The sequence below is a fragment of the Escherichia sp. WS1450 genome, from assembly GCF_046487395.1.
Classification (GTDB): Bacteria; Pseudomonadota; Gammaproteobacteria; order Enterobacterales; family Enterobacteriaceae; genus Escherichia; species Escherichia coli.
The window spans coordinates 1-56,413 of record NZ_JBJQJO010000012.1 but is presented as its reverse complement, the minus strand read 5'-3'; the positions used below and the strand labels follow the sequence as shown (position 1 = coordinate 56,413).

Below are 56,413 nucleotides of genomic sequence, written 5' to 3'. Positions count from 1 at the left end.
GTAGAAGCCCAGCGCCAGACTGCGCGCTTCCGGATTGGCGAAATAGTGACGACCAATGCGCGTATACAGTCCTTTCATCCCGTTAAGGATCAGACCGTAAATCGGGTTGCCGGAAGCAAACGCCAGACCGCGGAATATGTTGTAATCCAGCTCGGCAAAGGCATCGGCGTGATCGGCCACTTCATTAGCGGTAGCCAGCACCTCCTGCGCTTTATCGGGATGCTGACGAAACGCGGTGCGAATAAAAATAGTGGAAATATTGGTACGCACCGACAGCAAATTATCAATAAGCTGCGGCACACTTTCGTGATCCAGTCGCGCCAGTGTTTCAAGGATATTTAAACCGGAAGTTTCCCAGAAATTATTCACCTTCGTCGGCTTGCCATGTTGAATGGTCAACCAGCCATCTCGTGCCAGACGCTGTAACACTTCACGTAACGTAGTACGCGTTACGCCAATTAATTCTGAAAGTTCACGTTCTGCGGGCAAAATAGTCCCGGGAGGGAAGCGGTTATTCCAGATACTTTCAATAATGTACTCTTCCGCGAAACCCGCCGGGCTTTGCGCCTTAATGACCATAGTGAGATTTCCATAACACAGCAAAACAAAGTTGGACTCATCATACCAGAGGGCTAACTACGCTGATAGCAGACAAAAAGAAGAAAAAAGGGATCAAGGCTTCATTTTCCGCATCTCTTTCCCCTTGACTATCAAGACTTGCCTCACTCCTGCCTGACCGTTAAGCTTTGCGTTTAAACATAAAAACATCATTGATTATTTGTAAGGTAAGGGAAACCATCATGGAGATCTCCTGGGGCCGCGCGCTATGGCGCAATTTTTTGGGCCAGTCCCCCGACTGGTACAAACTCGCCCTCATCATTTTCTTAATCGTAAATCCGTTAATTTTCCTCATCAGCCCTTTCGTCGCGGGCTGGTTGCTGGTAGCGGAATTTATTTTCACTCTGGCGATGGCCCTGAAATGCTACCCGCTGCTCCCCGGTGGTCTGTTGGCTATCGAAGCGGTATTCATCGGCATGACCAGCGCGGAACACGTCCGTGAAGAGGTGGCGGCAAATCTTGAAGTCTTGCTGTTACTGATGTTTATGGTGGCGGGTATCTATTTTATGAAACAGCTGTTGCTGTTCATATTTACCCGTTTGCTGTTAAGCATTCGCTCCAAAATGCTGCTGTCGCTCTCTTTTTGCGTGGCGGCGGCGTTCCTCTCCGCGTTCCTCGATGCCTTAACCGTCGTGGCGGTGGTGATCAGCGTTGCTGTCGGTTTTTATGGTATTTATCACCGCGTAGCCTCTTCCCGTACCGAAGATACCGACCTGCAAGACGATAGTCATATCGACAAGCATTACAAAGTGGTTCTGGAACAGTTCCGTGGCTTTCTGCGTAGCCTGATGATGCATGCCGGTGTCGGCACTGCATTAGGCGGCGTGATGACCATGGTGGGCGAACCACAGAACCTGATCATCGCTAAAGCGGCTGGCTGGCATTTTGGCGATTTCTTCCTGCGCATGTCGCCAGTGACCGTTCCGGTTCTGATTTGTGGCCTGTTAACCTGCCTGCTGGTAGAGAAGCTGCGTTGGTTTGGCTACGGTGAAACGCTGCCGGAGAAAGTCCGCGAAGTGTTGCAACAGTTTGACGATCAAAGCCGCCACCAGCGTACCCGTCAGGATAAAATCCGTCTGATTGTCCAGGCGATTATTGGCGTCTGGCTGGTGACTGCGCTGGCGTTGCATCTGGCGGAAGTTGGCTTGATTGGTTTGTCAGTCATTATTCTGGCGACATCATTGACCGGTGTCACCGATGAACATGCTATCGGTAAAGCCTTCACCGAATCTCTGCCATTCACCGCACTGTTGACTGTGTTTTTCTCGGTAGTCGCGGTGATTATCGACCAACAACTGTTTTCGCCGATTATTCAGTTTGTGTTGCAGGCATCGGAACATGCTCAGCTGTCGCTGTTCTATATTTTCAACGGTCTGCTGTCATCCATTTCGGATAACGTCTTCGTGGGGACGATTTATATCAACGAAGCGAAAGCGGCAATGGAAAGTGGCGCTATCACGTTGAAGCAATACGAGCTGCTGGCGGTCGCCATTAATACCGGTACCAATCTGCCCTCTGTCGCTACGCCGAACGGTCAGGCTGCGTTCCTGTTCCTGCTGACCTCTGCACTCGCGCCATTGATTCGCCTCTCTTATGGCCGCATGGTGTGGATGGCCCTGCCTTACACCCTCGTCCTGACACTCGTCGGACTACTTTGCGTCGAGTTTACGCTTGCCCCTGTAACCGAATGGTTTATGCAAATGGGCTGGATAGCAACGCTTTGATAACAACTTACCGGGCATATAAATGCCCGGTTTGCCTTTTCGCCCGATAATTGTCCAATTGCGTCCTATTTTTGCTGCCTCCTGGTGGCGCAGCGAATGAATTGGTTTAAACTGCGCACTCTATGCATATTGCAGGGAAATGATTATGTTGCGATTTTTGAACCAATGTTCACAAGGCCGGGGCGCGTGGCTGTTGATGGCGTTTACCGCTCTGGCACTGGAACTGACGGCACTGTGGTTCCAGCATGTGATGTTACTGAAACCTTGCGTGCTCTGTATTTATGAACGCTGCGCATTATTCGGCGTTCTGGGTGCTGCGCTGATTGGCGCGATCGCCCCGAAAACTCCGCTGCGTTATGTAGCGATGGTTATCTGGTTGTATAGTGCGTTCCGCGGTGTACAGTTAACTTACGAGCACACCATGCTTCAACTCTATCCTTCGCCGTTTGCGACCTGTGATTTTATGGTTCGTTTCCCGGAATGGCTGCCGCTGGATAAATGGGTGCCGCAAGTGTTTGTCGCCTCTGGCGATTGCGCCGAGCGTCAGTGGGATTTTTTAGGTCTGGAAATGCCGCAGTGGTTGCTCGGTATTTTTATCGCTTACCTGATTGTCGCGGTGCTGGTGGTGATTTCCCAGCCGTTTAAAGCGAAAAAACGTGACCTGTTCGGTCGCTAATCCATTCAGCGCTCCTGCGGGAGCGCTTTTTTCCTGCCGCTATGTTTATTTGACCCGCAGTAAATCAGAACTTCGCGTTGTATAACGTGGTGAAAGCATGGCACGCTTCATCTGCCATTGTTGCTGGATCCCCTGCCCGGCAAAATAGAGTGTTCCTCTGCCCTCTTTAGCATTTAGCGTATCCATTACCGCCATCAATTGCTCACTCCCGGGGCGCGGTGCGTTGTCATCGAATAAATTGAGCTGCGCGACTCCCTGACTGAAGAAATCCCCCAGCATCACGCCCGCTTTTTGGTAACGATGGCCCGCTTGCCAGATGGCATCCAGAGATCGCGTAGCGGCGTTAATGATATCCCTGCTGTCCTGAGTGGGCGTCAGCAGTTTTACCGACGCGCTATTGCCGTAATAAGGTTCATTGAGCGCAAATGGTGACGTCTTAATAAACGTGGAAATAAACCGACAATATTGATGCTCACTGCGAAGTTTTTCCGCCGCCCGGGCAGCGTAACTACAAATGGCCTGCCGCATCGACGTATAATCCGTGATGCGTTCACCAAACGAGCGGGAACAGATAATTTCCTGCTTCGTCGGTGCAAACTCTTCCAGTTGCAAACAGGGTTCACCGCGCAGTTCACGCACCGTTCTTTCGAGCACGACATTAAAATGTTTACGGATAAACCGGATATCTGTACCCGCCAAATCGAGAACGGTTTTGATCCCCATCGCGTCCAGTTTTTTGCTGATCCGCCGTCCAATCCCCCAGACTTCATCCACGGGGAGAGCAGACATTAATTTACGCTGGCGTTCCAGATTTGATAAATCCACCACCCCACCCGTCTGCCGCTGCCATTTTTTTGCCGCATGATTGGCAAGCTTAGCCAGCGTTTTGGTCTGGGCGATCCCCACGCCAACAGTAAGATGGGTACGTTGTAGCACCGTTGCGCGAATTTCTCGGCCCAAATCAGTCAGATCGCGACAATTACGCACACCGGTCAGATCGCAGAATGCCTCATCAATACTGTAAATCTCGACGCGGGGCGATAGCTCTTCCAGCGTCGACATCACCCGATTGCTCATATCGGCGTAAAGCTCATAGTTACTGCTAAAGCAAACCACGCCACAGCGGCGAAACAGATCTTTTTGTTTGAACCAGGGATCGCCCATTTTAACGCCAAGCGCCTTTGCCTCAGCGTTTCGGGCGATAACGCAACCGTCATTATTCGATAGCACAACCACCGGTTTACCCCATAAATCAGGGCGAAACACCGTCTCACAGCTGGCATAAAACGCGTTTACATCACAGAGGGCAAACATCAGCGCATCGCCTTAACGACGTGGATCACCACACCAAAGACATCCAGCGTATCTTCGCTACTGATGGTAATGGGTGAATATGCACTGTTCATGGGAATAAGCTGTACAGTCGGGCGTAGTTGCAATTTTTTCACCGTAAACTCGCCGTCAACAGCAGCGATGACAATATCACCATGGCTGGCGGTAATAGCGCTATCGACAATCAGTAAATCACCGTCACTAATCCCACCATCAATCATAGAATCACCACTTGCTTTGACGAAGTAAGTCGCGCTGGGATGCTGGATCAACAGTTGATTCAGATCGATGCGCTGTTCAACGTAATCTGCGGCCGGTGAAGGAAAGCCACACTGAACAAGATCGCTAAATAGCGGAAAAGTCACAATTTCGCGGAGATCCGCAGGCTTGATAAACAACATAATAATCTGCCTGAAGTTATACTGTTTTTATATACAGTAGTCTGTTCTTGCCAGCAGATCAATACTGATTCAGGCTATCAATATTTGTCGCTGCATAGACTGCTGATTTTTCGTTCTCTTATCCTGTGCTCACGCGCCTTCTGGCGACGACGCTCATCCAGCAGAAATGAAAAATATCACCCGGCTAAAAAATAGAATAGAAGCATTCGCCATAATGACATTAAACATTGTTTGATATTTATCATATTAATAGAAATAAAGACATTGACGCATCTCGCCCGCCTAACTATGAATTAGATGAAGTAAAATTCATTAATAGTTGTAAAACAGGAGTTTCATTACAATTTATATATTTAAAGAGGCGAATGATTATGACTGAAATCGTTGCAGATAAAACGGTAGAGGTAGTTAAAAACGCAATCGAAACCGCAGATGGAGCATTAGACCTTTATAATAAATATCTCGATCAGGTCATCCCCTGGCAGACCTTCGATGAAACCATAAAAGAGTTAAGTCGCTTTAAACAGGAGTATTCACAGGCAGCCTCCGTTTTAGTTGGCGATATTAAAACCTTACTTATGGATAGCCAGGATAAGTATTTTGAAGCAACCCAAACGGTGTATGAATGGTGTGGTGTTGCGACGCAATTGCTCGCAGCGTATATTTTGCTATTTGATGAGTACAATGAGAAGAAAGCATCCGCCCAGAAAGACATTCTCATTAAGGTACTGGATGACGGCATCACGAAGCTGAATGAAGCGCAAAAATCCCTGCTGGTAAGCTCACAAAGTTTCAACAACGCTTCCGGGAAACTGCTGGCGTTAGATAGCCAGTTAACCAATGATTTTTCAGAAAAAATCAGCTATTTCCAGTCACAGGTAGATAAAATCAGGAAGGAAGCGTATGCCGGTGCCGCAGCCGGTGTCGTCGCTGGTCCATTTGGATTAATCATTTCCTATTCTATTGCTGCGGGCGTAGTTGAAGGGAAACTGATTCCAGAATTGAAGAACAAGTTAAAATCTGTGCAGAGTTTCTTTACCACCCTGTCTAACACGGTTAAACAAGCGAATAAAGATATCGATGCCGCCAAATTGAAATTAACCACCGAAATAGCCGCCATCGGGGAGATAAAAACGGAAACTGAAACAACCAGATTCTATGTTGATTATGATGATTTAATGCTTTCTTTGCTAAAAGAAGCGGCCAAAAAAATGATTAACACCTGTAATGAGTATCAGAAAAGACACGGTAAGAAGACACTCTTTGAGGTACCTGAAGTCTGATAAGCGATTATTCTCTCCATGTACTCAAGGTATAAAGCTTATCACATTTAAAAATACAGACGTTTTTTAAAGATTGAGAGTTACCTGTTGATAATAAGGTATCGGGTAACTCTCATTATGACAGAGCGCTTTCAAAAACAGGGCTACGAAATGGCGAGTATCCAGACGTATATTAAGAAAGCCCCCATCAACATCTATTAAATTTATCACTGCGCCCAGTCAGGTTTATTTAAGATATGATCCTGCCAGTCAATCACTTCTGATTCTTTCACTGCGATATGACGCACAGAGATACGTTCGCCATGCATTGCCGCTTTCGAACCAGTAAGCAGCGGATGCCACGCAGGTAAATCTTTACCTTCCGCCAGCAAGCGATAAGCGCAGGTCATTGGCAGCCATTCGAATGTTGGCAGATTTTCACGGGTTAATTTAATGCAGTCAGGTTCAAACTCGAAACGACGTTCGTAGTTCCGACATTGACAGGTTTTAATATTGAGCTGGCGACAGGCGACGTTAGTGAAGTAGATTTCGTCGGTGTCTTCATCCATCAGTTTATGCAGGCAACACTGACCGCAACCATCACACAACGACTCCCATTCCGCATCGCTCATTTCGTCCAGGGTTTTACTTTGCCAGAAAGGTACATCGCTCATCAGGTGTTCCGCCATTACGTTAAAACGCACCTTATAACCAGTCTGGCACAGCGATGCAAGTTTTGCCGCCGCTTTCAGGCGACAAAAAGTATTACAAAACGCGAGTTGTCAAAGAATGCCCATCGAAAGTGACTGTCAGCTCATCACCACTTTGCAACGGGCCGACGCCATCAGGCGTGCCTGTCAGCACAACGTCACCGGCCTTGAGGGTAAAGAACTTGCTCATATAAGCGATCAGCGGAACGATTTTATGGATCATGTCCGCAGTCGTACCTTGCTGGCGTTGTTCGCCGTTTACGCTCAGGCCCAGCGTTGTATTTTGCGGATCGCCGGTGAATTCCGCCGCGGGAATAAACCCGGAAAGCGGACAAGAGTTATCAAACGCTTTGGCCTTTTCCCACGGCTGCCCGGCTTTCTTCATTTTTCCCTGAACATCACGCAATGTCAGATCGAGCGCCACGCCGTAACCGGCAATGGCTTTACGGACATGCTCTTCCGTAGCCTGACGCAGCGTCGCGCCAATCAACACCGCCAGTTCGACTTCATGATGAACTGAACCGAAATCGGATGGGATCGCCAATGGCTGCCGCAGATCGCACAGTGCCGTTTCTGGTTTAATAAACAGCACTGGCTCTTCGGGCACTGCGCTGCCCATCTCTTTAATATGTTTGGCATAGTTACTGCCAACACAGACTACTTTACTCACCGGATAATCCAGCAGCGCACCTTGCCAGTTGTGATGTTGATACATAACGTTCCCCTCACCTTATCGTGGATATGAAAACCCGCGCCGACAAAGATAATGCCACCGCCGGATATCGGTTATTTGTTCGTGTCGTGTGTTTTCTGCCCCATGACGGAAAGATGTTGCTTCAGCAAATCTTCGGGTGGTGGCGGTAACTGCAAATAGTAACCTTGCTCGGTTAATGCCTGTTTAACCTTTTCAATATCGGCATTGACCAGTTTCTTCCGCCCATCCAGCGGCAGAATCATCGCTAACTGAGGCTGACCAAAACCTTTCATCAGTTCCTCAGGAACACGCGAAAAATCGTCTTTTTTTTCGACATATAAATAGGTCTGGTCACGCTTGCTGCTTCGATAAATCACACAAAACATACTTTTACTCTTTAAGATGCCAGGTTTTGGCATAAGCTAACATCAATGAAACCCGCGCCACAAGCCAGCCAGCTGTAGATTTCTACGGTTTGTTGAGTCCATGCCCCCTTTATAAGTAATCCCCCCGGCAAAAATGCCGCGACGGGATTTTACCGAACGCAGGAAAGCCACTGGAATTCTCCCGTAAGGGATTGTTATATTATAACAGTTCATCGTACTCATTCTGAACAGGAGACTACCTATGAAAATCAAGAGCATCAGTAAGGCTGTATTATTGCTTGCACTGCTAACCTCCACGAGCTTTGCTGCGGGTAAGAATGTCAATGTTGAGTTCAGAAAAGGCCATAGCAGCGCTCAGTACTCCGGCGAAATAAAGGGATACGATTACGATACATATACCTTTTATGCCAAAAAAGGTCAGAAAGTGCATGTGAGTATCTCTAATGAAGGCGCTGATACTTACCTCTTCGGGCCAGGAATCGATGATTCTGTTGATTTATCCAGATATTCCCCAGAACTCGATAGTCACGGACAATACTCACTCCCTGCTTCTGGCAAATATGAGCTGCGAGTGCTGCAAACTCGAAACGACGCCCGTAAAAACAAAACTAAAAAATATAACGTCGATATTCAAATTAAGTAAATGTCAACCGACGGGGACTCTCCCCGTCATAAACGTTAACGCCCCACTCCTCTCTGTCGCTCAAGAGGTTAATGACGAATAGAACATAATGTAAACAAGACATCACTCACGACACATAAATAACATCTTTGTGGTGGTTTGATTGATTTTTCCACTCCGCTTACCATTCACACCAAAATAACGATCATCACGACATAATTTTTCTTTAACATCGCAAAATACACCGTTAGCGAATGTAAATTCGCTGGGATCGTAGCCTTGTAATGATTGTAAGTTTTCAGCGGCTTTTTCGCCGAGATATTTCCTTGTTAACTCTGGGGAAATGCCATCTGAGTTCACACAAATATACGGGTCGCAAACAACGCCGCACGCCGGAGATTGAAGTCCGCCAGCGTCATTTCCAGACGCCATTGATGAGAACATCATCCCCACACCTGACAATCCGATATAAAAAATACGCATCATATTCATAGCACATCCTGATAATCCAACCGTACAACACTTATGCTCATTTCATCATCAATCCGTAATCAAAACCGCTGACCTGGACGAGTTACGATGACCTGACAGAAGTATCAGACGTCTTCTGCGGTTTCTATGATAGAGCAATTCTGTGGCGGATATTAAGATAACGGGTATCTGTTCTTTAATGATGCCGCAAAAAATGGAAAGTTAAGAAAGCCTGGCGTGGTGAAAAAATACACTTGCCTCAATACTGGATATTTAAACAGGCCTGAAGATGCTGTCACGATTAGGGTGCGGAAAAAGGAAGCGTAAATAAGAACAATCAAAAGTACGACGGCAATGGGTTGATTGACAAGGGTATTTTTTAAGCTATGAATCAGCGCCATTTATCACAGAATAGACTTTTACTCTGAATAAATGGGAGGGTGACTTGCCTCAATATAATCCAGACTATAACATGCCTTATAGTCTTCGGAACATCATCGCGCGCTGGCGATGATTAATAGCTAATTGAGTAAGGCCAGGATGTCAAACACGCCAATCGAGCTTAAAGGCAGTAGCTTCACTTTATCTGTGGTTCATCTGCATGAGGCAGAACCTAAGGTTATCCATCAGGCGCTGGAAGACAAAATCGCTCAGGCCCCCGCATTTTTAAAACATGCCCCCGTTGTACTCAACGTCAGTGCACTGGAAGACCCGGTAAACTGGTCAGCGATGCATAAGGCGGTTTCGGCAACCGGTTTGCGGGTTATTGGCGTAAGTGGCTGCAAAGATGCGCAACTTAAAGCCGAAATTGAAAAAATGGGGCTGCCTATCCTGACGGAAGGAAAGGAAAAAGCGCCGCGTCCAGCTCCCGCACCGCAGGCTCCAGCGCAAAATACAACGCCGGTCACAAAAACGCGTTTAATAGATACCCCGGTGCGTTCCGGTCAGCGTATTTATGCTCCACAATGTGATCTGATTGTTACAAGCCACGTTAGCGCTGGGGCCGAATTGATTGCCGATGGTAACATTCATGTCTATGGCATGATGCGCGGTCGTGCGCTGGCAGGGGCAAGTGGTGACCGAGAAACGCAAATATTTTGCACGAACCTGATGGCGGAACTGGTGTCCATCGCAGGTGAATACTGGCTGAGTGATCAAATCCCAGCAGAATTTTATGGCAAAGCGGCGCGACTGCAGTTAGTCGAAAACGCTTTGACCGTTCAACCGTTAAATTGATCCCTTTTTAACAAGGAATTTCTATGGCACGCATTATTGTTGTTACTTCGGGCAAAGGGGGTGTTGGTAAGACAACCTCCAGCGCGGCCATCGCCACTGGTTTGGCCCAGAAGGGAAAGAAAACTGTCGTGATAGATTTTGATATCGGCCTGCGTAATCTCGACCTGATTATGGGTTGCGAACGCCGGGTCGTTTACGATTTCGTCAACGTCATTCAGGGCGATGCAACGCTAAATCAGGCGTTAATTAAAGATAAGCGTACTGAAAATCTCTATATTCTTCCGGCATCGCAAACACGCGATAAAGATGCCCTCACCCGTGAAGGGGTCGCCAAAGTTCTTGATGATCTGAAAGCGATGGATTTTGAATTTATCGTTTGTGACTCCCCGGCAGGGATTGAAACCGGTGCGCTAATGGCACTCTATTTTGCAGACGAAGCCATTATTACCACCAACCCGGAAGTCTCCTCAGTACGCGACTCTGACCGTATTTTAGGCATTCTGGCGTCGAAATCACGCCGCGCAGAAAATGGCGAAGAGCCTATTAAAGAGCACCTGCTGTTAACGCGCTATAACCCAGGCCGCGTAAGCAGAGGTGACATGCTGAGCATGGAAGATGTGCTGGAGATCCTGCGCATCAAACTCGTCGGTGTGATCCCTGAGGATCAATCAGTATTGCGCGCCTCTAACCAGGGTGAACCGGTCATTCTCGACATTAACGCCGATGCGGGTAAAGCCTACGCAGATACCGTAGAACGTCTGTTGGGAGAAGAACGTCCTTTCCGCTTCATTGAAGAAGAGAAGAAAGGCTTCCTCAAACGCTTGTTCGGAGGATAAGTTATGGCATTACTCGATTTCTTTCTCTCGCGGAAGAAAAACACGGCCAACATTGCAAAAGAACGGCTGCAGATTATTGTTGCTGAACGCCGTCGCAGCGATGCAGAACCGCACTATCTGCCGCAGTTGCGTAAAGATATTCTTGAGGTCATTTGTAAATACGTACAAATTGATCCTGAGATGGTAACCGTACAGCTTGAGCAAAAAGATGGCGATATTTCTATTCTTGAGCTGAACGTGACCTTACCGGAAGCAGAAGAGCTGAAATAAGCCCGCTGTAAAAGCGCATTTATCTTCAAGGCAGAGTCATCTCTGCCTTGAGTTTTTCATCCCTCTCATCCACGTTGTGGTAAAAGCCTAGAGTATTCTTGCTGATACTACTCATTGCTTCCCCCCCCCTTTACACCTTAATGCTGTTCCCCCACACAGAACAAAATGTTTATACCTGGCTGAGTAAATAACCTTATTGTTAGCATGGGTATACTGGGAGATGATAACCCCGCAATTTCATTATTCATTGTTCTCCCATAGGATGAGGTTTCCCGCCGTAACTGGCGGGCTTTTTTTGCCGCAGAATTTTCCCTTTTAACACCCTGTAAACGAAAACTGCGCCGAAGCGCAGTTTAATCGTTGATGGTCAGAACGACCAGTTCGCACCAGCCACCGCGTTCCACGGGGATTCCACACCGGCACCATGGCTATACCCCACCCCGAGATGCCCGCTTAACGAACTGCTGAATGAGGCTTTAATACCTGCCTGGTATATTCCACGTCTGCCCGACAAATCATTGACAAAATTACCGTCATTATTCACTTTCACCCGGTTATCATCGACAAATTCTTTGCGCACAGCAGCCTTCAGCCACGGCTCAACTTCCATGCCGTTCCCCAGACGCATGTTGTAACTCAGCGTTGCGCCCAGTTCACGATATATACTGCGGGTATCGACTGATTTCGACCCCATGCCATTGGATAAATGATATTCGGGGTTATCAGCGGTGAACCCCGTTAACGATGCATACGGCGTCAGGTTCCAGTTACCATCGGTAAATCGCATCCCGGTTTCAATGTGCCCCCCCAGCCCGTTGCTATGATAACTGCCGTTGGCGGCTCCACCGCTGCTCATTTTACCGGCTACGTTACTTTCAAAGCGGTTCAGCTTCACGATACCGTCCAGATAGAAACCACTTTCATGTTCCCAGCTGGCATAGCCCCCCAGAGAATAACTGCCCACACTGCCATGTCCTCCACGATCAAAACCGATATGTGAATGGGAATAACCCATAAAAGCGCCCAGCGTCGCAATCCCCTCAGGAATATCATTACGACTGTCGATCCCCACTGTCATTCCGGTCAGCGTCTGCTCAAACCCGGCACCCGCATCGGTGGTGACATTATTACGGGTGTTATACGTCGTCCCCCAGACATTATTGTTGTGTGGACTCGCTTTCATTATGTTCAACCGCTCGCGAATACTGTTTAGCTCAGCATCAAAGACCAACGGTAATGTTGCTGCCATATTGAGTACGGCAGCCGTAGAAGGCGTGATGCGTTTCTCCGGAACGGGTGTCGGCGTTGGCTCGGGAGTCGGGTCTGGATTTGGATTTGGATTTGGATTTGGATTTGGATTTGGATTTGGGTTCGGATTTGGGTTCGGATTTGGGTTCGGGTTCGGGTTCGGATTTGGATTTGGGTTGACATTATTAGTCAGGTTCCAGTTGCTGTTGCCGTCGCTTTTCAGGACATACTCATAGGTCCCAAGATCAACGAAACCGCCGGTATTGCCCAGCGTAAACGACGCATCCCCTCCCCCTGTTTTCACCAGCGTCATCGCATCGTCAGACTGAGGGCTGACGCCGGTATCCTGAACAAAGATTTTAAAATTACCAGTGGCGTTGTTGTTGACGATCAGTTGATCGCCCCGGGAGCCTGCAACGTTGGTATGCAGGTAGAAATTACCGCTGCCGGAAAGTTCACTGGTGGTCAGCGTATTGTAGATATCGTTAGTTGTGGCAGGCGCTGATAAATAAACATCACCGTCGTTGAGTAGCAAACTGTTTACTCTATATTCGCAGTTGCTGGTGCCTGCACAGGAATTATTGCTGTTAAGCCAGACACTGCCCCGGCTGGCAGCCGTCAGGTCGGCAAGCGTCGTATCGACACCATTTCCCAGAGTTAATGTCGCGCTATCGGTAATCCGGACCGCCCCTTCAAGTTTTACTGGCGTAACATTATCCCGTGGCGTCATTAACGACAGGCTTCCTGTCGCGCCACTGACCGATGCATTCGCCAGCGTACCTGCGTAGACGATTGCTGTCCCGCCAGCAACCTGGAGATCTTCTGCCCGGGCCAGAGCCTGAAACTCATCTTTTGACCGCCCAAGGGTATATTGCCCACCAGAGTTAACCTTTGTGGCGGAGTCCTGACCCAGGTTTTGCATTGCACCACCCTTGTCAACCGTGGAGTCACGGGCTTCGGTACCTGCTAATACCAATAAATTACCGCCATTTTCCAGCAACATATTGGTCGCTAAATTGCTGGCAATGGAAAAGGTGCCGTACTGGTGCGTACCGCTGATTTCAATACCGTTAGCCGTGCTCGTCTGGAGAGCGGCACCGCTGTTCTGGACGATATCTGTCGCTTTGCCATTATCGTTGACTGTCAGCGTTCCGCCTTCATTGATCGTTGTTTTTATTGCCTCTCCGTTAGCTGAAACTGTTTGTATTCCGCCGTCGTTAATTGTTGTCTCATTTGCCACACCCTCGACGATTTGTTCACCGCCAGTGAGCGTCGTGCCTGTCGCAGTGGCTTTTGTTTTGACGATCTCCCGACCGCCCGCATTGACCTGTGTTTTGGCGGAAGTGGTGTCTGACTCCACGGTTAACACGCCGCCATTTGTCAGCAGGATATTGTTCGCCGCACCCTGCTCGATGCTGAACGCGACGCCATCAGAGCGTGTCCCTGTGACCCGCGTCGCCCTGGTGGTTGCAACCAACGCGCCCTGACTACTCTGCTGTATCCCCGTTGCGCTGCCTTTCTCCCGCACATCGAGTATGCCGCCATTGTTAAGTCTGGTGGTATATGCTACGGCCTCCTCGTGGACAATCAGCTTACCGCCAGCATCAACGATGGTATCTACCGCCGAGGTTTGAGCTACGACCGTCAGTTGGCCGGTATTTTCCAGCACAACATGCTCAGCCCTGCCTCCGGTAATAGTGAAGTGAGATGACCTCTGGTATCCATCAATATCAGTCCCCGCGCCCGTATTGGCAACTAAAGCGCTCCCCGTGTCCAGGTAAACCCCATGTGCGATACCGCCGGTATCGACAATCAGCGTGCCTCCGGCGCGAATATTGCTGCCAGTTGCCGTACCTCCTTTCTCAACAACCTGCTTGCTCCCGGAAGAGATATTTGTTGTGTCAGCTTTCCCGCCGCTCTTGATATTTTGCGTGCCACTGTTGATATTGGTTCCCGTAGCAATACCATGATTATAAATATTCTGTGTACCGCCATTAATTATGGTATTAGTCGCGTTCCCGGCAACATCCATGGCCCCGCCGTTATCTATTCGGGTCGCATCAGCTTTAGCATTCGTTAAAACTGACATTGTTCCTTTATCGTTAATTATCGTCCCTGTAGAAATTCCTCCCTCACTAATTGTCTGGCTGCCACCGTTAATGACTGTATTATTAGCCTGCCCCTGATAAGAGCCATGACCAGATACCTCTTGATGTCCACCAGTATCAATAACACTTCCATTAGAAATCCCGCCATATACCTCCTGATTGCCGTGATTGATGATATGAGCATTATTTGTTGTACCTCGTTCATCTACTCTTTGGCTGCCGTCTACAGTCTCATCATTTACAACGCCAATAACATTAGAAGTGAAGGCCGTCATCCCAGGCGGGGCATATATCATGGCAGCTATCAATAAGGAAAGTACTGAGCGGTGAAAATAATAGCGACTGATTCTGTTCATAAATTTCATCCTCTGAAAAATGAATACTGAGTAGCGTCTAAGTAACCTAAGCTCGGCTGCAACATCAGCCCGCAGGCACCAGACCAGGGGATTCATCCTGAAGAGACAGCGCAGGTGTATTGTGTTCACCGCTCACCAAAGACATCATGATGAAATGATGATATCCCGCATAAGAAAGAGGCATTTTTTAAACGCAATGCGCTGAAGTGTAGTTGGATAAAAAATCACTCTTTTCAGATAATACTGTCGTACGCTTATCTTTCGAAAATGAGGCCGTCGGCAAAATAAAATGACTAATGTAATCGTTGCTGATGAATATCTTCTGCTCACATAAAAATCACACAATAATATTGATAAATCAGATTATCTTACCTTTACAACATTGTATTAACAGTCAATGACAATTCTTGAATAAAAATATTGTCAATCAATGAGTTATTTCTCATTTGAGATTATTCTCATTCCCGTAAAAAACATAATTCCTATCATCACAGTCACGCTCATTTTGAATTATCTGAATAATAGCGAGCGTTCTTTAGTTAAGCAGATCTTAATTGAAGACGAAATTATTGTGTGTGCAACTTACTTAATACCGGACATCTAAGTTGAAGAAAAAAATACTTGCCTTCGGGCTTATCTCAGCATTGTTCTGCTCCACGCCAGCGATGGCGGATATGAATCGCACCACGAAAGGTGCATTGCTAGGCGCAGGCGTTGGTTTACTTACTGGCAATGGTGTTAATGGCGTACTGAAAGGTGCAGCTGTTGGCGCTGGTGTTGGTGCAGTAACAGAAAAAGGCCGCGACGGTAAAAATGCGCGTAAAGGTGCAAAAGTGGGTGCCGCCGTTGGTGCTGTCACTGGCGTTCTGACCGGCAATGGCCTCGAAGGGGCGATTAAAGGTGCCGTGATTGGCGGTACGGGTGGTGCAATTCTGGGTAAAATGAAATAAGGAATGATGATGAAAAAATTTGCTTTACTGGCGGGTCTGTTTGTTTTCGCACCAATGACCTGGGCGCAGGACTACAATATTAAAAACGGTTTGCCGTCAGAAACCTATATTACTTGCGCAGAAGCCAACGAAATGGCAAAAACTGACAGCGCACAGGTTGCAGAAATTGTTGCGGTAATGGGTAATGCCAGCGTTGCCAGCCGTGATTTAAAAATTGAGCAATCTCCGGAACTGAGCGCCAAAGTGGTAGAAAAACTGAATCAGGTTTGCGCTAAAGACCCGCAAATGCTGTTGATCACGGCAATTGATGACACTATGCGTGCTATCGGCAAAAAATAATATTTAATATGTTACCGCGTCGATGAATTCGACGCGGTATTTTAGCTAACGGGGATCAGAACTTATATTTCAGGCCCACCATCATTGCGGTGTCATTGTAGCCATTATCACCCAGCTGCACGCCCACATTACCCCAGACGCTGGCCGCCGGATTCAGATTGCCATTTACGCCAAGTTTAATTTCCCCCAGATTACGCGCCCCGTCTTGTTCAACTTTCACACCGTTCATTGAGACAGCAAAATCTTTACTGTTATGGATCCAGTTCATTTCAACAAAAGGTTCAAAGTCGTCACCGTGCGGACCGCTGTTTTTCTCCTGAGTACGAATAAAGGTGCGGAAGCCGAGTCGGGTCTGGATGTTGTTATTTGCGTCATTCTCAATACGTGAGCCATTGGCTTCCGTGTGCGCATTATGATCGACGCCCATCCAGATAGCCTGTGCCTGTGGCTGGAAGATCCACGTATATTTCGCCGCTTCCAGACCAAAGGATTTATTCAGGGCAAAACCGTAACCCGCTTCCAGCGAGACGGTTGCACCTTTCGCGCTATAGGATTCATAGGCTAACTCATCCCCTTTCACCGAGTTTTTAAACCAGCTATATTGCGCCCAGGCGTCAATGTATGCGCCTTTTTTACTGATGTCATCGGCAAACCAGGTGGCATACAGCCCTGCGCTATAGCCTCTGACACTCCCTTTCGAACGATAATCCGACACGCTGGAATGAGTTGAGTTGTAGTCGCGGGCATAACCAGCCAACACTCCCAAACGCCAACTGTCACTGTCGGTAAAACCACCGGTTAACAGATCCGCCCCTAACTGCGAGACGTAGCGATGCGAGGTCGTTCTCAACTGTCCGTTGCTGTTACGCCAGGCATTATGCCCGCCAATTTGTCGTAGCCAAAGTCGGTTTGAACGCTCCTGTTCAGTTACAGGATCGATGTAGCGCGTTTCACCTACACGATCGTTCAGACGCATAACAAAAAGAGTGTTAGCGGCTGCCAGGTTGGCGACGTAACTTCCAGCTTCGGGGCGCAGAACGGGAGTAGGCGCAACAGTAGGCGCTGAACTTCCTCCGGAGTTTGTTTCACCGCCGCTCGTTGCCTGGAAGTTAGTTAGATACCAGTTTTTATTGGTCGCTTCGGTATTACCTCGGGTTAATGAATATTCGTAGGCACCGGCGAAAATCCTCGAATCCTTAATAAATTCCCCATTTGATTCCCCCTCAACGCTGATAATCTCTATCCCATTTAACGTGTAAGCCCCGCTGCCTCCTGCATTGGTAACTTTAACTCGGGTTGTTCCGGAGGTATTTCCATTAATAACGACTTTATCCGTAGCTGAATTATCATCACCCAATTCAGTTCTGAGATGCAATACGCCATTATTACCAACGTAATTTTCAGTTATTGTTAACCTTGTTGGTTCGAAATCCTTTCCATCTGCCCGGGAAATATAGACCGTACTATTGTCAACCGTGAGCTTGCTCACCGTTGAGTCAGCTTTAATATCCCAGGTACTATTATCTGAAAGCGACAGATAGGTATGAGTGCTATCATCTGTTGAAAGATTGGCTGAACCCGTTATTTTTGAATTAGATGCATCGATGGACAAATGACCTTTAATATTATTGATAAAAACATCTGCAGCCGATGATACCTCACTATCCGTAATGGTCACGTTACTCGTCTCATTTTTATTGTAGAGGATTTCATTTACTGACCGTAGTGAGCTACCAGATAAAATATCTACCGTTGCTTCCTGACCATTTATGGAAGACTCCAGCACAATTCCAGCCCCCTGATGCGCGACTGCAGATGTATTTTTCAGCGTCACCTTGCCGCCATTATAAATTTTAGCAATCGCGGCGTCAGGACCCGTTGTATGAATTTCTCCCTGGTTAAATGAAACTGTCCCCTGGCGAGCAGCGATGGCATGAGCATTGTCCCCATGCGTGGTAATATCAACATCGGTTAATGTAACGCTGGCATTGGTATAATCAAGCTTGTCATCAGCCTTGACGACAGTGCCATTAGCGTACGCGGCATAACTTTCTGTTCCGTGGGTTGTTATCTCCCCTTTTGCCATATCCAGTTTTGCTATGGCGTTATTTTCATTACTTCCTGTATCGGCAGTACTTTCTTCATCAAGAGAAGATACACACGCACGCGCGCTTCCGGGAGATGCACACGCAAGAACGCCGACTGCGTGATTACCCGCAGTAACAATAAAAGTATTATTTCCGTCAGAAAAAGAGGGGGTAACCGAACCGTCAGAGTTGACTCTTATTATGGTATCAGTATTCAGGTTTCCATCAACTTGACTTAACAAACCAACAGAATAATCTCCCGTCGTGACAATCGTATTATTACCCCGCAAAGTGACAGCACCGCCATATTCACTTACGACTGCGCTAGCTGTATATACTTTGCTTAGAGGACTATTGTCAGAAGGATATAAACCGCCCGTTGTTACAATGACGCCATTGTTAATGGTTAAATTGCTACCCTCTCCTGCAACAGATACACCGTAACTTCCATTACCCGTTGTTATAACTAGCGCATTATCAATATCTTTTACTTCTCCATCTTTTATTGCCACAGCATGTTTATGTTCCTCGTGCTGAATAAACTGATCAGCATATGCATTACCCACCGCCAAAGCAATAAGTCCTAAACTAAACCCGGGGAGTTTTTTCAGTTTCATAGATTAACCATCCATTCATTGGATTAACAAACATTCCTAGTCAAATAACCTATGCGTTCAGATTATCAAAACGTAGGGTAAAGACAAAAACAAAAGCACAAAAAATTTAAATAGATAAACAGCGACAATATATAAATGATAAATAAGTCGGCATTATCATTTTTCACCTTATTTTCATGACATTGATCACTTTGAGGTGACGATTTTGTTTAACAAATAACTCTTCGACATCACAATCATTGATAGTTGCCATAGAAATTATTTCGATGATATATAAAACCAACTATGATAACACCAGGGTTGACAACTATTTGCGCAATAATTCCTTTCCTTCAATGATCCAGGCGTTCACTGTCAGCACCCCATTCAGCCGCATACTGACAGTGAGAAACTGAAAGATTATTGCTGATCCCTGTGGCTGACGAGTCTTTCCCTTAATCGATTAACCAGATTGATCGCCAGCCAAACAAGGGCATTAAGCAAATTTATCGTCACAAGCACTTCTCCCAGCCCGGTACTGGGTTTTGCAATAAGAATGACCAGGAGGGTGATCAGCATAAATGCAATGGAAAAGATGATATAGAGAGTGAAATAATCCAGATTATTACTATTGTTCATGCTACTAATGGCAATCCTGTCAAAACTTTCAAACAATTATAGCAAACAAAATAATGAACAATAGTAACAAGAGGCAACGAGCTAATTAGCTGTCTATAATTACACCGCACCATGGCCTTACTGATCGATTTTCACTCAACCACAACCTTCACCTTCGGTTTAGAAAGGATAATTTTGACCAAGTCGATGTATGTTACCGGTTTATAGAAATAATAACCCTGCTGAAATGTGATATTATTTTGATTCAGATAGTCAAGTTGTTCTTTCGTTTCGACACCTTCAGCGACGATACTGATCGAAAGTTTACGCGCCAGATCCAATACACAATCCAGAATCCGAGTTGATTCTGGGTCTGCGTTTACGCGGCCAACGAAACTGTGATCAATTTTGATATAATCAATATGCAGGTCATGCAGATAAGAAAGCCCTGAGTAGCCAGTACCGAAATCATCCAGCGCGATGACAAAACCATTTTCATGCAGAATGTTCAACCGCTGAACCAGACTTTCATCAACATTTAATGGCTCACGCTCGGTAACTTCCAGAACGAGGTTTAAATCGCGGCGGGTAAAACTGTCACGGTAATTTAAGCACTCGTCGACAAACGTCGGCGAAATAATATGCGAGGCGCTAAAATTAATTCCAATATGAAAACCTTCCGGCAATTTACTCGCGATAGCGTTCATCTGTCTGGCAACCTGATTCATCAGGCTTCGCGTAAGCGGAACGATTAATCCGGATTTTTCAGCAAGTGGAATAAATGCCGCGGGTGATATATATCCACCGTGAGGTTGTTTCCAGCGGGCTAACACCTCAACTCCCCGCAATGTCCCTTCCCGACCATTTACCACAGGTTGGTAAAAAGGGACGATCTCCCCATTATTTATTGCCCGTCGCAGGATCTCTTCAGGCGTTGCGCTTTTATTGAAATATCTATCAAGCAGGAAGGCAGCGGCGCAGGCGATTAACAGAATAAATATCAAAATCCCAAAGCCTTTATCGATAAGTCTGTAGAAGCTAAAGAGTGGCGGCGGGTTAAAGATAATAGTGAAATGATATTTTGTGGAATGAACCTTCTCGGTATAGGGATAATGTCCATTAAGCGTCATCACATCACCCGTTGGTCCAATAATGTCATCCGCCACGCGTAATACATACCTTACCCCTTTCAAGGGTACATTAAGCGCCCCGCGAATATGCTGATCACTTATCGTAACCAAAATGCGCGTATCTGCAAATTGGCTCTGATAGAGCATGATAGGTAATCTATTAACGGTGTCGATTGCCGGAGCCAACAGTAAATTACTGTCCGGGAAAACAGGAATACGAGACAGCAGGACCCGATTCCCCGGTAAGGATGTACACCAGACCGTTCCCTGTTTGAGAATGATGATTGTGCGCAGGTGAGGTTTCAGAGCTGCTTCAGTGCCAAGCTGATATTGCTCCTCGAGGTCGCATTCCTTCCCGGCAATGTTAACCGCTGTTTGAGTCGCCTGTGACGCTTCTTCAAGTATATGATTGATATTGTTGGCGGCATATCTTGCTCCCGCCAGGTACTCTGCTTTTGCGGAATACCAGAGCTGGATGTTCAAAATAGCGACACCGGTTATAAACAAGCATATCGCAATGAGGATGGGTATGAGTGTATTGCGCATTCACTTGTCCCGGCCAAAGGGTTTAATACATAAAAATGACATTCATTCGCTCGCGCTGGCGTCTACAGAGAGCATGGTAGAGAGCATCACAAATATCCACGCCGAAGATAAAATTTTCTCCATCTTCATCTAACCTATTAATTATTAAGCATAATGTAGGCAGAATTAAACAAATTAGGCGGGATATCAGGCGTCAAGAATGGAAAACGAGCGCTCTCCATTCTTGTTGGCTCCCTGATATTGCGGATATATTAAGAAAGCATAACGCCTGAAATGCTCACTTTGCACCAGCATGGTGATACATCTGATCTTTATTCTAAAGCCTTCCACAAGTTTTAAGAGAGCACGGATTCCCTGTCATTAATAATGATATCCGTTAGTGTAGTCTTATGCATTTCAATGTACTGCAAGATTTGCAGATAGAGATCAGAAAGAATCACACTGGTTTCATCTTTTAAACGCAAGCGTAAAGCCTGATCAATAATATGACTATCAACATATCCATGCGTCATGAACACCTCCCTCTCGAGATTTTTAAACAACGCACATTGAAAAATAAATCTCTCTGGGATTGAATTATTCATGTCAGCCTCGTAGGAATAGTGACCCAATAAAATTATGCTGTGTATAGTCTAAAGCGACAGACAAAAATAAGATGACTGAGTTTTCTATAAACTTATACTTAATAATTAAAAGTTACATATCATCAGCTGTGTATCGCAACACGATTTCCAGTGTTTTTCTAATCACATCAGCTTTGAGAATATCACTTGTTGTTTCCAGAGAGTGTATCAGACTTAAGATAATATTTTTATTATTAACATTATCGCCTGAAAGCATTAAATTGGTCACAGCCTGCCCTAACACAGCTGACTCTTCTTCTAACAAATTACCTGAACTACGAAAGTAGCTTGATAACGCTTTATCAGTTATTGCATTATGAATTGTAGTATCTTCAAGCATGGTAACCTCTCATCTTACTTATGAAATTTTAATGTATTCTGTTTATTTTCTTACCATTGAACATACTTTTATTGTCAGCTATCGCTGTTCTTCTGTTTGGCTCTCCTGTATCACTGTTGCTAAAATCACGAATTATGCTGTCAATTAAATCTCGTCGGAAAGCATTTTCCTCAGCCGATTTCATTACGAGTAATTGCTTAATAAGAGTCTGTAACGAAAAATTTATCTTCATGCGCAGTATATGGAGCACCGCCTGGCCAGTAATTTCATATTTTGTACTTTCATTATCAGATGTCTTCATAACGACTTCATAGCTAACCTGTTAAATAATCAGGCTGTTGCATTATTCAAAAAGCAACCCAATTAGTGCATTATAATGTTTCTGTTCCTCTTCCCCTGTCGCTTGTTCCAGTCGGCATAGAAGTTTGGCACAAAGCGACTTTCGACTCAGATTACGTCCATCTTTCAAAATCTCAGTCACAATTTCCCCGAGAGTTTCCTGCTGAGTAGGCAAGTTAGCTTTTGCAAAGTAACGAGTGATTGCTCCCGCAGAATCTAAAGTCACTGAATTTTGATGCATGCTACGCCTCTGTTAAAAATGTTAATCAATGTTAAGTGAGGTAACAATAGCAAACTTGTACGAAATATGTGTACAGAATGATAAGTTAATTTTTTGCATTTAGTGCTAATACATATAAAACAACAGGTTATGATAAAAAATATTGCATCATTTAAATGACAACCTATACAATAATTTTCGCCAACTCATCTTCAACTTTTTCCATTTTTTATCAATGTAAAGAAACAGTTATGTTTTGGTATTAAAAGAAAGACACCGGAAGATATGTCTGTTACCGTCTTACTCTCGCCTCTCCCATTACCCTGGACAGTTAATGCTTACCACCCTTATTTATCGTAGCCATATACGTGACGACGAACCTGTCAAAAAAATCGAAGAAATGGTTTCGATAGCAAATCGCAGGAACATGCAGTCTGACGTAACAGGGATCTTACTGTTTAATGGTTCTCATTTTTTCCAGCTTCTGGAAGGTCCGGAAGAACAGGTTAAAATGATATATAGGGCTATATGCCAGGATCCACGGCACTATAATATTGTTGAGCTGCTGTGCGATTACGCGCCTGCTCGCCGTTTTGGCAAAGCGGGAATGGAATTATTTGATTTGCGCCTGCACGAGCGAGATGACGTTTTACAGGCCGTATTCGACAAAGGCACATCAAAATTTCAGCTAACTTATGATGACAGAGCGCTACAATTTTTTCGTACTTTTGTCCTTGCAACCGAACAAGCAACCTATTTCGAGATCCCTGCCGAAGACTCCTGGCTTTTTATCGCTGACGGATCTGATAAAGAACTTGATTCCTGTACCCTTTCACCAACTATAAACGACCACTTTGCCTTTCATCCTATTGTCGATCCCTTATCGCGGCGGATAATCGCTTTTGAAGCCATTGTGCAAAAAAATGAAGACAGCCCGTCAGCTATAGCGGTTGGGCAGCGTAAAGACGGGGAAATCTACAAAGCGGATCTCAAAAGTAAGGCGCTTGCATTCGCGATGGCACACGCACTTGACCTCGGTGATAAAATGATTTCAATCAATCTATTACCTATGACCCTGGTTAACGAACCTGACGCAGTCTCTTTTTTACTTGATGAAATAAAGGCCAATGCTCTGGTGCCTGAACAAATCATCGTTGAATTTACTGAAAGTGAAGTCATATCTCGGTTTGATGAGTTTGCAGAAGCGATTAAATCGCTTAAGGCTGCCGGTATCAGTGTAGCAATTGATCATTTTGGCGCAGGTTTTGCCGGTTTGTTACTCCTGTCACGCTTCCAGCCTGACAGAATTAAAATCAGTCAGGAATTGATTAACAATGTTCATAAAAGCGGGCCACGGCAGGCAATTATTCAGGCGATCATAAAATGCTGTACATCACTTGAAATTCAAGTCTCTGCTATGGGTGTGACAACACCAGAAGAGTGGATGTGGCTTGAATCTGCAGGAATTGAGATGTTTCAGGGAGATCTGTTTGCGAAAGCTAAATTGAATGGTACCCCTTCAGTTGCGTGGCCGGAGAAAAAATAATTTTCAGCACATTATTTCGTATGATTTCTGAAAATCATCGTGAAAATGAATACGTTATGTTTAAATTTAATCCACATTAAAAATAATGTTTCATTCAATTTAGCTGAAATCTTATTTATACTTTGTACAATTTTAGCGTATATTGTACAAAGTATTATTGGGTCGTGTACAGGCGACGGAGATTTATGACCGCAAGGAGGAAGTGTGGCTTATTACAGCATTGGTGATGTTGCCGAACGTTGCGGGATTAATCCTGTCACTCTCCGGGCCTGGCAACGCCGCTACGGTTTGTTAAAACCACAGCGCAGTGAAGGCGGACACCGACTCTTTGATGAAGAAGACATACAACGCATCGAAGAGATCAAGCGTTGGATAAGTAATGGCGTCCCTGTAGGCAAAGTTAAAGCATTACTGGAAACCACCAGCCAGGATACGGAAGATGACTGGAGCCGCCTGCAAGAAGAGATGATGTCAATTCTTCGTATGGCTAATCCTGCCAAACTACGCGCGAGAATTATTTCACTGGGTCGAGAGTACCCAGTAGATCAATTGATTAATCATGTTTACCTTCCTGTTCGCCAGCGTCTCGTGCTTGATCACAACACCTCCCGCATTATGAGCAGTATGTTTGACGGCGCATTAATTGAATACGCAGCAGCCTCGCTTTTCGAAATGCGCCGTAAGCCCGGTAAAGAAGCCATTCTGATGGCGTGGAATGTTGAAGAGAGAGCACGATTGTGGCTGGAAGCATGGCGTTTATCATTGTCAGGATGGCACATTTCTGTTCTTGCTGATCCCATTGAAGCGCCGCGCCCGGAACTGTTCCCAACGCAAACATTGATTGTCTGGACAGGCATGGCACCAACGAGAAGGCAAAACGAACTTTTACAACACTGGGGTGAGCAAGGTTATAAAGTCATCTTTCATGCCCCCTAATTTCACCTTTATCCCGCCCCTTAGACAGAATCTTATAATCTGAACCCACAATAGCGTTTGTACCGGAGCTGGTCCGTTGCAAAATGCTCACCGGGAGAATTCAGGTAATCCCCCTTTCACACTTTGTACATATCACAGCCAAAGGACAGACCAGATTGAAGTGGTAAAACCGATCGTGCACACTACGCAGTCTCACAACTAACAAGAGGTTATTATCCTGATGGATCAGGTTGTTGTTTTTCAAAAGATGTTTGAGCAAGTGAGAAAAGAGCAAAACTTCTCCTGGTTTTATTCAGAATTAAAACATCACCGCATTGCACATTACATTTATTATCTGGCTACGGATAATATCAGAATTATTACTCACGATGACACGGTTTTGTTATTAAGAGGAACCAGGAACCTGTTAAAAGTTAGTACGACCAAGAACCCTGCTAAAATAAAAGAGGCCGCATTGCTTCATATTTGCGGAAAATCAACATTTCGGGAATACTGTTCAACACTGGCAGGCGCGGGCGTTTTCCGGTGGGTTACTGATGTTAATCATAACAAACGCAGTTACTACGCCATTGATAATACGCTTTTATATATTGAAGATGTAGAAAACAATAAACCATTAATCTAGCTAAAGTTGGAAGCTTAAGAAATGCTTCATAATTCAGTAAGACATTAGCATAATGGAAATAAAAGTGCAGAGACTATCCCTATGGATGATAAATACTGTCTTTTTATTGCCACTCATAAATAATCACCAGGCCAATACTATCAAATTGATATTTGAAATGTGATTACTTGACTTTCTATACGTTATTTTATAACGGTTAGCAAATTTATAAAACCAACGGGCGTGCCATACGCCCGTTTCAATACTTAACGCACATGTGTTTTGGTTTAGTCATCATCCGGTTATATGTATTTTAGCCAGGAATGGGTTAAACCATTCCTATATAACTAAAAAATTGAAACCTTATTCTCATGTCATGCTTATATTCGTCATTATCGTTATATAAAAAGGCCAACCATAATGTTTAGCAAATTGGCACAAAGTAGTATAAAGGCTATGTTTTAATTACAGGATGTTCAGTCATTTGAATGTATAACATTTTAGCTAAACAAATCTAAAACGAAGTGAATAATCTAATATTTTCACTAAATCTCATTTTGTTTAATATCTATTGAGATTTCTTGCTTTAAATTTTGTTTTATATAAACAATGGTTTTAATTTTTGATTAATTTGTTTTTTGGGGAGTAATATACACATATGCAAAGTCAAGAAATAAACATCCTAATGAACCATATTAAATACCGTGGGATAAGACATAACAAATGAAGTGGATAGTAATTGACACGGTAATTCAACCTACATGCGGTATATCTTTTTCAGCCATATGGGGTGATATGAAAATGATCATCTGGTATCAACCTACTATATTTCTCACTCCTGGAAGTATATTTACACCGGTTAAGTCTGGTATTATCTTTAAGGATAAAGAATACCCTATTACTATTTATAACATCACACCATTCAACAAGGATTTATGGAGTTTACTCAAAAGCAGTCAAGAGTGTCCTCCAGGAGAAAGCGAAATAACAAATAAATGTTTACATAATAGTTGTATTATAAAAATATGCCCATATGGACTCAAGTAATGGTCTTCATATAAATATTCTCGACATGATATTAATAATATCCACATAAATAAAACAACGGGCGTGTTATACGCCCGTTTCAATATTTAACACATGTAGACATTACATGTTCTTGATGATCGCATCACCAAACTCGCTACATTTCAGCAATTTAGCGCCTTCCATCAGACGTTCGAAGTCATAGGTTACGGTCTTGGCGTTGATTGCGCCTTCCATACCTTTAACAATCAGGTCTGCGGCTTCAGTCCAGCCCATATGGCGTAACATCATCTCAGCGGAGAGAATAATAGAGCCTGGGTTTACTTTGTCCTGACCGGCATATTTCGGCGCAGTACCGTGGGTGGCTTCAAACAGGGCGCATTCGTCACCGATGTTTGCGCCTGGGGCGATACCGATACCGCCGACCTGTGCAGCCAGAGCGTCAGAAATGTAGTCACCGTTCAGGTTCATACAGGCGATAACATCATATTCAGCCGGACGCAGCAGGATCTGTTGCAGGAATGCATCAGCAATCACATCTTTAATGACGATCTCTTTGCCGGTATTCGGGTTTTTAACTTTCAGCCACGGGCCGCCGTCGATCAGTTCACCGCCAAACTCTTCACGCGCCAGCTGGTAGCCCCAGTCTTTAAACGCGCCTTCGGTGAACTTCATGATGTTGCCTTTGTGCACCAGGGTCACAGAGTCACGATCGTTAGCAATTGCGTATTCGATCGCTGCACGAACCAGACGTTTGGTACCTTCTTCAGAACACGGCTTAATACCGATGCCGCAATGTTCCGGGAAGCGAATTTTCTTCACGCCCATCTCTTCACGCAGGAATTTAATCACTTTCTCAGCGTCGGCAGAGTCTGCTTTCCATTCGATACCCGCATAAATGTCTTCCGAGTTTTCACGGAAGATAACCATATCGGTCAGTTCAGGGTGTTTAACCGGGCTTGGGGTGCCCTGATAGTAACGTACCGGACGCAGGCAGATGTAGAGATCCAGTTCCTGGCGCAGGGCAACGTTCAGAGAACGAATACCGCCACCAACCGGAGTGGTCAGAGGGCCTTTAATGGCAACGCGATATTCACGAATCAGATCAAGGGTTTCAGCAGGCAGCCAGACATCCTGACCGTAAACCTGTGTGGATTTTTCACCGGTGTAAATTTCCATCCAGGAGATTTTACGCTCGCCTTTATAGGCTTTCTCGACTGCAGCGTCGACCACTTTCAGCATGGCTGGGGTTACATCTACACCGATTCCATCACCTTCAATGTAAGGGATAATCGGATTTTCAGGAACGTTGAGTTTGCCGTTTTGCAGGGTGATCTTCTTGCCTTGTGCCGGAACAACTACTTTACTTTCCATTCACCTCTCCTTCGAGCGCTACTGGTTTGCTCGTCTGCCACCACGTTGCATATGCGTTTGCGTCCTGCGATACGGATGCATTAGAGCAATTTTTTGTTAATGATTTGTAATTGGCTTGTCAATACTACCCTATTGTTTGCCGTCATGAAAGATGCGCGTTATTAGGCTATAATGCGGCAATTCATAATCTCTGAAAATACCATGCAAAAAACTTCTTTTAGAAATCACCAGGTTAAGCGATTCAGCTCGCAACGTTCTACCAGGCGTAAACCTGAAAACCAGCCCACGCGCGTGATCCTGTTCAATAAACCCTACGATGTTCTTCCGCAGTTCACCGATGAAGCCGGACGCAAAACATTAAAAGAATTCATCCCGGTTCAGGGCGTTTATGCAGCAGGTCGTCTTGACCGCGATAGCGAAGGGTTACTGGTGCTGACCAATAACGGCGCGTTGCAGGCGCGTTTAACCCAGCCGGGTAAACGCACCGGAAAAATCTATTATGTGCAGGTGGAAGGTATTCCCACACAAGACGCACTTGAAGCCTTGCGCAATGGCGTAACCTTAAATGATGGCCCTACCCTGCCCGCAGGCGTAGAGCTGGTTGACGAACCCGCGTGGTTATGGCCGCGGAATCCACCAATTCGTGAACGCAAAAGTATTCCCACCAGCTGGCTGAAGATCACCTTATATGAAGGACGTAATCGCCAGGTGCGCCGCATGACCGCCCATGTTGGTTTCCCCACGCTGCGACTGATTCGCTATGCGATGGGTGATTACTCTTTGGATAATCTTGCCAACGGCGAATGGCGAGAAGCGACAGATTAAGGACGCAAAATGTTTAAACCGCACGTTACCGTTGCTTGCGTGGTGCACGCAGAAGGCAAATTTTTAGTCGTTGAAGAGACGATTAATGGTAAAGCGTTATGGAACCAACCTGCCGGGCATCTGGAAGCCAATGAAACCTTAGTGGAAGCCGCCGCCCGTGAGCTGTGGGAAGAAACCGGCATCAGCGCGCAGCCGCAACACTTTATTCGTATGCATCAGTGGATTGCGCCAGATAAAACGCCGTTTTTGCGTTTCCTGTTTGCTATTGAGCTTGAGCAAATATGCCCGACCCAGCCTCATGACAGCGATATCGACTGCTGCCGTTGGGTTAGCGCCGAAGAAATTTTACAGGCGTCAAATCTGCGTTCGCCGCTGGTGGCGGAAAGTATTCGTTGTTATCAAAGCAGGCAACGCTATCCGCTAGAGATGATTGGCGATTTTAACTGGCCTTTTACAAAGGGTGTCATCTAAAAGGCTGCGTGATAGAATACGCCGCCTTGAAGTTCAATGTCGTGAGTGATCCAATGTCTGAAACCGCAAAAAAAGTAATCGTCGGCATGTCCGGCGGTGTCGATTCCTCCGTTTCTGCCTGGCTGTTGCAACAACAGGGATATCAGGTCGAAGGCCTGTTTATGAAGAACTGGGAAGAAGACGACGGTGAGGAATATTGCACAGCGGCAGCGGATCTGGCTGATGCCCAGGCTGTCTGCGACAAGCTCGGCATTGAACTGCACACCGTTAACTTTGCTGCCGAGTACTGGGACAACGTCTTCGAACTGTTTCTTGCCGAATATAAAGCCGGTCGCACGCCGAATCCGGATATTCTGTGCAACAAAGAGATCAAATTTAAAGCCTTCCTCGAATTTGCCGCTGAAGATTTAGGTGCCGATTATATCGCTACCGGTCATTACGTACGTCGGGCAGATGTCGATGGCAAGAGCCGCCTGCTGCGTGGTCTGGACAGCAATAAAGACCAGAGCTACTTCCTTTATACGCTCAGCCATGAGCAGATTGCGCAAAGCCTGTTCCCGGTCGGCGAACTGGAAAAACCGCAGGTGCGTAAGATTGCTGAAGATCTCGGTCTGGTCACCGCGAAGAAAAAAGACTCTACCGGCATTTGCTTCATTGGCGAGCGTAAATTCCGCGAGTTCCTGGGCCGTTATCTCCCGGCGCAACCGGGCAAAATCATTACCGTCGATGGCGATGAAATTGGTGAGCACCAGGGGCTGATGTATCACACCCTCGGTCAGCGTAAAGGTCTGGGTATCGGTGGCACCAAAGACGGCACCGAAGAACCGTGGTATGTGGTCGATAAAGACGTCGAAAACAACATTCTGATTGTTGCGCAGGGCCATGAACACCCGCGTCTGATGTCTGTCGGTCTGATTGCCCAGCAGCTGCACTGGGTCGATCGCGAGCCGTTCACCGGTACTATGCGTTGCACAGTAAAAACCCGCTATCGCCAGACCGACATCCCGTGCACCGTCAAGGCGCTGGACGATGATCGCATTGAAGTGATTTTCGATGAGCCGGTTGCCGCCGTGACGCCGGGCCAGTCTGCCGTTTTCTATAACGGTGAAGTGTGCCTCGGTGGCGGTATTATTGAGCAGCGTCTGCCGCTGCCGGTCTGATTATTATCTTTACTTAAAACAAGGAAGCAGTGAACGTGGCAAAGAATTACTATGACATCACCCTCGCCCTAGCCGGTATTTGTCAGTCGGCACGCCTGGTGCAACAACTCGCTCACCAGGGGCATTGTGATGCCGATGCGCTACACGTCTCACTCAACAGTATTATTGATATGAACCCCAGCTCGACGCTGGCGGTTTTTGGCGGCAGCGAAGCCAACCTGCGCGTCGGGCTGGAAACCTTGCTCGGCGTGCTCAATGCCAGCAGTCGCCAGGGCTTAAACGCTGAGTTAACCCGCTACACACTCAGCCTGATGGTGCTTGAGCGCAAACTCTCCTCAGCGAAAGGTGCGCTCGACACTCTGGGCAACCGGATCAACGGCCTGCAACGCCAGCTCGAACACTTCGATTTACAGTCCGAAACGCTGATGAGCGCGATGGCTGCTATCTATGTTGATGTGATTAGCCCGCTTGGCCCGCGCATTCAGGTAACCGGTTCCCCTGCTGTACTGCAAAGCCCACAAGTGCAGGCGAAAGTTCGCGCAACCCTGCTGGCAGGCATTCGCGCCGCCGTGCTCTGGCACCAGGTTGGCGGCGGACGTCTGCAACTGATGTTTTCTCGTAATCGCCTGACCACTCAGGCAAAACAAATTCTTGCTCATTTAACCCCGGAGTTGTGATCTATGGAATTATCCTCACTGACCGCCGTTTCCCCTGTCGATGGACGCTACGGCGATAAAGTCAGCGCGCTGCGCGGGATTTTCAGCGAATATGGTTTGCTGAAATTCCGTGTACAAGTTGAAGTACGTTGGCTGCAAAAACTGGCCGCGCACGCAGCGATCAAGGAAGTTCCTGCTTTTGCTGCCGACGCAATCGGTTACCTTGATGCAATTGTCGCCAGTTTCAGCGAAGAAGATGCCGCACGCATCAAAACCATCGAGCGTACCACTAACCACGACGTTAAAGCGGTTGAGTATTTCCTGAAAGAAAAAGTGGCGGAGATCCCGGAACTGCACGCGGTTTCTGAATTCATCCACTTTGCCTGTACTTCGGAAGATATCAATAACCTCTCCCACGCATTAATGCTGAAAACCGCGCGTGATGAAGTGATCCTGCCGTACTGGCGTCAACTGATTGACGGCATTAAAGATCTCGCCGTTCAGTATCGTGATATCCCGCTGCTGTCTCGTACCCACGGTCAGCCAGCCACGCCGTCAACCATCGGTAAAGAGATGGCAAACGTCGCCTACCGTATGGAGCGCCAGTACCGCCAGCTTAATCAGGTGGAAATTCTCGGCAAAATCAACGGCGCGGTCGGTAACTATAACGCCCACATCGCCGCTTACCCGGAAGTTGACTGGCATCAGTTCAGCGAAGAGTTCGTCACCTCGCTGGGTATTCAGTGGAACCCGTACACTACCCAGATCGAACCGCACGACTACATCGCCGAGCTGTTTGATTGCGTTGCGCGCTTCAACACCATTCTGATCGACTTTGATCGTGACGTCTGGGGTTATATCGCCCTTAACCACTTCAAACAGAAAACTATTGCTGGTGAGATTGGTTCTTCCACCATGCCGCATAAAGTTAACCCGATCGACTTCGAAAACTCCGAAGGGAACCTGGGCCTTTCCAACGCGGTGTTGCAGCACCTGGCAAGCAAACTGCCAGTTTCCCGCTGGCAGCGTGACCTGACCGACTCCACCGTGCTGCGTAACCTCGGCGTGGGTATCGGTTATGCGCTGATTGCGTATCAATCCACCTTGAAAGGCGTGAGCAAACTGGAAGTGAACCGTGACCATCTGCTGGATGAACTGGATCACAACTGGGAAGTGCTGGCTGAGCCAATCCAGACAGTTATGCGTCGCTATGGCATCGAAAAACCGTACGAGAAGCTGAAAGAGCTGACTCGCGGTAAGCGCGTTGACGCCGAAGGCATGAAGCAGTTTATCGACGGTCTGGCGTTGCCAGAAGAAGAGAAAGCCCGCCTGAAAGCAATGACGCCGGCTAACTACATTGGTCGCGCCATCACCATGGTTGATGAGCTGAAATAAGCCTCAAAACAGTGCCGGATGGCGATGCTGTCCGGCCTGCTTATTAAGATTATCCACTTTTTCTTTTTTCACTTTACCTCCCCTCCCCGCTGGTTTATTTAATGTTTACCCCCATAACCACATAATCGCGTTACACTATTTTAATAATTAAGACAGGGAGAAATAAAAATGCGCGTACTGGTTGTTGAAGACAATGCGTTGTTACGTCACCACCTTAAAGTTCAGATTCAGGATGCTGGTCATCAGGTCGATGACGCAGAAGATGCCAAAGAAGCCGATTATTATCTCAATGAACATTTACCGGATATTGCGATTGTCGATCTGGGATTGCCAGACGAGGACGGTCTGTCACTGATTCGCCGCTGGCGTAGCAATGATGTTTCACTGCCGATTCTGGTATTAACCGCCCGTGAAAGCTGGCAGGACAAAGTCGAAGTATTAAGTGCTGGCGCTGATGATTACGTGACTAAACCATTTCATATTGAAGAGGTGATGGCGCGAATGCAGGCATTAATGCGGCGTAATAGCGGTCTGGCTTCACAGGTCATTTCGCTACCCCCGTTTCAGGTTGATCTCTCTCGCCGTGAATTATCTATTAATGACGAAGTGATCAAACTGACCGCGTTCGAATACACCATTATGGAAACGTTGATACGCAATAATGGCAAAGTGGTGAGCAAAGATTCGTTAATGCTCCAACTCTATCCGGATGCGGAGCTGCGGGAAAGCCATACCATTGATGTACTGATGGGACGTCTGCGCAAAAAAATTCAGGCACAATATCCGCAAGAAGTGATTACCACCGTTCGCGGCCAGGGCTATCTGTTCGAATTGCGCTGATGAAAAAATTACTGCGTCTTTTTTTCCCGCTCTCGCTGCGGGTACGTTTTCTGTTAGCAACGGCAGCAGTAGTATTGGTGCTTTCGCTTGCCTACGGAATGGTTGCGCTGATCGGTTATAGCGTCAGTTTCGATAAAACCACGTTTCGGCTGTTACGTGGCGAGAGCAATCTGTTCTATACCCTTGCGAAGTGGGAAAACAATAAGTTGCATGTCGAGTTACCCGAAAATATCGACAAGCAAAGCCCCACTATGACGCTAATTTATGATGAGAACGGGCAGCTTTTATGGGCGCAACGTGACGTGCCCTGGCTGATGAAGATGATCCAGCCTGACTGGCTGAAATCGAATGGTTTTCATGAAATTGAAGCGGATGTTAACGATACCAGCCTCTTGCTGAGTGGAGATCATTCGATACAGCAACAGTTGCAGGAAGTGCGGGAAGATGATGACGACGCGGAGATGACCCACTCGGTGGCGGTAAACGTCTACCCGGCAACATCGCGGATGCCAAAGTTGACCATTGTGGTGGTGGATACCATTCCGGTGGAGCTAAAAAGTTCCTATATGGTCTGGAGCTGGTTTATCTATGTGCTCTCAGCCAATCTGCTGTTAGTGATCCCGCTGCTGTGGGTCGCCGCCTGGTGGAGTTTACGCCCCATCGAAGCCCTGGCAAAAGAAGTCCGCGAACTGGAAGAACATAACCGCGAATTGCTCAATCCAGCCACAACGCGAGAACTGACCAGTCTGGTACGAAACCTGAACCGATTGTTAAAAAGTGAACGCGAACGTTACGACAAATATCGTACGACGCTCACCGACCTGACCCATAGTCTGAAAACGCCACTGGCGGTGCTGCAAAGTACGCTGCGTTCTCTGCGTAGTGAGAAGATGAGCGTCAGTGATGCTGAACCGGTAATGCTGGAGCAAATCAGCCGCATTTCACAGCAAATTGGCTACTACCTGCATCGTGCCAGTATGCGCGGCGGGACATTGCTCAGCCGCGAGCTGCATCCGGTCGCCCCACTGCTGGACAATCTCACCTCGGCGCTGAACAAAGTGTATCAACGCAAAGGGGTCAATATCTCTCTCGATATTTCGCCAGAGATCAGCTTTGTCGGTGAGCAGAACGATTTTGTCGAGGTGATGGGCAACGTGCTGGATAATGCCTGTAAATATTGCCTCGAGTTTGTCGAAATATCTGCAAGGCAAACAGACGAGCATCTCTATATTGTGGTCGAGGATGATGGCCCCGGTATTCCATTAAGCAAGCGAGAGGTCATTTTCGACCGTGGTCAACGGGTTGATACTTTACGCCCTGGGCAAGGTGTAGGGCTGGCGGTAGCCCGCGAAATCACCGAGCAATATGAGGGTAAAATCGTCGCCGGAGAGAGCATGCTGGGCGGTGCGCGGATGGAGGTGATTTTTGGTCGCCAGCATTCTGCGCCGAAAGATGAATAAATATGTCCATACTTCACGCATTACGTTAAGCATCCGTTATAATCGGTTGCAGATACCAGCCTGTGGATGCTTAACATGGAATACCAACTCACTCTTAACTGGCCCGATTTTCTTGAACGTCACTGGCAGAAACGTCCGGTGGTGTTAAAACGCGGCTTTAATAATTTTATTGACCCGATCTCTCCAGACGAGTTGGCGGGTTTGGCGATGGAAAGCGAAGTCGACAGTCGACTGGTCAGTCACCAGGATGGCAAATGGCAGGTCAGCCACGGCCCGTTCGAAAGCTACGATCATCTCGGTGAAACTAACTGGTCATTGTTAGTGCAGGCAGTGAACCACTGGCATGAGCCGACCGCCGCGCTGATGCGACCGTTCCGTGAACTGCCGGACTGGCGTATTGATGACCTGATGATCTCTTTTTCCGTACCTGGCGGCGGCGTCGGCCCGCATCTCGATCAGTACGACGTGTTTATCATTCAGGGTACTGGTCGCCGTCGCTGGCGAGTGGGCGAAAAGCTGCAAATGAAACAGCACTGCCCGCACCCGGATCTGTTACAGGTCGATCCGTTCGAAGCCATCATCGATGAAGAGCTGGAGCCTGGCGATATCCTTTATATTCCGCCAGGATTCCCGCATGAAGGCTACGCGCTGGAAAATGCAATGAACTATTCCGTGGGTTTTCGCGCGCCAAATACGCGGGAACTGATTAGCGGATTTGCCGATTATGTGCTGCAACGTGAACTGGGCGGCAACTACTACAGCGATCCGGATGTTCCACCTCGCGCTCATCCTGCGGACGTTCTGCCGCAAGAGATGGATAAACTGCGTGAGATGATGCTCGAATTGATCAACCAGCCGGAACACTTTAAGCAATGGTTTGGCGAGTTTATATCCCAGTCACGTCATGAACTGGATATCGCGCCGCCAGAGCCGCCTTATCAGCCGGATGAAATCTACGATGCGCTGAAACAAGGTGATGTGCTGGTGCGCCTGGGTGGTCTGCGCGTATTGCGCATTGGCGACGACGTGTATGCCAATGGTGAGAAGATCGATTCCCCACACCGTCCGGCACTGGATGCGCTCGCCAGCAACATTGCGCTGACCGCGGAGAATTTTGGTGATGCACTGGAAGATCCGTCATTTCTCGCGATGCTTGCGGCACTAGTCAATAGCGGGTATTGGTTCTTCGAAGGGTAAGTTTGAAGTTAAGCCGGATGCGGCATCACATGCCGCATCCCTTTTCGCTTACTTCCGTTGCGCCGTCAACTCGGCAATACGGACGATCACCTGCACCGCTTTTTCCATACCTTCCAGAGTCACAAACTCATGCTTACCATGATAGTTGTAACCGCCAGTGAACAGGTTCGGGCACGGTAATCCCATAAACGACAACTGCGCGCCGTCGGTACCGCCGCGGATCGGTTTCAGTTCCGGTTCAATATCGCAGTCACGCATCGCCTGCTGGGCGATATCGAGAATATGCGGATGCTCAACCACTTTCTCGCGCATATTGTAGTAACTGTCTTCAATCACCAGTTCAATGTAGCAATCAGGATGTAACCCTTTGCCCACTTTTTTGGCGATCTCCATCATTTTACGTTTACGCGCTTCAAACTGTTTACGGTCGAAATCACGGATGATGTAGTGCATATCGGCCCGTTCAACGGTGCCTTTCATGCTCGCCAGGTGATAGAAACCTTCATAGCCTTCTGTCATTTCCGGGCTTTCATCCGCCGGAACTTCCGCATGAATACGTGCCGCCAGCGACAGCGCATTCACCATTACACCTTTCGCTGTGCCTGGGTGAACGTTATTGCCTACAATTTTGATATTGACCGACGCGGCGTTGAAGTTTTCAAACTCCAGTTCGCCTACGCCACCACCATCAACGGTGTAAGCCCAGCGGGCATCGAAGGCGTCAACATCAAAATGTTTCGCCCCTTTACCCACTTCTTCATCCGGGGTAAAGGCGACGCGAATATCACCATGCGGAATGTTTTTTTGTTGTAATACCGCCAGCGCGGTCATGATTTCTGCAATACCTGCTTTGTCATCGGCACCTAACAAGGTTTTACCATCGGTGGTAATCAGCGTCTGACCCAGTAGCTGATGCAGCACCGGGAACATAACCGGTGATAAAACTTCATCGCCGATACCCAGCGCAATATCGCCACCGCGATAGTTTTCAACAATTTGCGGATTCACATTTTTGCCGCTGCAATCCGGTGAGGTATCCACATGAGAAATAAAGCCAATCGCCGGGATATCGCCAGGGACGTTAGCCGGTAACGTCGCCATCAAAGTGCCCTTCTCACTTAAGGTCACATTGATAAGCCCCATCTCTTCGAGCTGCTCTTTCAGCAGATGCAATAACTTCCATTGGCCTTCCGTGCTGGGAACCTGTCTCACCCCTGCCTTTGATTGGGTATCCAGAGACACGTAGTTCAAAAATCGCTCAAGTAGTTTATCCATGTAGTCACCCTCACTTTTTGTGACAACATTATTAAGAAGCAAGAAAAGACAAATATTGCGTCAGGTCACTTTTACCCCTGCAAGCGGGAATATTTATCAGCATTACCTTAATGAATATAAAGCTAAGCCAGTAATTCACAACAAAGATTGGCGATTCAAGCGGTTTGCCGTAGAATTACCGCCCTCATTAAGAGTCACCAAGGTGGTTAACCACAAACCCCGCATCGGTAAGCCATCCGTTGCGTTTACATGGGACAGAGTAAAAAATTGAATAAACAACCGAGTTCGCTTTCACCGCTGGTGCAATTGGCGGGAATTCGCAAATGCTTTGATGGTAAAGAGGTCATTCCCCAGCTGGATCTGACTATCAACAATGGCGAGTTCCTCACGCTGCTTGGCCCTTCTGGCTGCGGTAAAACAACCGTTCTTCGCCTGATTGCAGGTCTGGAAACTGTTGATTCCGGACGCATCATGCTGGATAACGAGGACATCACCCACGTTCCGGCGGAAAACCGCTATGTGAACACTGTTTTCCAAAGCTACGCACTTTTCCCCCACATGACCGTGTTCGAAAATGTGGCCTTTGGGTTACGCATGCAAAAAACCCCCGCTGCTGAAATTACGCCCCGCGTGATGGAAGCCCTGCGGATGGTGCAGCTGGAAACCTTCGCTCAACGCAAACCGCATCAGCTCTCTGGTGGTCAACAGCAACGCGTCGCCATTGCCCGCGCGGTGGTTAACAAGCCTCGTCTGTTGTTGCTGGATGAGTCGCTCTCAGCGCTGGATTACAAACTGCGCAAGCAAATGCAGAACGAGCTGAAAGCGTTACAGCGTAAGCTTGGCATTACATTCGTCTTCGTGACTCACGACCAGGAAGAAGCACTCACCATGTCGGACAGGATTGTGGTGATGCGCGATGGTCGCATTGAGCAAGACGGCACGCCGCGTGAAATCTATGAAGAGCCGAAAAACCTGTTTGTTGCTGGGTTTATTGGCGAAATCAATATGTTTAACGCCACTGTCATCGAACGTCTCGACGAGCAGCGCGTACGCGCCAACGTTGAAGGCCGCGAATGTAATATCTACGTTAACTTCGCCGTTGAACCGGGGCAAAAACTGCATGTTCTGCTGCGCCCGGAAGACTTACGTGTTGAAGAGATTAACGACGACAACCACGCTGAAGGGCTGATTGGTTACGTTCGCGAGCGTAACTACAAAGGCATGACGCTGGAGTCGGTTGTTGAACTGGAAAATGGCAAGATGGTGATGGTCAGCGAATTCTTCAATGAAGACGATCCTGACTTTGACCACTCTCTCGACCAAAAAATGGCCATTAATTGGGTAGAAAGCTGGGAGGTCGTACTGGCTGATGAAGAACACAAGTAAGTTCCAGAATGTAGTGATTGTCACTATTGTCGGTTGGCTTGTGTTGTTTGTCTTTCTGCCCAACCTGATGATCATTGGCACCAGCTTTTTGACCCGCGACGACGCCAGTTTCGTCAAAATGGTCTTTACGCTGGATAACTACACGCGTCTGCTCGATCCGCTCTATTTTGAAGTGCTATTGCACTCGCTGAATATGGCGCTGATCGCCACCCTCGCCTGCCTGGTGCTGGGCTATCCTTTTGCCTGGTTTCTGGCGAAGCTGCCACACAAGGTGCGTCCGCTGCTGCTGTTTCTGCTGATTGTTCCGTTCTGGACCAACTCATTGATTCGTATCTACGGGCTGAAAATTTTCCTCAGCACCAAAGGCTATCTCAACGAGTTTTTGCTCTGGCTGGGCGTTATCGATACACCAATTCGCATCATGTTCACACCCAGTGCGGTGATTATCGGTCTGGTTTACATTCTGCTGCCGTTTATGGTGATGCCGCTGTACTCGAGTATCGAAAAACTGGATAAGCCGTTGCTGGAGGCGGCGCGCGATCTCGGTGCCAGCAAGTTGCAGACCTTTATCCGTATCATTATCCCACTGACGATGCCGGGGATTATTGCCGGATGCCTGTTGGTGATGCTGCCAGCGATGGGCCTGTTCTATGTGTCCGACCTGATGGGCGGTGCGAAAAACCTGCTGATCGGTAACGTCATCAAAGTACAGTTCCTCAATATTCGTGACTGGCCGTTTGGTGCAGCCACCAGCATTACGCTGACTATCGTAATGGGCCTGATGTTGCTGGTTTACTGGCGCGCTTCTCGTTTGCTGAATAAGAAGGTGGAACTCGAATGATCGGTCGACTGCTTCGCGGCGGTTTTATGACCGCTATCTACGCGTACCTGTATATCCCAATCATTATTTTGATTGTGAACTCCTTTAACAGCTCGCGCTTTGGCATCAACTGGCAGGGTTTTACCACTAAATGGTATAGCCTGCTGATGAACAACGACAGTCTGTTGCAGGCAGCTCAGCATTCATTGACGATGGCGGTGTTTTCAGCGACGTTTGCTACGCTTATCGGTTCACTGACTGCAGTTGCGCTGTACCGTTATCGCTTTCGCGGTAAGCCATTCGTTAGCGGAATGCTGTTTGTGGTGATGATGTCGCCAGATATTGTGATGGCGATTTCTCTGCTGGTGCTGTTTATGCTGCTGGGTATTCAGCTTGGCTTCTGGTCGCTGCTGTTCTCGCATATCACCTTCTGCCTGCCATTTGTGGTGGTAACAGTGTATTCGCGCCTGAAAGGTTTTGACGTGCGAATGCTGGAAGCGGCGAAAGATCTCGGTGCCAGCGAATTTACCATTCTGCGAAAAATCATTCTGCCACTGGCAATGCCAGCGGTAGCGGCGGGCTGGGTGTTAAGCTTTACCCTGTCGATGGACGATGTAGTAGTTTCTTCGTTCGTCACCGGACCAAGCTATGAAATTCTGCCGTTAAAAATTTATTCGATGGTCAAAGTCGGCGTATCGCCGGAAGTTAACGCGCTGGCAACCATATTACTGGTGCTGTCGCTGGTGATGGTAATTGCCAGCCAGCTTATTGCTCGTGATAAAACGAAAGGTAACACAGGGGACGTTAAATGAAAAAATGGTCACGCCACCTGCTCGCGGCGGGTGCTCTGGCACTGGGCATGAGCGCCGCTCACGCCGATGACAACAACACGCTGTATTTTTACAACTGGACCGAGTACGTGCCACCAGGACTGCTTGAACAGTTCACCAAAGAAACCGGTATTAAGGTTATCTATTCGACTTACGAGTCGAACGAAACCATGTATGCCAAGCTGAAAACGTACAAAGACGGTGCCTATGACCTGGTGGTTCCTTCAACCTATTACGTCGATAAAATGCGTAAAGAAGGGATGATCCAGAAGATCGACAAGTCGAAGTTAAGCAATTTCAGCAACCTCGATCCAGACATGCTCAATAAGCCGTTTGACCCGAATAACGACTACTCCATTCCGTATATCTGGGGTGCGACGGCGATTGGTGTTAATGGTGATGCGGTGGATCCCAAATCCGTTACCAGCTGGGCCGATCTGTGGAAGCCTGAGTACAAAGGCAGCCTGCTGCTGACCGACGATGCCCGTGAAGTGTTCCAGATGGCGCTGCGTAAGCTGGGCTACTCCGGTAACACCACCGATCCGAAAGAGATTGAAGCTGCATACAACGAGCTGAAAAAACTGATGCCAAACGTCGCGGCGTTTAACTCCGATAACCCGGCGAACCCGTATATGGAAGGCGAAGTTAACCTCGGCATGATCTGGAACGGTTCTGCTTTCGTTGCACGCCAGGCGGGTACGCCAATTGATGTGGTGTGGCCGAAAGAAGGCGGCATTTTCTGGATGGACAGCCTGGCGATCCCAGCAAATGCCAAAAACAAAGAAGGCGCGCTGAAATTGATCAACTTCCTGCTGCGCCCGGATGTGGCAAAACAGGTTGCTGAAACTATCGGTTATCCAACGCCAAACCTTGCGGCGCGTAAGCTGTTAAGTCCGGAAGTGGCGAACGATAAAACGCTCTACCCGGATGCTGAAACCATTAAAAATGGTGAATGGCAGAATGACGTTGGCGCAGCCAGCAGCATTTATGAAGAGTATTATCAGAAGCTGAAAGCAGGACGTTAATTCAGCAAGCGGGCGGTGGTATTACCGCCCGTTTTTTATTTAGCAAGGATGTGGCTAATGAGTCAGGACAGTAAAGTTTTCTTTCGTATATTCCTCGGTATCGGTCTGGTACTGATCCTCATTTCTGTTGTTATCTTTTATAACCAGTTCACCTATAGCAAAGACGCGATTCATACTGAAGGCGTCATTGTTGATACCGTCTGGCACTCCAGTCATTCTCATCGCACGGGTAAAAATGGTTCGTGGTATCCCGTCGTTGCCTTTCGACCGACGCCTGATTACACGCTAATTTTCAATTCGAGTATCGGCAGCGATTTTTATGAAGACAGCGAAGGCGATAAAGTTAATGTTTATTATTCTCCAGGGCATCCTGAAAAGGCTGAGATAAATAACCCGTGGGTTAATTTTTTTAAATGGGGGTTTATCGGCATTATGGGCGTTATTTTTATCGCCGTCGGTTTATTAATCAGTATGCCCTCCTCTAAAAAGTCACGCAGGAAACGGAAGTCCCGTCCATGAAAAAAATCATAATACTGCTCAGTTTACTGATACTGCTGCCTCTGACAGCAACCAGTAAGCCCTTAATCCCAATAATGAAGACACTTTTTACGGATGTTACAGGTACTGTACCGGATGCTGAGGAGATTGCGCGGAAAGCGGAGCTTTTTCGTCAACAAACCGGGATTGCGCCGTTTATCGTGGTTGTACCTGACGTTAATGAAGCAAGCTTCAGGCAAAATGGCAAAGCGATGCTGGCGCATGCGTCATCTTCATTGAGTGATGTAAAAGGCAGCGTCCTGTTACTTTTTACCACCCGCGAGCCACGGTTAATTATGATAACCAACGACCAGGTTGAAAGCGGTCTGGACGATAAACATCTCGGCCTTCTGGTAGAAAATCACACTCATGCTTATTTACATGCGGACCTCTGGTATCAGGGAATCAATAATGCATTGGCTGTTTTACAAGCACAGATATTAAAACAACCGACGCCGCCACTGACATATTATCCGCATCCCGGACAACAGCAGGAGAATGATCCTCCCGGCAGTACCACGATATTAGGTCTTTTTGCCTGGGCAGTTGCATTCATCGTCTTGACTACATTTTTTAACTACACAACGCGCCTTAATTATGCATTAAAGTTTGCAGTGGCGATGACTGTTGCCAATATGGGTTATCAGGCTTTATGTTTGTACATCGATAATAGCTTTGCGATTACCAGAATATCGCCGCTCTGGGCAGGGCTGATTGGTGTCTGTACGTTTATTGCCGCGTTGTTATTGACGAGTAAACGGTAAAAGAGGCAGTAAAGTGTGCGTTTATTATGCCGGATGCGGCGCGAACGCCTTATCTGGCCCACAAAACCCGCAAATTCAATTAATTGCGTCCCCTTGTAGGCCTGATAAGCGTAGCACATCAGGCAATGCTTCCTGCTTTATAAGCCCTTCAGCAACTTTTCAACAAACTCTGGCACCACCTGGCTTGCCGGGCCGTAATATTTCTCGGCAAATTCATTACCGACCTGGCTTGGTTCAAGATTCAGCTCCACGGTGTGCGCGCCATGCAGTTTCGCTTCGTGAACAAACCCAGCTGCCGGATAAACATGCCCGGAAGTACCAATGGCAATGAAAATATCGGCCATCGACAACGCCATATAAATTTCATCCATGCCGAGTGGCATTTCGCCAAACCAAACGACGTGCGGGCGCAAGGGTGCCGGGAACTGGCAACAATGGCATTTATCTTCTGGCGTAACGTCTCCGGTCCAGTCGAGAACCTGACCACTTTGCGAACAGCGAACTTTCAGCAGTTCCCCATGCATATGAATGACATTGGTATTACCTGCGCGTTCATGCAGGTTGTCGATATTCTGCGTCACCAGCAAAAAGCGATCGCCGAGGGCGTCTTGCAGTTTAGCCAGCGCAAGATGCGCGGCGTTAGGCTGAATTTCTGGCTGCTGTAGCTGTCGACGACGGGCGTTATAAAACGCTTGCACCAGTTCAGGATCGCGATCGAAACCTTCCGGCGTTGCCACATCTTCAACCCGATGTTCTTCCCACAGGCCATCTGCGGCGCGAAAGGTACGAATACCTGATTCCGCAGAAATACCTGCCCCTGTCAGTACGAGTACTCTTGGTTTTTCCATTGCTTCCGGCACCACTTTATCTCTGAAAAAAACACGCTGACGCAAACGCTCGCGCAGACGGCGTTTATTTTTACGAAAACGACTTAACCGATGACCCCGACGCGACAGCATAGCAACCTCTGTTGTTTAATCGGTTAGATGTAGGAAGGCCGCACCACGCATTCCTCCCGCATCACCGTGGCGCGCGCGTTCAATGCGCGGAACACGAGCTACAGGTAAGAGATGACGAGGCAGCCTGTCCGCCAGTTGCGTTGTGATTGCCGGGAAATTCGATAAGCCACCACCAATGACGACCAGGTCAGGGTCAACAATGGTCAGGATATTTCCCAGACAAACCGCTAATAAATCCAGATAACGCTCAACGTGCGCCCTTGCCTGCTCATCGCCTTGATCATAAAGCGCAATAATTTCGGGAGCCTGCAACGGTTGATGATAATAGTGTTGATACAGCCACGCAAAACCGCGACCAGACAGATAATTTTCAATGCAGCCATGCTGACCACAGCCGCAGCGGCGTAACGGGAAATCCAGCCCCATCATGGTTAACGCATCAACCGGCAGACGCATATGGCCAAACTCGCCGGTAATATAGCTTTTACCGGTAATTGGTTTACCGTTGAAAATCAGCCCGCCGCCAACGCCGGTGCCGAGAATCAACCCCATCACCAGTGGATATTGAGTAAATTCATCATCCCAGGCTTCTGAAAGGGCAAAACAGTTGGCATCGTTATCAAGGCGTACATCGCGATCAAGACGTGCGCTCAGGTCGGCACGCAGCGGTTTACCGCTGGCAGCGGGGACATTGGCGGCATACAGCGTACCATCTTCTGTTTCCGGCATTCCCGGAATACCGATGCCGACAGAGCCTTTACAGCCAAAACGTTGGTCAGCTTCAGCTACCAGCTCACACACTGCATCTAAAAATGCGTCATAGCTGTCACGCGGTGTCGGCACCCGCTTTTCCCACTGCAACTGCCGACCGCTATCAAACACGCCAAGCGCAATTTTTGTTCCACCAATATCAAACCCGTAATACATTGCCGCTCCTTGTTTTAATGTACTGCCTTTACTGGCCGCTAAGGACTCGCGCAGGGTCAATATTACTGGCGCGTCGCGCCGGATACCAACTTGCCAAAAGACTCAGCAACAATGCTGTGACCAGTACGTAGAAGACGTCCAGCCAGTGCAATTCCGATGGCAGGAAGTCAATAAAATAGATATCGCTGGAGAGGAACTGATGACCGATCAACTTTTCAATCCACTCAATAATCGGGGTAAGTTGCAGTGAAACAACTACGCCGATAATCACACCACACAGGCTACCGAATAGCCCTGCCAGCAATCCATACCAGACAAAGATGGCGCGAATTAAACCATCTTTCGCCCCCAGCGTTCGTAATACTGCGATATCGCCACTCTTGTCTTTCACCGCCATCACTAAGGTGGAGACGATGTTGAAACAGGCCACGCCAATCACCAGTACCATCGCCAGATACATAATGGCGCGGATCATCTGGATATCGCGATACATATAGCCGTAAGTACCAATCCAGCTTTTAATATAAACATAGCTGTTGGTCACTTCACCCGCATCGCGTACCAGCTTATTGGCGTTGAAAACATCCGTCATTTTAAGGGCAATACCTGACACGCTGGAACCCATATCAAGATATTGCTGGGCATCCGCCAGCGGGATCATGGCAAAACTGTGATCGAGTTGACCACTCAACTGCAAAATACCGGCAATGTGCAAACGCACACGTTTTGGCTGCATCAGTTTATGCTCGGGATTCGAGTTGGGGATCATAATCGACACCCAATCGCCCTGCTTCACTTTCAGCGCATCCGCCACGCCTTTGCCGATGATAATTTGCTGTTCGCCCGCTTTAAAATTGCGCCAGGCATCCCCCTGAACAAACGAGGGCAATGCGCTCAGACGCTGTTCCTGTTGCGGGTTAACGCCCTTCACCTGGATTGCGCGCAGATTCGCGCCGCTCTCCACCAGCCCGGTGAAATTGATATACGGCGCAGCGGCGGCAATGCCCGGCACTTTCTGCACGTTATCCAGGGCTTCCTGCCAGTTAGTCCACGGCTGATCTACCGCCTCAATTTCACCATGCGGCACCACCGCCAGAATACGGTTGTTCAGTTCGCGTTCAAAGCCGTTCATCGCGCTTAAGCCGACGATCAATACCGCCACGCCGAGGGCAATGCCAATGGTAGAAATGACTGAGATCAGCGACACCATGCCGCCGCGTCGCCGTCCGCGGCTAAAACGCAGGCCAATCAATAACGATAAAGGCATCGCCATTACTCCGCCCCCATCAGGCTCAGTTCCGCCGTCAGACGTCCATCACGCATTTCCAGTTGGCGGCTCATACGTTTCGCCAGTTGCAGGTCGTGAGTGACCACCAGGAAGGCGGTGCCCTGCAAGCGATTCAACTCCCCAAGCAACTGGAAGATGCTGTCGGCGTTACGCGCATCAAGGTTACCGGTAGGTTCATCCGCCAGTACCAGACGAGGGTTATTGACCAGCGCACGGGCAATCGCCACTCGCTGGCGTTCGCCACCAGAAAGTTCAGATGGGCGGTGATTCGCACGATGCTCCAGCCCCACCGCTTTTAACATTTCCAACGCTCGACTGTTGATTTCAGCGGGCTTTTTCTTGCCAATCAGCAGCGGCATAGCCACGTTTTCCAGGGCAGTAAAATCCGGCAGCAGGTGGTGAAACTGATAAATAAAGCCCAGCTTCTGGTTGCGCAGTTCTGCTTTCGCCGCCGAAGACAGTTTGCTCATCGGCTGACCGTTAAAGATCACATCGCCGGAGGTTGGCGTATCCAGCCCGCCCAGCAGGTGCAGCAAGGTGCTTTTACCGGAACCAGAGCTACCGACGATCGCCATCATTTCACCTTCGCCGACGCTGAAACTGACATTGTGCAGTACATCGGTTTGCACACTGCCTTCCTGATAGCGTTTGCACAGGTTGTCGCATTGCAACAGGATCTTATTCATAACGTAAAGCCTCAGCGGGTTGTGTGGCGGCAGCGCGCCATGAAGGGTAAAGCGTAGACAGCAGCGCGATAGCCATCGCCACCAGCGCAATAACAATGACCTGTAAAGGTTCGATAGCGACCGGCAGCGCCGCGCCATCAAGCAGGACGCCGATTATCGGCATCAGATTATTTAACTGGCTGGCAAGCAGTGCGCCAAGCGCCGCTCCAAGGATCGCACCGATAATACCGGCGCTGGCCCCTTGCACCATAAAGACCATCATGATTTGTCGCGGAGTTAAGCCTTGCGTTTGCAGGATCGCTACTTCGCCCTGCTTCTCCATCACCATCAGCCCTAGCGAGGTAATAATGTTAAACGCCGCTACGGCGACAATCAGGCTCAGCAGCAAGCCCATCATATTTTTTTCCATGCGTACGGCCTGGAACAGCTCGCCTTTACGGTCACGCCAGTCCTGCCATTTGCTGCCTTCAGGCAGTTTTTGTTGACTTAATGAGTCGACTTTCAGCGGCTCATCCAGCCACAATCGCCAGCCGGTAATATTGCCTGCCGGATAACGCATCAGACGCGAGGCATCCTCAATATTCACCAGCATTTCATAGCCATCGACTTCACTGTTGGCAGCGAAAGTGCCAATCACATTGAACAGACGCTGGCTTGGAATACGCCCCATCGGCGTGAACTGGCTGGCAGATGGCACCATCACGCGGATTTGATCACCGCGATTGACGCCCAACTGTGAGGCAAGCTGTTCACCGAGGATGACATTATATTTCCCCGGCTCGAGGTCAGTTTGTTTCACATTGACCAGATACGGCGTTAGTGGATCTTTTTGCGCCGGGTCGATACCCAGCATCACCCCGACCGCCACGCTGCGCGCGCTTTGCAGTACCACATCACCGGTAGTAATAGGTGCGACGCGATTAACGCCGTCCAGTTTGACTGCCGTTTCCGGGAGTTGCTGCGGGTTAAGAGAGCCATGCTCAGAAGAGAGAATTGCCTGTGGCATCAGGCCAAGGATGTTGTTTTGCAGCTCGCGCTCAAAGCCGTTCATCACTGACAATACTGTGACCAGCGCCATCACCCCGAGGGTAATGCCGATGGTAGAAAGCCAGGAGACGAAACGACCGAAGCGATCCGCTGCACGCCCACGCATGTAACGCAGGCCAATAAATAGAGCGACAGGTTGGTACATGAAATCCGTCTGGTTGCTGTAGCAAAGACACGAGTATATAAGCGAAAGCGGGATGGGTAAACGTCTGAACTGTAAGTGATCGTCAGGGCTAATCTGAAAAGTAGCAGCAAATCAATCGACTAAAGGGCCTCATTTTCTCATTGGCCTTGTGGCCTGATCTTTATCTGAAAAATAACCAAATACAGACAGATACGCATTACACCACGCGACTGGCCCCTCAGGATCAACAGCATGTTAAATAAAAAGAGCGTGTTGTCCTGATGAAACAAAAAGAGCTATGGATTAACCAGATCAAAGGGTTATGTATTTGTCTGGTGGTGATTTATCACTCGGTTATTACCTTTTATCCGCATCTGACCACTTTCCAGCATCAGTTATCGGAAGTCCTGAGCAAATGCTGGATCTATTTCAATCTTTACCTTGCACCCTTTCGTATGCCGGTTTTTTTCTTTATATCCGGCTATTTGATTCGCCGCTATATCGACAGCGTACCGTGGGGAAATTGTCTCGATAAACGGATCTGGAACATCTTCTGGGTGCTGGCGCTTTGGGGCGTGGTGCAGTGGCTGGCGTTAAGTGCGCTGAACCAGTGGCTGGCACCTGAGCGCGATTTAAGCAATGCCTCCAATGCCGCTTATGCCGATTCCACCGGTGAGTTCCTGCACGGGATGATCACCGCCAGCACCAGCTTGTGGTATCTGTATGCGTTAATTGTCTATTTCGTGGTATGTAAAATTTTTAGCCGTCTGGCGCTGCCACTATTCGCCTTGTTTGTACTGCTGAGTGTGGCGGTTAATTTCGTTCCCACGCCGTGGTGGGGAATGAACAGTGTGATCCGCAATTTGCCTTATTACAGCCTTGGCGCATGGTTTGGCGCAACATTAATGACCTGTGTTAAAGAGGTGCCGTTGCGCCGCCATCTGCTGATGGCTTCTTTGCTGACCGTTCTGGCGGTCGGTGCCTGGTTGTTTACTATCTCGCTGCTGTTGTCGCTGGTATCGATTGTGGTGATCATGAAGCTGTTTTATCAATACGAGCAACGTTTCGGTATGCGCTCCACCAGCCTACTGAATGTGATTGGTTCCAACACCATTGCTATCTACACCACCCATCGCATTCTGGTTGAAATATTCAGCTTAACTCTGCTTGCGCAAATGAACGCAGCACGCTGGTCGCCGCAAGTCGAACTGACACTCCTGCTGGTTTATCCCTTTGTCAGTTTGTTCATCTGTACTGTTGCGGGCTTGCTGGTAAGAAAACTTTCGCAGCGCGCATTCAGCGATCTGTTGTTCTCCCCGCCTTCTCTGCCCGCTGCCGTCAGTTACTCCCGCTAAGCCATCGCCCCAGCCGGGGCGATTCAATTTGCTAAACCATGTCGATTACGGATAATGAACAGCATTGCTTATCAGAGATATGCCCCCATATGTTGAGGCATATCCTAACGAGAATCTGACAACCGTTATGCCTGAACAATATCGTTATACGCTGCCCGTCAAAGCGGGTGAGCAGCGTCTGCTGGGCGAGTTAACCGGCGCTGCCTGCGCGACGCTGGTAGCGGAAATTGCCGAACGCCACGCCGGTCCGGTGGTACTTATTGCACCAGATATGCAAAATGCCCTGCGTTTGCATGATGAAATCAGCCAGTTCACCGATCAGATGGTAATGAATCTGGCGGACTGGGAAACCCTCCCTTACGACAGTTTTTCGCCTCATCAGGACATTATCTCCTCGCGCCTTTCCACCCTTTACCAGCTACCGACGATGCAACGTGGTGTACTGATTGTTCCGGTGAATACGCTTATGCAGCGCGTTTGCCCGCACAGTTTTCTCCACGGCCATGCGCTGGTGATGAAAAAAGGTCAGCGCCTGTCACGAGATGCATTACGAACCCAACTGGACAGCGCCGGTTATCGCCATGTTGACCAGGTGATGGAGCACGGCGAATACGCCACGCGCGGCGCGTTGCTGGATCTCTTCCCGATGGGGAGTGAGCTGCCTTATCGTCTTGATTTCTTTGATGATGAAATTGACAGTCTGCGGGTGTTTGACGTCGATAGCCAGCGCACGCTGGAGGAAGTAGAAGAGATCAATCTGCTTCCCGCGCACGAATTTCCGACCGATAAAGCGGCAATTGAACTGTTCCGCAGCCAGTGGCGTGATACCTTCGAAGTGAAGCGCGATCCAGAACATATTTACCAGCAAGTGAGTAAAGGCACATTACCTGCCGGGATCGAGTACTGGCAGCCGCTATTCTTCAGCGAACCGCTGCCGCCACTGTTCAGTTATTTCCCTGCTAATACGCTGTTGGTGAATACTGGCGATCTGGAAAACAGTGCCGAACGTTTCCAGGCTGACACGCTGGCGCGTTTTGAAAATCGCGGCGTCGATCCGATGCGTCCACTGTTGCCACCACAATCGCTCTGGCTGCGGGTAGACGAGCTCTTTTCAGAGCTGAAAAACTGGCCGCGTGTGCAGCTAAAAACTGAACATTTACCGACAAAAGCAGCGAATGCCAATTTAGGTTTCCAGAAACTGCCAGACCTGGCCGTTCAGGCACAACAAAAAGCGCCGCTGGATGCGCTGCGTAAGTTCCTCGAGACTTTCGACGGTCCGGTGGTGTTCTCGGTAGAAAGTGAAGGTCGCCGTGAAGCGCTGGGGGAACTGCTCGCACGAATTAAAATTGCTCCGCAACGCATTATGCGTCTTGATGAAGCCAGCGACCGTGGGCGTTATCTGATGATTGGCGCTGCCGAACATGGTTTTGTCGATAAGGTGCGTAACCTGGCGCTGATTTGCGAAAGCGATCTGCTCGGTGAACGTGTTGCCCGCCGTCGTCAGGATTCTCGCCGCACCATCAACCCCGATACACTGATCCGCAACCTCGCGGAGCTGCATATTGGCCAGCCGGTGGTCCATCTGGAGCACGGCGTCGGTCGCTATGCCGGAATGACCACGCTGGAAGCGGGCGGCATTACTGGCGAGTACCTGATGCTCACCTATGCCAACGACGCCAAACTGTATGTTCCGGTGTCGTCACTGCATCTGATTAGCCGTTACGCAGGTGGCGCGGAAGAAAACGCCCCGCTGCATAAACTTGGCGGCGATGCGTGGTCACGCGCGCGGCAGAAAGCGGCGGAAAAAGTGCGTGATGTGGCGGCGGAATTGCTGGATATCTACGCACAACGCGCCGCCAAAGAGGGCTTCGCGTTTAAACACGATCGTGAGCAGTATCAGTTGTTCTGCGACAGCTTCCCGTTTGAAACCACGCCGGATCAGGCGCAGGCCATTAATGCGGTACTTAGCGACATGTGTCAGCCGCTGGCAATGGATCGTCTGGTGTGCGGCGATGTTGGCTTTGGGAAAACTGAAGTCGCGATGCGCGCCGCTTTCCTGGCAGTAGATAACCACAAGCAGGTGGCGGTGCTGGTGCCTACCACCCTTCTCGCGCAGCAGCATTACGACAACTTCCGCGACCGTTTCGCCAACTGGCCAGTACGCATCGAAATGATCTCCCGTTTCCGTAGCGCCAAAGAGCAGACGCAAATCCTTGCGGAAGTGGCGGAAGGGAAAATCGATATTCTGATCGGTACGCACAAACTGCTGCAAAGTGACGTCAAGTTTAAAGATTTAGGCTTGCTGATTGTCGATGAAGAACACCGCTTCGGGGTGCGTCATAAAGAGCGCATTAAAGCGATGCGCGCGAACGTGGATATTCTGACGCTTACCGCAACGCCGATCCCACGTACGCTGAATATGGCGATGAGCGGAATGCGCGATCTGTCGATTATTGCCACGCCGCCAGCCCGTCGTCTGGCAGTTAAAACCTTTGTTCGTGAGTACGATAGTCTGGTGGTCCGGGAGGCGATCCTGCGCGAAATTCTGCGCGGGGGGCAGGTTTATTATCTTTACAATGATGTGGAAAACATCCAGAAAGCCGCCGAACGGCTGGCGGAACTGGTGCCAGAAGCGCGGATTGCCATCGGTCACGGGCAGATGCGTGAGCGCGAACTGGAACGGGTGATGAATGATTTCCATCATCAACGTTTCAACGTGCTGGTTTGTACCACCATTATCGAAACCGGGATCGACATCCCGACAGCCAACACCATTATCATTGAACGCGCGGATCACTTCGGTCTGGCGCAGCTGCACCAGTTGCGCGGTCGCGTCGGACGTTCGCATCATCAGGCATATGCATGGCTGCTGACGCCGCATCCAAAAGCGATGACTACCGATGCGCAAAAACGTCTTGAAGCGATTGCCTCGCTGGAAGATCTCGGGGCAGGTTTTGCGCTGGCAACGCACGATCTGGAGATTCGCGGCGCGGGTGAACTGCTTGGCGAAGAACAAAGTGGCTCAATGGAAACTATCGGTTTCTCGCTGTATATGGAGTTGCTGGAAAACGCCGTCGATGCGCTGAAAGCCGGACGCGAGCCGTCGCTGGAAGATCTCACCAGTCAGCAAACTGAAGTCGAGCTGCGGATGCCGTCGCTGTTGCCGGATGATTTCATTCCTGACGTGAATACGCGTTTGTCGTTCTATAAACGTATTGCCAGCGCCAAAACGGAAAACGAACTGGAAGAGATCAAAGTTGAGCTTATCGATCGCTTCGGCCTGCTGCCGGATCCGGCGCGTACCCTGCTGGATATTGCCCGTCTGCGCCAGCAAGCGCAGAAACTGGGGATCAGGAAGCTGGAAGGTAATGAGAAAGGCGGCGTGATCGAATTTGCCGAGAAGAATCACGTTAATCCGGCATGGCTGATTGGTTTGCTGCAAAAACAGCCGCAGCATTACCGCCTTGATGGTCCGACGCGCCTGAAGTTTATTCAGGATTTGAGTGAGCGGAAAACGCGTATCGAATGGGTACGCCAGTTTATGCGTGAACTGGAAGAGAACGCCATCGCTTGATGGTTAGATTGGGGGCGTTTCTGCGCCCCCATCTGCAACATTTACAAATTCTTTGCACTTCCCTGCACTATCCGACACTGTCACCATCCATAATTCAGGCTTATCTGTTTATTACAATAACCTTATATTTATTATGGATTTTTGGTGATGATCAAAACGCGTTTTTCTCGCTGGCTAACGTTTTTTACGTTCGCCGCTGCCGTGGCGCTGGCGCTACCGGCAAAAGCCAACACCTGGCCGCTGCCGCCAGCAGGCAGTCGTCTGGTTGGCGAAAACAAATTTCATGTGGTGGAAAATGACGGTGGTTCTCTGGAAGCCATCGCCAAAAAATATAACGTCGGCTTTCTCGCTCTGTTACAGGCTAACCCCGGCGTTGATCCTTACGTACCGCGCGCGGGCAGCGTGTTAACGATCCCGTTGCAAACCCTACTTCCAGATGCGCCGCGCGAAGGCATTGTGATCAATATTGCGGAGCTGCGTCTCTATTACTACCCGCCGGGTAAAAATTCGGTAACCGTGTATCCAATAGGTATTGGTCAGTTGGGTGGTGACACGCTGACACCGACAATGGTGACCACCGTTTCAGACAAACGAGCAAACCCAACCTGGACGCCAACGGCAAACATCCGCGCCCGTTATAAAGCACAGGGAATTGAGTTGCCTGCGGTAGTGCCGGCTGGACCGGATAATCCAATGGGCCATCATGCGATTCGTCTGGCGGCCTATGGCGGCGTTTATTTGCTTCATGGTACGAACGCCGATTTCGGCATTGGCATGCGGGTAAGTTCTGGCTGTATTCGTCTGCGTGATGACGATATCAAAACACTCTTTAGCCAGGTCACCCCAGGCACCAAAGTGAATATCATCAACACTCCGATAAAAGTCTCTGCCGAACCAAACGGTGCGCGTCTGGTTGAAGTACATCAGCCGCTGTCAGAGAAGATTGATGACGATCCGCAGCTGCTGCCAATTACGCTGAATAGCGCAATGCAATCATTTAAAGATGCAGCACAAACTGACGCTGAAGTGATGCAACATGTGATGGATGTCCGTTCCGGGATGCCGGTGGATGTCCGCCGTCATCAAGTGAGCCCACAAACTCTGTAAATCCTGGATAAAAAAAATCCCCGCGACACGGCATGTCGCGGGGAAAAAATCAGCAGTAGCAGGCATTAATGAGGGTTAATGCTTATTTATAAATTACTGCTGTTCCATGGAGGGTATTTGGACCGGTTACAGAAGTAATACGGAATGATTTTGCGCCCATCTCATCCGCTTTTTGCGCCAGCTGCTCTTCCAGCGATCCCAGATTTGTCCCCGCGTTAGCACTGATAGTACCGACTTTTTGTTGGCCTTCTGGCGTTGACTGAACTTCGACAGCAGCAAAGCTGGCAAATGACATGGAGCTTAAAATCGCCGCAGCGATGAGGGTTTTTACGTTTTTCATAATAGTGGCCTTATGCAGATGAATGACGTCGCAAGCAATTACTTAACGATCGATAACTAAATGATAGATGTGATCTGGATCACATACAAGATATTTTTTATAACAATCATTAATTAATTTAAAAATCTTTAAATTTCAGTTAAATAGAAAGCAATTATTTTTATGGGATCTGGACTGGTGAACGGAGGTGATTATTTTTATAATAACCTTTCATTCACAGTCACCAGGTACAACGGCATCATGGCAACTGACTCAACACAATGTGTAAAAAAAAGCCGTGGCCGCCCAAAAGTGTTCGACAGGGATGCAGCGCTTGATAAGGCCATGAAATTGTTCTGGCAACACGGTTATGAAGCGACTTCTCTTGCGGACCTCGTCGAAGCGACCGGAGCCAAAGCGCCCACGCTATACGCGGAATTTACCAACAAAGAGGGGTTATTTCGCGCCGTTCTCGACCGCTATATCGATCGTTTTGCCGCTAAGCATGAAGCACAGCTGTTTTGTGAAGAGAAAAGCGTGGAGTCTGCGCTGGCTGACTATTTTGCTGCCATCGCCAACTGCTTTACCAGCAAAGACACCCCGGCAGGCTGCTTCATGATCAACAACTGCACCACCCTCTCCCCAGATTCCGGAGATATCGGCAATACGCTGAAATCACGCCATGCGATGCAAGAGCGCACTTTGCAGCAGTTTTTATGTCAACGACAAGCGCGCGGTGAAATCCCGACCCACTGTGACGTGACGCATCTGGCTGAATTCCTTAATTGTATTATTCAGGGGATGTCGATCAGCGCACGCGAAGGTGCATCGCTGGAAAAACTGATGCAGATTGTCCGAACGACTTTGCGTTTATGGCCCGAACTGGTGAAATAAGGCGCAAAAAAAGCCCCTCAGCCTGAGCGAATGAGGGGCTAAATTGCAGAGTACAGCCTTGTTATACTTTGTTATTCAAAATCAGTTGCCCGTTGCTATCTAGCGGGATCTGCGTACCCGGATCGCGGTCCATGCGGATTTTGCCCTGCTGATCGCCAATCTTATAGGTCACATCATAACCGAGCATTTTTTCTGACTTGTCATACACCGTTTTACAACGCTGTTGCGTAGTCGTGTAAGTATCGCTTTCCTGGAGAGAGCCCTGGATCTGGTTACCGGCATAGCCACCTCCCAGCGCCCCCACAACAGTGGCGACATCTTTACCGCGACCACCGCCAAACTGATGCCCTATCACGCCGCCAGCAACAGCGCCGAGCACCGACCCGGTAATGCGATTTTCATCCTGCACCGGTCGACGATGGGTCACTGTGACGTTGCGACACTCCTGACGCGGTGTTTTAACCGTTTCCTTGATTGGGGTTGCAGAAACAACCTGAGCGTATTGCGGGCCCCGTTCAAACACGTTCAGACTGGCCACTGCCGCTACGCCCAGCGCAGCTGCGACACCAATCCCGATACCCGCCAACATTGATTTATTCACGGGAACACCTCCTTCTTTGCAGTTATGCCAATCATGCAATCGAAGGAGAAAAGCAGCTATCAGACAGAAGATGAAAAGCGCGGGAATGGCTGGAAATACTTAGGGATTCGGAGGAGTCTGAAGGAATGCCTGATGCGACGCTTAATGAACTGGACCCCAAAACCTGGACAGTTTCAGTTAACCGGCTTTTTGATACTCAGTCCGGCATTCTACCGGGCTGAGTCCCCCAAGACTGAGTTTTATTCTTTTTTGATTCCAGTAAGTTATGTATTCGTTAACGGCATTTTCCAGCTCTTCTACACTTCTGTAGTCCCGGCGATAGTAAATTTCTTCTTTCAGGTGACCAAAGAAATTCTCCATTACCGCATTATCAAGACAGTTGCCCTTGCGCGACATGCTCTGCACTAACCCTTTGTCTGCCAGGGCAGACTGATAACTTTTTATCCGGTAATGCCACCCTTGATCACTGTGGAGCAGCGGTTTTTCTCCTTCTGCAAGGCTTTCCAGCCCCTTATTTAACATGCGCTTCACCAGCTCCTCTGTAGGCCTGCAGGCAGTTTCCCACGCCACGATTTCCCCGTTAAACAAATCAAGTATCGGGGACAGGTACAGTTTTTGTCCGCCAGCCCTGAATTCGGTGATATCTGTCACCCATTTCTCACAGGGA

61 protein-coding genes (1 of these 61 cut by a window edge) are annotated in these 56,413 nt (G+C 48.3%); 34 read left to right on the top strand and 27 right to left on the bottom strand.

The features are described from left to right. Positions 1-579, bottom strand: the 5' portion of a protein-coding gene (fadR, locus tag ACJHYR_RS15650) for a fatty acid metabolism transcriptional regulator FadR (protein WP_000234823.1). 141 nt of this gene lie to the left of the window's left edge; the window shows 579 of its 720 coding nt (coding positions 1-579); its start codon is at positions 577-579; its stop codon lies beyond the left edge, outside the window. Positions 580-800: 221 nt separating this feature from the next. Between fadR and nhaB the strand changes: the two genes are divergently transcribed. Together nhaB and dsbB are read left to right on the top strand one after the other, a co-directional pair. Further along, complete coding sequence (gene nhaB / locus ACJHYR_RS15645) at positions 801-2,342, top strand: Na(+)/H(+) antiporter NhaB (RefSeq protein ID WP_000406391.1); 1,542 nt, start codon at positions 801-803, stop codon at positions 2,340-2,342. A gap of 145 nt (positions 2,343-2,487) precedes the next feature. Continuing rightward, positions 2,488-3,018, top strand: coding sequence for a disulfide bond formation protein DsbB (gene dsbB, locus ACJHYR_RS15640; RefSeq protein WP_000943459.1), 531 nt, complete (start codon positions 2,488-2,490; stop codon positions 3,016-3,018). A gap of 45 nt (positions 3,019-3,063) precedes the next feature. Here the strand turns inward: dsbB and umuC are convergent, their stop codons facing one another. Together umuC and ACJHYR_RS15630 are read right to left on the bottom strand one after the other, a co-directional pair. Further along, positions 3,064-4,332: a DNA polymerase V catalytic protein gene (gene umuC, locus ACJHYR_RS15635; protein WP_000457637.1), complete on the bottom strand. Its 1,269-nt coding sequence runs from the start codon at positions 4,330-4,332 to the stop codon at positions 3,064-3,066. Next, positions 4,332-4,751, bottom strand: coding sequence for a translesion error-prone DNA polymerase V autoproteolytic subunit (locus ACJHYR_RS15630; protein ID WP_000897378.1), 420 nt, complete (start codon positions 4,749-4,751; stop codon positions 4,332-4,334). The genes umuC and ACJHYR_RS15630 overlap by 1 nt, the downstream gene beginning before the upstream one ends. Before the next feature lie 371 nt (positions 4,752-5,122). Between ACJHYR_RS15630 and hlyE the strand changes: the two genes are divergently transcribed. After that, positions 5,123-6,034 (top strand): hemolysin HlyE, encoded by a 912-nt coding sequence (gene hlyE, locus ACJHYR_RS15625; RefSeq protein ID WP_072837492.1) that lies wholly within the window; start codon positions 5,123-5,125, stop codon positions 6,032-6,034. A 206-nt stretch (positions 6,035-6,240) separates the two neighbouring features. Here the strand turns inward: hlyE and ACJHYR_RS15620 are convergent, their stop codons facing one another. The 3 genes from ACJHYR_RS15620 to ACJHYR_RS15610 all read right to left on the bottom strand — a co-directional run bounded on the left by ACJHYR_RS15620 (position 6,241) and on the right by ACJHYR_RS15610 (position 7,803). Then, the gene (locus ACJHYR_RS15620) at positions 6,241-6,687 is read right to left on the bottom strand and encodes a YcgN family cysteine cluster protein (RefSeq protein ID WP_001306825.1); all 447 of its coding nucleotides are present in this window, start codon (positions 6,685-6,687) and stop codon (positions 6,241-6,243) included. A gap of 91 nt (positions 6,688-6,778) precedes the next feature. Continuing rightward, the gene (locus tag ACJHYR_RS15615) at positions 6,779-7,438 is read right to left on the bottom strand and encodes a fumarylacetoacetate hydrolase family protein (protein WP_000284277.1); all 660 of its coding nucleotides are present in this window, start codon (positions 7,436-7,438) and stop codon (positions 6,779-6,781) included. A gap of 71 nt (positions 7,439-7,509) precedes the next feature. After that, the gene (locus ACJHYR_RS15610) at positions 7,510-7,803 is read right to left on the bottom strand and encodes a YcgL domain-containing protein (RefSeq protein ID WP_001376831.1); all 294 of its coding nucleotides are present in this window, start codon (positions 7,801-7,803) and stop codon (positions 7,510-7,512) included. Between the two features lie 241 nt (positions 7,804-8,044). Here ACJHYR_RS15610 and pliG point away from each other — a divergent pair, with 241 nt between their 5' ends. Then, positions 8,045-8,446 carry a g-type lysoyme inhibitor PliG gene (gene pliG, locus ACJHYR_RS15605; protein WP_000695220.1) on the top strand — a complete coding sequence of 134 codons (402 nt, stop codon included), beginning with the start codon at positions 8,045-8,047 and terminating at the stop codon, positions 8,444-8,446. 102 nt (positions 8,447-8,548) lie between these two features. Here pliG and ACJHYR_RS15600 read toward each other — a convergent pair whose 3' ends face one another. Then, positions 8,549-8,917, bottom strand: a complete 369-nt coding sequence (locus ACJHYR_RS15600; protein WP_001056842.1) for a YcgJ family protein — start codon at positions 8,915-8,917, stop codon at positions 8,549-8,551. A gap of 519 nt (positions 8,918-9,436) precedes the next feature. Here ACJHYR_RS15600 and minC point away from each other — a divergent pair. From minC to minE, 3 genes are read left to right on the top strand one after another with little or no spacing between them, the layout of a single operon-like run. Continuing rightward, a complete protein-coding gene (gene minC / locus ACJHYR_RS15595) occupies positions 9,437-10,132 on the top strand; it encodes a septum site-determining protein MinC (RefSeq protein ID WP_000072536.1) in 696 nt (231 codons plus the stop codon). Positions 10,133-10,155: 23 nt separating this feature from the next. Further along, a complete protein-coding gene (gene minD / locus ACJHYR_RS15590) occupies positions 10,156-10,968 on the top strand; it encodes a septum site-determining protein MinD (protein ID WP_000101055.1) in 813 nt (270 codons plus the stop codon). 3 nt (positions 10,969-10,971) lie between these two features. Further along, on the top strand, positions 10,972-11,238 hold the full coding sequence (gene minE, locus ACJHYR_RS15585; protein ID WP_001185665.1) for a cell division topological specificity factor MinE: 267 nt from the start codon (positions 10,972-10,974) through the stop codon (positions 11,236-11,238). Between the two features lie 367 nt (positions 11,239-11,605). On the opposite strand, the gene ypjA is transcribed toward minE, so the two are convergent. The 3 genes from ypjA to ACJHYR_RS15570 form a co-directional block, all read right to left on the bottom strand. After that, positions 11,606-14,950 carry an adhesin-like autotransporter YpjA/EhaD gene (gene ypjA / locus ACJHYR_RS15580; protein ID WP_215466729.1) on the bottom strand — a complete coding sequence of 1,115 codons (3,345 nt, stop codon included), beginning with the start codon at positions 14,948-14,950 and terminating at the stop codon, positions 11,606-11,608. A 64-nt stretch (positions 14,951-15,014) separates the two neighbouring features. Next, positions 15,015-15,134, bottom strand: a complete 120-nt coding sequence (locus ACJHYR_RS15575; RefSeq protein WP_001131446.1) for a hypothetical protein — start codon at positions 15,132-15,134, stop codon at positions 15,015-15,017. After that, positions 15,095-15,280, bottom strand: coding sequence for a hypothetical protein (locus ACJHYR_RS15570; RefSeq protein ID WP_071593608.1), 186 nt, complete (start codon positions 15,278-15,280; stop codon positions 15,095-15,097). The genes ACJHYR_RS15575 and ACJHYR_RS15570 overlap by 40 nt, the downstream gene beginning before the upstream one ends. 100 nt (positions 15,281-15,380) lie before the next feature. Between ACJHYR_RS15570 and ACJHYR_RS15565 the strand changes: the two genes are divergently transcribed. From ACJHYR_RS15565 to ACJHYR_RS15555, 3 genes are read left to right on the top strand one after another with little or no spacing between them, the layout of a single operon-like run. Beyond that, positions 15,381-15,554 carry a hypothetical protein gene (locus ACJHYR_RS15565; protein WP_000120099.1) on the top strand — a complete coding sequence of 58 codons (174 nt, stop codon included), beginning with the start codon at positions 15,381-15,383 and terminating at the stop codon, positions 15,552-15,554. Position 15,555: 1 nt separating this feature from the next. After that, a complete protein-coding gene (locus ACJHYR_RS15560) occupies positions 15,556-15,900 on the top strand; it encodes a YMGG-like glycine zipper-containing protein (RefSeq protein WP_000726974.1) in 345 nt (114 codons plus the stop codon). A 3-nt stretch (positions 15,901-15,903) separates the two neighbouring features. Further along, positions 15,904-16,239 (top strand): YmgD family protein, encoded by a 336-nt coding sequence (locus tag ACJHYR_RS15555; RefSeq protein WP_000979977.1) that lies wholly within the window; start codon positions 15,904-15,906, stop codon positions 16,237-16,239. Between the two features lie 55 nt (positions 16,240-16,294). Here the strand turns inward: ACJHYR_RS15555 and ACJHYR_RS15550 are convergent, their stop codons facing one another. The 7 genes from ACJHYR_RS15550 to ycgZ all read right to left on the bottom strand — a co-directional run bounded on the left by ACJHYR_RS15550 (position 16,295) and on the right by ycgZ (position 22,759). Beyond that, a complete protein-coding gene (locus ACJHYR_RS15550; protein WP_271306373.1) occupies positions 16,295-18,943 on the bottom strand; it encodes an ECIAI39_1904 family autotransporter adhesin in 2,649 nt (882 codons plus the stop codon). A 399-nt stretch (positions 18,944-19,342) separates the two neighbouring features. Continuing rightward, positions 19,343-19,561 carry a cell division-associated protein YmgF gene (gene ymgF, locus ACJHYR_RS15545; protein WP_001299921.1) on the bottom strand — a complete coding sequence of 73 codons (219 nt, stop codon included), beginning with the start codon at positions 19,559-19,561 and terminating at the stop codon, positions 19,343-19,345. A 131-nt stretch (positions 19,562-19,692) separates the two neighbouring features. Then, positions 19,693-21,216 carry a cyclic diguanylate phosphodiesterase gene (locus ACJHYR_RS15540; RefSeq protein WP_001586924.1) on the bottom strand — a complete coding sequence of 508 codons (1,524 nt, stop codon included), beginning with the start codon at positions 21,214-21,216 and terminating at the stop codon, positions 19,693-19,695. 335 nt (positions 21,217-21,551) lie between these two features. Continuing rightward, positions 21,552-21,800: a protein YmgC gene (gene ymgC, locus ACJHYR_RS15535; protein WP_001065752.1), complete on the bottom strand. Its 249-nt coding sequence runs from the start codon at positions 21,798-21,800 to the stop codon at positions 21,552-21,554. Between the two features lie 112 nt (positions 21,801-21,912). After that, positions 21,913-22,179: a biofilm/acid-resistance regulator AriR gene (ariR, locus tag ACJHYR_RS15530; RefSeq protein ID WP_000888778.1), complete on the bottom strand. Its 267-nt coding sequence runs from the start codon at positions 22,177-22,179 to the stop codon at positions 21,913-21,915. Positions 22,180-22,207: 28 nt separating this feature from the next. Continuing rightward, positions 22,208-22,480: a hypothetical protein gene (locus ACJHYR_RS15525; protein ID WP_000858017.1), complete on the bottom strand. Its 273-nt coding sequence runs from the start codon at positions 22,478-22,480 to the stop codon at positions 22,208-22,210. A gap of 42 nt (positions 22,481-22,522) precedes the next feature. Continuing rightward, positions 22,523-22,759 carry a regulatory protein YcgZ gene (gene ycgZ, locus ACJHYR_RS15520; protein ID WP_000554146.1) on the bottom strand — a complete coding sequence of 79 codons (237 nt, stop codon included), beginning with the start codon at positions 22,757-22,759 and terminating at the stop codon, positions 22,523-22,525. Positions 22,760-23,072: 313 nt separating this feature from the next. On the opposite strand from ycgZ, the gene bluF reads away from it, so the two are divergent. The 6 genes from bluF to ACJHYR_RS15490 all read left to right on the top strand — a co-directional run bounded on the left by bluF (position 23,073) and on the right by ACJHYR_RS15490 (position 26,871). Further along, on the top strand, positions 23,073-24,284 hold the full coding sequence (bluF, locus tag ACJHYR_RS15515; RefSeq protein ID WP_072837483.1) for a blue light-responsive regulator BluF: 1,212 nt from the start codon (positions 23,073-23,075) through the stop codon (positions 24,282-24,284). A gap of 204 nt (positions 24,285-24,488) precedes the next feature. Next, positions 24,489-25,220, top strand: coding sequence for a DNA-binding transcriptional repressor BluR (gene bluR / locus ACJHYR_RS15510; protein ID WP_000332298.1), 732 nt, complete (start codon positions 24,489-24,491; stop codon positions 25,218-25,220). A gap of 220 nt (positions 25,221-25,440) precedes the next feature. Continuing rightward, positions 25,441-25,845: a DUF1398 domain-containing protein gene (locus ACJHYR_RS15505; protein WP_000373101.1), complete on the top strand. Its 405-nt coding sequence runs from the start codon at positions 25,441-25,443 to the stop codon at positions 25,843-25,845. A 52-nt stretch (positions 25,846-25,897) separates the two neighbouring features. After that, positions 25,898-26,008, top strand: coding sequence for a hypothetical protein (locus ACJHYR_RS15500; RefSeq protein ID WP_032140204.1), 111 nt, complete (start codon positions 25,898-25,900; stop codon positions 26,006-26,008). Positions 26,009-26,244: 236 nt separating this feature from the next. Beyond that, complete coding sequence (locus ACJHYR_RS15495; RefSeq protein ID WP_120795380.1) at positions 26,245-26,289, top strand: protein YmgK; 45 nt, start codon at positions 26,245-26,247, stop codon at positions 26,287-26,289. Positions 26,290-26,547: 258 nt separating this feature from the next. Next, positions 26,548-26,871 (top strand): anti-adapter protein IraM, encoded by a 324-nt coding sequence (locus ACJHYR_RS15490; protein ID WP_001309448.1) that lies wholly within the window; start codon positions 26,548-26,550, stop codon positions 26,869-26,871. A 102-nt stretch (positions 26,872-26,973) separates the two neighbouring features. Here the strand turns inward: ACJHYR_RS15490 and icd are convergent, their stop codons facing one another. After that, entirely contained in the window at positions 26,974-28,224 is a 1,251-nt protein-coding gene (gene icd, locus ACJHYR_RS15485) for an NADP-dependent isocitrate dehydrogenase (protein ID WP_000444487.1), read from the bottom strand. A 171-nt stretch (positions 28,225-28,395) separates the two neighbouring features. On the opposite strand from icd, the gene rluE reads away from it, so the two are divergent. From rluE to roxA, 8 genes are all read left to right on the top strand, one after another. Then, positions 28,396-29,049 (top strand): 23S rRNA pseudouridine(2457) synthase RluE, encoded by a 654-nt coding sequence (rluE, locus tag ACJHYR_RS15480; RefSeq protein WP_001248702.1) that lies wholly within the window; start codon positions 28,396-28,398, stop codon positions 29,047-29,049. Positions 29,050-29,058: 9 nt separating this feature from the next. Next, complete coding sequence (nudJ, locus tag ACJHYR_RS15475; RefSeq protein WP_000476103.1) at positions 29,059-29,520, top strand: phosphatase NudJ; 462 nt, start codon at positions 29,059-29,061, stop codon at positions 29,518-29,520. A gap of 53 nt (positions 29,521-29,573) precedes the next feature. Continuing rightward, positions 29,574-30,680: a tRNA 2-thiouridine(34) synthase MnmA gene (gene mnmA, locus ACJHYR_RS15470; RefSeq protein ID WP_001295972.1), complete on the top strand. Its 1,107-nt coding sequence runs from the start codon at positions 29,574-29,576 to the stop codon at positions 30,678-30,680. 35 nt (positions 30,681-30,715) lie between these two features. Then, positions 30,716-31,357, top strand: a complete 642-nt coding sequence (gene hflD, locus ACJHYR_RS15465) for a high frequency lysogenization protein HflD (protein WP_001297479.1) — start codon at positions 30,716-30,718, stop codon at positions 31,355-31,357. A gap of 3 nt (positions 31,358-31,360) precedes the next feature. Next, positions 31,361-32,731 (top strand): adenylosuccinate lyase, encoded by a 1,371-nt coding sequence (purB, locus tag ACJHYR_RS15460; protein ID WP_000423742.1) that lies wholly within the window; start codon positions 31,361-31,363, stop codon positions 32,729-32,731. 168 nt (positions 32,732-32,899) lie between these two features. Then, on the top strand, positions 32,900-33,571 hold the full coding sequence (gene phoP, locus ACJHYR_RS15455; protein WP_001265481.1) for a two-component system response regulator PhoP: 672 nt from the start codon (positions 32,900-32,902) through the stop codon (positions 33,569-33,571). Continuing rightward, complete coding sequence (gene phoQ / locus ACJHYR_RS15450; RefSeq protein ID WP_000735412.1) at positions 33,571-35,031, top strand: two-component system sensor histidine kinase PhoQ; 1,461 nt, start codon at positions 33,571-33,573, stop codon at positions 35,029-35,031. The genes phoP and phoQ overlap by 1 nt, the downstream gene beginning before the upstream one ends. A 75-nt stretch (positions 35,032-35,106) precedes the next feature. Beyond that, entirely contained in the window at positions 35,107-36,228 is a 1,122-nt protein-coding gene (roxA, locus tag ACJHYR_RS15445; RefSeq protein WP_001295435.1) for a [50S ribosomal protein L16]-arginine 3-hydroxylase, read from the top strand. Between the two features lie 48 nt (positions 36,229-36,276). Here the strand turns inward: roxA and pepT are convergent, their stop codons facing one another. Further along, on the bottom strand, positions 36,277-37,503 hold the full coding sequence (gene pepT, locus ACJHYR_RS15440; protein WP_000359446.1) for a peptidase T: 1,227 nt from the start codon (positions 37,501-37,503) through the stop codon (positions 36,277-36,279). Positions 37,504-37,752: 249 nt separating this feature from the next. Between pepT and potA the strand changes: the two genes are divergently transcribed. The 6 genes from potA to ACJHYR_RS15410 are packed head-to-tail and all read left to right on the top strand — an operon-like array spanning position 37,753 to position 42,865. Next, a complete protein-coding gene (gene potA, locus ACJHYR_RS15435) occupies positions 37,753-38,889 on the top strand; it encodes a spermidine/putrescine ABC transporter ATP-binding protein PotA (protein ID WP_000531594.1) in 1,137 nt (378 codons plus the stop codon). Further along, positions 38,873-39,730: a spermidine/putrescine ABC transporter permease PotB gene (potB, locus tag ACJHYR_RS15430; protein WP_000799401.1), complete on the top strand. Its 858-nt coding sequence runs from the start codon at positions 38,873-38,875 to the stop codon at positions 39,728-39,730. The genes potA and potB overlap by 17 nt, the downstream gene beginning before the upstream one ends. Next, the gene (potC, locus tag ACJHYR_RS15425) at positions 39,727-40,521 is read left to right on the top strand and encodes a spermidine/putrescine ABC transporter permease PotC (protein WP_000580316.1); all 795 of its coding nucleotides are present in this window, start codon (positions 39,727-39,729) and stop codon (positions 40,519-40,521) included. The genes potB and potC overlap by 4 nt, the downstream gene beginning before the upstream one ends. Further along, positions 40,518-41,564, top strand: a complete 1,047-nt coding sequence (potD, locus tag ACJHYR_RS15420) for a spermidine/putrescine ABC transporter substrate-binding protein PotD (protein ID WP_000759309.1) — start codon at positions 40,518-40,520, stop codon at positions 41,562-41,564. The genes potC and potD overlap by 4 nt, the downstream gene beginning before the upstream one ends. A 57-nt stretch (positions 41,565-41,621) precedes the next feature. Beyond that, the gene (locus ACJHYR_RS15415; protein ID WP_001309411.1) at positions 41,622-42,083 is read left to right on the top strand and encodes a DUF3592 domain-containing protein; all 462 of its coding nucleotides are present in this window, start codon (positions 41,622-41,624) and stop codon (positions 42,081-42,083) included. Beyond that, positions 42,080-42,865: a TPM domain-containing protein gene (locus ACJHYR_RS15410; protein ID WP_000720220.1), complete on the top strand. Its 786-nt coding sequence runs from the start codon at positions 42,080-42,082 to the stop codon at positions 42,863-42,865. The genes ACJHYR_RS15415 and ACJHYR_RS15410 overlap by 4 nt, the downstream gene beginning before the upstream one ends. A 137-nt stretch (positions 42,866-43,002) precedes the next feature. Here ACJHYR_RS15410 and cobB read toward each other — a convergent pair whose 3' ends face one another. The 5 genes from cobB to lolC are packed head-to-tail and all read right to left on the bottom strand — an operon-like array spanning position 43,003 to position 47,917. Beyond that, complete coding sequence (cobB, locus tag ACJHYR_RS15405; protein ID WP_000952755.1) at positions 43,003-43,824, bottom strand: Sir2 family NAD+-dependent deacetylase; 822 nt, start codon at positions 43,822-43,824, stop codon at positions 43,003-43,005. 15 nt (positions 43,825-43,839) lie between these two features. Beyond that, complete coding sequence (gene nagK, locus ACJHYR_RS15400; RefSeq protein WP_000291270.1) at positions 43,840-44,751, bottom strand: N-acetylglucosamine kinase; 912 nt, start codon at positions 44,749-44,751, stop codon at positions 43,840-43,842. Positions 44,752-44,779: 28 nt separating this feature from the next. Beyond that, a complete protein-coding gene (gene lolE / locus ACJHYR_RS15395; RefSeq protein ID WP_001251363.1) occupies positions 44,780-46,024 on the bottom strand; it encodes a lipoprotein-releasing ABC transporter permease subunit LolE in 1,245 nt (414 codons plus the stop codon). Next, positions 46,024-46,725, bottom strand: a complete 702-nt coding sequence (gene lolD, locus ACJHYR_RS15390) for a lipoprotein-releasing ABC transporter ATP-binding protein LolD (RefSeq protein WP_001033695.1) — start codon at positions 46,723-46,725, stop codon at positions 46,024-46,026. The genes lolE and lolD overlap by 1 nt, the downstream gene beginning before the upstream one ends. Then, positions 46,718-47,917, bottom strand: a complete 1,200-nt coding sequence (gene lolC / locus ACJHYR_RS15385) for a lipoprotein-releasing ABC transporter permease subunit LolC (protein ID WP_000284714.1) — start codon at positions 47,915-47,917, stop codon at positions 46,718-46,720. Before lolC ends, lolD begins: the two co-directional genes overlap by 8 nt. A gap of 260 nt (positions 47,918-48,177) precedes the next feature. On the opposite strand from lolC, the gene ACJHYR_RS15380 reads away from it, so the two are divergent. The 3 genes from ACJHYR_RS15380 to ldtC all read left to right on the top strand — a co-directional run bounded on the left by ACJHYR_RS15380 (position 48,178) and on the right by ldtC (position 53,932). After that, positions 48,178-49,251 (top strand): acyltransferase family protein, encoded by a 1,074-nt coding sequence (locus ACJHYR_RS15380; protein WP_000810284.1) that lies wholly within the window; start codon positions 48,178-48,180, stop codon positions 49,249-49,251. A 127-nt stretch (positions 49,252-49,378) separates the two neighbouring features. Further along, positions 49,379-52,825: a transcription-repair coupling factor gene (gene mfd / locus ACJHYR_RS15375; RefSeq protein ID WP_001314623.1), complete on the top strand. Its 3,447-nt coding sequence runs from the start codon at positions 49,379-49,381 to the stop codon at positions 52,823-52,825. Between the two features lie 144 nt (positions 52,826-52,969). Next, complete coding sequence (gene ldtC, locus ACJHYR_RS15370; RefSeq protein ID WP_001300895.1) at positions 52,970-53,932, top strand: L,D-transpeptidase LdtC; 963 nt, start codon at positions 52,970-52,972, stop codon at positions 53,930-53,932. An 82-nt stretch (positions 53,933-54,014) separates the two neighbouring features. On the opposite strand, the gene bhsA is transcribed toward ldtC, so the two are convergent. Next, positions 54,015-54,272, bottom strand: coding sequence for a multiple stress resistance protein BhsA (gene bhsA, locus ACJHYR_RS15365; RefSeq protein WP_000800153.1), 258 nt, complete (start codon positions 54,270-54,272; stop codon positions 54,015-54,017). Positions 54,273-54,512: 240 nt separating this feature from the next. On the opposite strand from bhsA, the gene comR reads away from it, so the two are divergent. Further along, positions 54,513-55,145 (top strand): TetR family copper-responsive transcriptional repressor ComR, encoded by a 633-nt coding sequence (comR, locus tag ACJHYR_RS15360; RefSeq protein ID WP_000179806.1) that lies wholly within the window; start codon positions 54,513-54,515, stop codon positions 55,143-55,145. Positions 55,146-55,206: 61 nt separating this feature from the next. On the opposite strand, the gene ACJHYR_RS15355 is transcribed toward comR, so the two are convergent. Together ACJHYR_RS15355 and ACJHYR_RS15350 are read right to left on the bottom strand one after the other, a co-directional pair. After that, positions 55,207-55,746 (bottom strand): glycine zipper 2TM domain-containing protein, encoded by a 540-nt coding sequence (locus tag ACJHYR_RS15355; RefSeq protein ID WP_001043459.1) that lies wholly within the window; start codon positions 55,744-55,746, stop codon positions 55,207-55,209. Between the two features lie 177 nt (positions 55,747-55,923). Further along, positions 55,924-56,413: IS3 family transposase (locus ACJHYR_RS15350; RefSeq protein ID WP_175130375.1), on the bottom strand; the 490-nt coding region annotated here is incomplete at its 5' end.

Excerpts from the sequence above, each read along its gene's own strand:
- nhaB (WP_000406391.1), top strand. The coding sequence starts at position 801 with ATGGAGATCTCCTGGGGCCGCGCGCTATGGCGCAATTTTTTGGGCCAG.
- dsbB (WP_000943459.1), top strand. The coding sequence starts at position 2,488 with ATGTTGCGATTTTTGAACCAATGTTCACAAGGCCGGGGCGCGTGGCTG.
- umuC (WP_000457637.1), bottom strand. The coding sequence starts at position 4,332 with ATGTTTGCCCTCTGTGATGTAAACGCGTTTTATGCCAGCTGTGAGACG.
- ACJHYR_RS15630 (WP_000897378.1), bottom strand. The coding sequence starts at position 4,751 with ATGTTGTTTATCAAGCCTGCGGATCTCCGCGAAATTGTGACTTTTCCG.
- hlyE (WP_072837492.1), top strand. The coding sequence starts at position 5,123 with ATGACTGAAATCGTTGCAGATAAAACGGTAGAGGTAGTTAAAAACGCA.
- ACJHYR_RS15620 (WP_001306825.1), bottom strand. The coding sequence starts at position 6,687 with ATGAGCGATGTACCTTTCTGGCAAAGTAAAACCCTGGACGAAATGAGC.
- ACJHYR_RS15615 (WP_000284277.1), bottom strand. The coding sequence starts at position 7,438 with ATGTATCAACATCACAACTGGCAAGGTGCGCTGCTGGATTATCCGGTG.
- ACJHYR_RS15610 (WP_001376831.1), bottom strand. The coding sequence starts at position 7,803 with ATGTTTTGTGTGATTTATCGAAGCAGCAAGCGTGACCAGACCTATTTA.
- pliG (WP_000695220.1), top strand. The coding sequence starts at position 8,045 with ATGAAAATCAAGAGCATCAGTAAGGCTGTATTATTGCTTGCACTGCTA.
- ACJHYR_RS15600 (WP_001056842.1), bottom strand. The coding sequence starts at position 8,917 with ATGAATATGATGCGTATTTTTTATATCGGATTGTCAGGTGTGGGGATG.
- minC (WP_000072536.1), top strand. The coding sequence starts at position 9,437 with ATGTCAAACACGCCAATCGAGCTTAAAGGCAGTAGCTTCACTTTATCT.
- minD (WP_000101055.1), top strand. The coding sequence starts at position 10,156 with ATGGCACGCATTATTGTTGTTACTTCGGGCAAAGGGGGTGTTGGTAAG.
- minE (WP_001185665.1), top strand. The coding sequence starts at position 10,972 with ATGGCATTACTCGATTTCTTTCTCTCGCGGAAGAAAAACACGGCCAAC.
- ypjA (WP_215466729.1), bottom strand. The coding sequence starts at position 14,950 with ATGAACAGAATCAGTCGCTATTATTTTCACCGCTCAGTACTTTCCTTA.
- ACJHYR_RS15575 (WP_001131446.1), bottom strand. The coding sequence starts at position 15,134 with ATGCCTCTTTCTTATGCGGGATATCATCATTTCATCATGATGTCTTTG.
- ACJHYR_RS15565 (WP_000120099.1), top strand. The coding sequence starts at position 15,381 with ATGAGTTATTTCTCATTTGAGATTATTCTCATTCCCGTAAAAAACATA.
- ACJHYR_RS15555 (WP_000979977.1), top strand. The coding sequence starts at position 15,904 with ATGATGATGAAAAAATTTGCTTTACTGGCGGGTCTGTTTGTTTTCGCA.
- ACJHYR_RS15550 (WP_271306373.1), bottom strand. The coding sequence starts at position 18,943 with ATGAAACTGAAAAAACTCCCCGGGTTTAGTTTAGGACTTATTGCTTTG.
- ymgF (WP_001299921.1), bottom strand. The coding sequence starts at position 19,561 with ATGAACAATAGTAATAATCTGGATTATTTCACTCTCTATATCATCTTT.
- ACJHYR_RS15540 (WP_001586924.1), bottom strand. The coding sequence starts at position 21,216 with ATGCGCAATACACTCATACCCATCCTCATTGCGATATGCTTGTTTATA.
- ymgC (WP_001065752.1), bottom strand. The coding sequence starts at position 21,800 with ATGAATAATTCAATCCCAGAGAGATTTATTTTTCAATGTGCGTTGTTT.
- ariR (WP_000888778.1), bottom strand. The coding sequence starts at position 22,179 with ATGCTTGAAGATACTACAATTCATAATGCAATAACTGATAAAGCGTTA.
- ACJHYR_RS15525 (WP_000858017.1), bottom strand. The coding sequence starts at position 22,480 with ATGAAGACATCTGATAATGAAAGTACAAAATATGAAATTACTGGCCAG.
- ycgZ (WP_000554146.1), bottom strand. The coding sequence starts at position 22,759 with ATGCATCAAAATTCAGTGACTTTAGATTCTGCGGGAGCAATCACTCGT.
- bluF (WP_072837483.1), top strand. The coding sequence starts at position 23,073 with ATGCTTACCACCCTTATTTATCGTAGCCATATACGTGACGACGAACCT.
- ACJHYR_RS15505 (WP_000373101.1), top strand. The coding sequence starts at position 25,441 with ATGGATCAGGTTGTTGTTTTTCAAAAGATGTTTGAGCAAGTGAGAAAA.
- ACJHYR_RS15500 (WP_032140204.1), top strand. The coding sequence starts at position 25,898 with ATGGAAATAAAAGTGCAGAGACTATCCCTATGGATGATAAATACTGTC.
- ACJHYR_RS15490 (WP_001309448.1), top strand. The coding sequence starts at position 26,548 with ATGAAGTGGATAGTAATTGACACGGTAATTCAACCTACATGCGGTATA.
- icd (WP_000444487.1), bottom strand. The coding sequence starts at position 28,224 with ATGGAAAGTAAAGTAGTTGTTCCGGCACAAGGCAAGAAGATCACCCTG.
- rluE (WP_001248702.1), top strand. The coding sequence starts at position 28,396 with ATGCGGCAATTCATAATCTCTGAAAATACCATGCAAAAAACTTCTTTT.
- nudJ (WP_000476103.1), top strand. The coding sequence starts at position 29,059 with ATGTTTAAACCGCACGTTACCGTTGCTTGCGTGGTGCACGCAGAAGGC.
- mnmA (WP_001295972.1), top strand. The coding sequence starts at position 29,574 with ATGTCTGAAACCGCAAAAAAAGTAATCGTCGGCATGTCCGGCGGTGTC.
- purB (WP_000423742.1), top strand. The coding sequence starts at position 31,361 with ATGGAATTATCCTCACTGACCGCCGTTTCCCCTGTCGATGGACGCTAC.
- phoP (WP_001265481.1), top strand. The coding sequence starts at position 32,900 with ATGCGCGTACTGGTTGTTGAAGACAATGCGTTGTTACGTCACCACCTT.
- phoQ (WP_000735412.1), top strand. The coding sequence starts at position 33,571 with ATGAAAAAATTACTGCGTCTTTTTTTCCCGCTCTCGCTGCGGGTACGT.
- roxA (WP_001295435.1), top strand. The coding sequence starts at position 35,107 with ATGGAATACCAACTCACTCTTAACTGGCCCGATTTTCTTGAACGTCAC.
- pepT (WP_000359446.1), bottom strand. The coding sequence starts at position 37,503 with ATGGATAAACTACTTGAGCGATTTTTGAACTACGTGTCTCTGGATACC.
- potA (WP_000531594.1), top strand. The coding sequence starts at position 37,753 with ATGGGACAGAGTAAAAAATTGAATAAACAACCGAGTTCGCTTTCACCG.
- potB (WP_000799401.1), top strand. The coding sequence starts at position 38,873 with ATGAAGAACACAAGTAAGTTCCAGAATGTAGTGATTGTCACTATTGTC.
- potC (WP_000580316.1), top strand. The coding sequence starts at position 39,727 with ATGATCGGTCGACTGCTTCGCGGCGGTTTTATGACCGCTATCTACGCG.
- potD (WP_000759309.1), top strand. The coding sequence starts at position 40,518 with ATGAAAAAATGGTCACGCCACCTGCTCGCGGCGGGTGCTCTGGCACTG.
- ACJHYR_RS15415 (WP_001309411.1), top strand. The coding sequence starts at position 41,622 with ATGAGTCAGGACAGTAAAGTTTTCTTTCGTATATTCCTCGGTATCGGT.
- ACJHYR_RS15410 (WP_000720220.1), top strand. The coding sequence starts at position 42,080 with ATGAAAAAAATCATAATACTGCTCAGTTTACTGATACTGCTGCCTCTG.
- cobB (WP_000952755.1), bottom strand. The coding sequence starts at position 43,824 with ATGCTGTCGCGTCGGGGTCATCGGTTAAGTCGTTTTCGTAAAAATAAA.
- nagK (WP_000291270.1), bottom strand. The coding sequence starts at position 44,751 with ATGTATTACGGGTTTGATATTGGTGGAACAAAAATTGCGCTTGGCGTG.
- lolE (WP_001251363.1), bottom strand. The coding sequence starts at position 46,024 with ATGGCGATGCCTTTATCGTTATTGATTGGCCTGCGTTTTAGCCGCGGA.
- lolD (WP_001033695.1), bottom strand. The coding sequence starts at position 46,725 with ATGAATAAGATCCTGTTGCAATGCGACAACCTGTGCAAACGCTATCAG.
- lolC (WP_000284714.1), bottom strand. The coding sequence starts at position 47,917 with ATGTACCAACCTGTCGCTCTATTTATTGGCCTGCGTTACATGCGTGGG.
- ACJHYR_RS15380 (WP_000810284.1), top strand. The coding sequence starts at position 48,178 with ATGAAACAAAAAGAGCTATGGATTAACCAGATCAAAGGGTTATGTATT.
- mfd (WP_001314623.1), top strand. The coding sequence starts at position 49,379 with ATGCCTGAACAATATCGTTATACGCTGCCCGTCAAAGCGGGTGAGCAG.
- bhsA (WP_000800153.1), bottom strand. The coding sequence starts at position 54,272 with ATGAAAAACGTAAAAACCCTCATCGCTGCGGCGATTTTAAGCTCCATG.
- comR (WP_000179806.1), top strand. The coding sequence starts at position 54,513 with ATGGCAACTGACTCAACACAATGTGTAAAAAAAAGCCGTGGCCGCCCA.